We start from the raw sequence: 45,225 nt of genomic DNA, 5'->3' as shown, positions 1-45,225 counted from the left end.
CAAGCTCTTATGAGTAAAGATCTTGCAACGATTATTACAGATGCGCCGATTACTGTGCATGTGGATGATATGGAGTATAAAGGGTATGAAGCAAGTGATGTCATTCCAATGTTCGAGAATTTAGGATTCACATCTCTTTTAAATAAATTAGGTGTTACGCCAGAAGAAACGGCTCCAGCTGAATTAGATGATATTACATTTGATATTGTGGAAGAAGTTACAGAAGAAATGCTTCAACAAGATAGTGCGCTTATCGTTGAAGTACAAGAAGATAATTATCATAAAGCAGATATTCAAGGTTTCGGTATTCAAAATGAAAATGGATGTTACTTTATTCAGACAGACATTGCTCTTAAGTCAGATGCTTTTAAAGAGTGGCTTGCGGATGGAGAAATGAGAAAGTATACATTTGATGCGAAGCGTGCGATTGTTGCACTGAAATGGAACGGTATAGATGTGCAAGGGATTGACTTTGATTTATTAATTGCTGCTTATTTACTTGATCCGGCTGATACAGATAAAGATTTCCGCACTGTAGCGAAAATGAAAGAAACGCATGCTGTGAAATCCGATGAAGAAGTTTACGGAAAAGGTGCGAAGCGTGCTGTTCCAGAGCTAGAGATAGTAGCGGAGCATGTAGCTCGTAAAGTGCATGTATTATATGATGTGAAGCAAACGTTCGTTGAAGAGTTAGAAAAGAATGAGCAATATGAACTGTTTACAGAGTTAGAATTACCACTTGCACGTGTATTAGCTGATATGGAAGTAAAAGGTGTAAAAGTTGATACAGAACGTCTTCGTAATATGGGAGAAGAACTTGCCGGTAGATTAAAGGAGATGGAACAGGAAATTTATAAGCTGGCGGGAACAGAATTTAATATTAATTCACCGAAGCAACTTGGTGTTATTCTGTTTGAGAATTTAAACTTACCGGTTATTAAGAAGACGAAAACAGGTTATTCTACGTCAGCTGATGTACTAGACAAGCTGATGGATCACCATGAAATTATTCCAAACATTTTACATTACCGTCAATTAGGGAAACTAAATTCAACTTATATTGAAGGTTTATTAAAAGTTGTACATGAAGATTCATCTAAAATTCATACTCGTTTCAATCAAGTATTAACGCAAACGGGCCGATTAAGTTCAACGGATCCAAACTTGCAAAATATCCCGATTCGACTAGAAGAAGGAAGAAAGATTCGTCAGGCATTCGTTCCATCAGAAGAAGGATGGATTATGTACGCGGCAGATTATTCGCAAATTGAACTTCGTGTATTAGCTCATATTGCAAATGATAAAGGGCTAGTTGAAGCGTTCCAACATGACATGGATATTCATACGAAAACAGCTATGGATGTATTTGGCGTTGAAAAAGATGAAGTAACTTCAAATATGAGACGACAAGCGAAAGCTGTTAACTTCGGAATTGTGTATGGTATTAGTGATTATGGTCTTTCACAAAACTTAGGAATTACAAGAAAAGCAGCAGCGGAATTTATTGAAAAGTATTTAGAAAGTTTCCCTGGTGTACAAGAATACATGGATGACATCGTAAAAGATGCGAAACAAAAAGGGTATGTGGCTACATTATTAAATCGCCGCCGTTACATTCCGGAAATTACGAGTCGTAATTTCAACTTGCGTAGCTTTGCTGAGCGTACAGCTATGAATACACCAATTCAAGGTACTGCAGCAGATATTATTAAAAAAGCGATGATTATTATGGCAGATCGTTTAGAAGAAGAAGGATTACAAGCACGTCTTCTATTGCAAGTACACGATGAATTAATATTTGAAGCACCAAAAGAAGAAATTGAAAAATTAGAGAAGCTTGTACCAGAAGTAATGGAGCATGCAATTGAACTCGCAGTTCCGCTGAAAGTTGATTATTCTTACGGTCCAACTTGGTACGATGCAAAATAAGGAAGTGATGAAATGCCTGAATTACCAGAGGTTGAAAACGTCAGACGGACACTTGAAAATCTTGTAACAGGAAAAACAATTGAAGATGTCATTGTTACCTATCCCAAAATAGTAAAACGTCCAGATGATGCAAAAATCTTTAAAGAAATGCTAAAAGGCGAGACGATTGAAAATATAAAGCGAAGAGGAAAATTTTTGCTTTTATATGTAACGAATTATGTCATTGTTTCACATTTGCGTATGGAAGGTAAATTTTTACTGCATCAAGAGGATGCCCCAATTGATAAGCATACGCACGTCCGTTTCTTATTTACAGATGGAACTGAATTACATTATAAAGATGTGAGAAAGTTCGGTACGATGCATCTCTTTAAAAAAGGTGAGGAAATGAATCAAATGCCTCTTGCTGACTTAGGTCCAGAGCCATTTGATGCTGAATTGACACCACAGTATTTACAAGAGAGATTGCAAAAGACAAATCGTAAAATAAAAGTTGTATTATTAGATCAGCGTCTTTTAGTAGGACTTGGAAATATATATGTAGATGAAGTTTTATTCCGTTCTCAAATTCATCCAGAACGAGAAGCGTCGTCTTTAACAGCAGAAGAAATTGAGCGAATTTATGAGGCGACTGTTACAACGTTAGGCGAAGCAGTGAAGCGTGGCGGAAGTACAATTCGAACGTATATCAACTCACAAGGGCAAATTGGCTCATTCCAAGAACTTCTAAATGTATATGGAAAAAAAGGAGAACCGTGTGTGACTTGCGGTACGATATTAGAAAAAACAGTTGTTGGCGGAAGAGGAACGCATTACTGCCCGATTTGTCAGCCAAGAATATAGAAAAGAGATAACATCGGATAGGCATTTGTCATATACATACAGCAGAGCTATGTATAAGGGAGGAGCTTACCGATGTACCTTTATTTATCTCTTATTTTATTAGCTTTTACATTAAGCTTAGATAGCTGTAGTGTAGGGCTAACATATGGTTTAAGAAGCGTAAGAATTCCACTAAGATCAATTGTAATTATCGGAATGTGTTCAGCGGCTGTTATGCTTGTTTCAATGGGAATTGGACATATGATCGCGAAAGTATTTTCACCTGTTATCGCAACGCGTATCGGTGGGCTTGTTCTTATTGGAATAGGAATTTGGGTATTATACCAATTTTTTCGAAGTGAGAAAAAAGAAGAACCGAAGCAAGAGGAGAAGGTCTGGAAGTTAGAGATTGCCTCGCTTGGGTTAGTCATTCAAATTTTACGGAAACCGACTGTAGCAGATTTCGATAAATCAGGCACCATTTCTGCAGGAGAAGCATTACTTCTTGGTATCGCTCTTTCTGTAGATTCATTCGGTGCTGGAATTGGTGCATCTTTATTAGGGTATACACCCGCTATGATGGCGATATTAGTTGCAGTGATGAGTTCTTTGTTTTTATTTATTGGAATGAAACTTGGAACGGTTTTATCAAATATGAAATGGTTGCAAAAATTTACATTCCTGCCTGGAGTATTACTCATTATTATTGGAATTTGGAAAATGTAAGTACGGGCGTGGAACATTAGTTTCGCGCCTTTTATTATGAGGAGGGGTATGATGACAGTAGTAATTGGATTAACGGGAGGTATTGCAAGCGGAAAAAGTACAGTATCTCAAATGTTTTGCGAGCTCAGTATACCAGTTATTGATGCAGATATTATTGCACGAGAAGTTGTAGAACGAGGAAAGCCAGCATATAACAAAATTGTAGAAGTGTTTGGAACGGAAGTATTACAAGAAGATGGGGAACTGGATCGGCCGAAATTAGGAAGTGTCGTTTTTTATAATGAAGAGAAACGATTGCAGTTAAACAAAATTGTTCATCCTGCAGTGCGTGAGGAAATGAATAGGCAAAAGGAAATGTACATAAAAGAAGGTATGCAAGCGGTTGTGTTAGATATTCCTCTCTTATTTGAAAGTAAATTAACAAGTCTCGTTGACCGCGTTTTAGTTGTAGCAGTTAAGCCACGTACGCAATTAGAACGTTTAATGAAGCGAAACGATTTTTCAGAAGAAGAAGCAACAGCTCGTATTCAATCTCAAATGCCGTTAGAAGAAAAAGTGAAACGTGCAGATGAAGTGATAAATAATGATGGCACAATTATGGGAACGAAAACACAATTACAGGTGATTTTAAAGAATTGGAACATTATTGACTAAAAAATTGTGAAATTAATGAAAATGCTTAGTGACATATCCCCTTTTTGTGTTATACTATTATTGGGATTGGAGATAAATAGTATAACGCATTCAAGGGGGATAACATATTATGACTCGTGTGGCAATTAATGGATTTGGACGTATTGGGAGAATGGTATTTCGTCAGGCAATAAAAGAAAGCGCATTCGAAATTGTAGCAATCAATGCAAGCTATCCATCTGAAACGTTAGCACATTTAATTAAATATGATACAGTTCACGGCAAGTTTGACGGAACAGTAGAAGCATTTGAAGATCACTTATTAGTTGATGGGAAAATGATTCGCCTTTTAAACAACCGCGATCCAAAGGAATTGCCTTGGACAGATTTAGGTGTTGAAGTTGTAATTGAAGCAACTGGTAAATTTAATTCAAAAGAAAAAGCAATTCTTCACGTTGAAGCTGGAGCGAAAAAAGTTATTTTAACAGCGCCTGGTAAAAATGAAGATGTAACAATTGTAGTAGGTGTGAACGAAGACCAATTAGATATTACAAAACATACTGTTATTTCAAATGCATCTTGTACAACAAACTGTTTAGCACCTGTTGTGAAGGTGTTAGATGAGCAGTTTGGAATTGAAAACGGTTTAATGACGACAGTTCACGCTTATACAAATGACCAAAAAAATATTGATAACCCACATAAAGATTTAAGAAGAGCACGTGCTTGCGGACAATCAATTATTCCGACAACGACAGGTGCTGCGAAAGCGCTAGCAAAAGTTCTTCCACATTTAAATGGAAAACTTCATGGTATGGCACTTCGTGTACCGACACCAAACGTGTCTCTTGTTGACTTAGTAGTAGATGTAAAACGCGATGTGACAGTAGAAGCTATTAACGATGCATTCAAAACTGTTGCAAACGGTGCGTTAAAAGGCATTGTAGAATTCAGCGAAGAGCCTTTAGTATCTATTGACTTTAATACAAATACACACTCAGCTATTATTGATGGTTTATCTACAATGGTAATGGGTGATCGTAAAGTGAAAGTACTTGCTTGGTATGATAACGAGTGGGGCTACTCTCGTCGTGTTGTAGATCTTGTAACGTTAGTTGTGGATGAATTAGCGAAACAAGAAAATGTGCAACATATTTAATTGAATAAGGGGAGGGCAAGTGAATATTTGCCCTCTTTTTTTTATTTTTTTCTGAAAAGGAAAAAAATTATATAAGTATATTTTTAGAAGTGGACATACCACGAAACGTTGAGGTTACTGTATTCGTGAATCATTTATTTTTTTTAGGGAAAAGTAAAGAGGAAAATATGACAGAAAATCGAAAAAACTGTTGTTGCAAAATGAAAATAAACAAAGTATACTAACACTCGTAAACTTAAGAGCTGAGGTACGTAGTCACTACTTAAAGGGTTAGGACCTCTCTGGACTAACTTTCCCCCGTGGTAGTGGAGCAAGCCAAATTGCAAATTAGTTTTCAATTCGAACAGTTAGAATAAATTTACAAGGGGGAACTGTAGAATGGATACTATGGATACGATGGGTCGTCACGTGATCGCTGAACTTTGGGATTGCGATTTCGACAAGCTTAATGACATGCCGTATATTGAACAATTATTTGTGGATGCAGCACTAAGAGCTGGTGCTGAAGTGCGTGAGGTGGCTTTCCATAAATTTGCACCACAAGGTGTAAGTGGAGTAGTAATTATCTCGGAATCACATTTAACAATTCATAGCTTTCCGGAGCACGGTTACGCGAGTATTGATGTTTATACTTGTGGGGATCGTATTGATCCAAATGTTGCTGCAGAATATATTGCAGAAGGTTTAAACGCGAAAACGCGTGAGAGCATCGAGCTTCCTCGAGGCATTGGTAGCTTCGAAATTAAGCAGAGAGAAACAAAAGCTCTTTAAAAAAGAACATAATTGATTTAAAATGTAAAGAGGTGTATAATGCACCTCTTTTTTAGTTTGAAAAAAAGGAAAAATATGACGTGCTCGTTAGTTGAATGAATTGAGCTCTTGCGAATAAGTTAACGCCCTATTCTAGCATCTTATTTTTGGAACCGAGATGATAACATAATGCGTTTAAACTTAAAGTGGTAAGAGAGTTAGAATGAGTTATATAATACTGTATATATATTGTCAGATGAAGTAAGTAGAGAAAAATAAAGAGTATAGTGTAAAGGAGTGAATATATTGCGTTGTCCATCCTGTTCTCATAATGGTACAAGAGTGTTAGATTCGCGTCCGGTAGACGAGGGGCGCTCTATTCGAAGAAGGAGAGAGTGTGAAAGCTGTTTAAGCCGCTTTACGACATTTGAAAGAGTGGAAGAGTCACCTCTTATCGTTGTAAAAAAAGAAGGAACACGAGAAGAGTTTAATAAAGAAAAGATTTTACGCGGCTTAATTAAAGCGTGCGAAAAAAGACCAGTATCTTTAAGACAATTAGAAGAAGTAACTCAAAGTGTGGAACGTGAACTTCGTAATTTAGGTATATCAGAAGTGAAAAGTGATATGATTGGTGAAATTGTTATGGAAGAACTACGTGATATCGATGATGTTGCTTACGTGCGTTTTGCTTCTGTATATCGCCAATTTAAAGATTTAAATGTATTTATTGAAGAATTAAAAGATATACTGCAAAAAGAAAGAGAGTAGAATCTGTATTGTATTCTCTTTACATACCGTAAATAATGAGATAAGAGAGCTAGAAGCGAAAGCTAATAGCTCTTTTTCGCTAATAAATTATATAGTGAAGATTGGATGAGAGAAAGGAAAAGCAAGAATGGAAAAACAGTCATGGATGGAGCTATTGCCGATTGATCGTTATAAAGTAAGTGCGAAAGGGTTACTGCATAATTACGACCGAAAAGTGTTAACGATGTTATATCAGCCGTTAATAGGTAGTAGAGCTTTTAGCTTGTACATGACGCTATGGGGAGAGTTAGATCAAGATCGTGTGTTTGGAAAAGAGAATACGCACCATTCCCTTATGGTGACCATGCAAATGCAACTTCCCGAAGTGTATGAGGAACGAGTAAAGTTAGAAGCAATTGGGCTTTTAAAAGTATATATTAAGAAAGAAAAAGATATTCGAATGTTTATATATGAGCTGCAACCACCTTTATCCCCGAAGCAGTTTTTTGATGATATTGTTTTAAGTATCTTTTTATACAATCGATTGAGTCGGACAAAATATAATCAAGTAAAACAATATTTCTTAGAAGAAGAATTTGATTTTGTATCGTATGAAAATGTTACGCGTTCTTTTAATGATGTATTTGGTTCGTTTAATCCAGGACAGCTTGAGCATGCGCAAGAAGATCTTCGTATTCCAAAAGCGACAGTTATGCCAAGTAATGAAAAGGGAGATGCTCCAAAAGTTTGGAATGATTTCTTTGATTTCTCCTTATTTGTAGACGGCTTGTCCGCTCTTGTTCCTAAAAAGGCGATTACAGATCAAGTGCGAGAATGTGTCATTACACTTGCTTACGTGTATGATGTAGATGTGTTATCGATGCAAAATATCGTTCTTGGTGCGGTGACAGAGATGCAGACAATTGATATCGAAAGGCTTAGAAAAGGAGCGCGTGATTGGTATCAGTTCGAAAACGGTCAAGCGTTACCTGTATTAAGTGAAAGAGTACAGCCTCACGCTGCACGTATGATGAAAGAAAAAGAGCCTACATCGCAAGAAGAGATGTTAATCAAACAGTTAGAGGAAATCTCACCAAAGCAACTATTGAAAGAAATCTCTGGCGGTGCAGAGGCGACGAAGGCTGACTTGCAAATTGTTGAAGATGTAATGATGAATCAAAAGTTAACACCAGGTGTTGTGAATGTACTTATTTATTACGTTATGCTACGCTCAGATATGAAACTTGCGAAAACGTATGTGGAGAAGATTGCTGGACATTGGGCACGTAAAAAGGTCGGTACAGTTGCTGAAGCAATGGCATTAGCGAAAGAAGAAAATCGTCAATATCAAGAATGGGCTGAGACGAAGAAGAAAGGTCGTACATCCAAGAAAACAGTACGAAAAGAAATGGTACCAGATTGGCTGAAAGAAGAGCCGAAAGAACAAGAGAAAGAAACTGTGAAAAAAGATGTAAGTGCTGAAAAAGGTGCAAGTACGTTAGAGGACGAACGAAAACGATTAGAAGAAGTGTTAAAAAAATATAAGCGTGATTAATAGAAGAGAATGAACGCTCTTTGAGGTGAGAAAATGGAGCATATTCAAAATTCATTTGCAAAGTTAATGGAAAATGAAAATTTTAAAAATAGATATGAAGTATTAAAGGCGGAAGTAATGGCACATCCGCGTGTGAAAGAATTTATAGACGAACATAAAGGGGAAGTAACAACGTCTATGATTGAACGCAGTCTTGTGAAATTATACGAATATATTGGACAAAGTGTAGGTTGCGCGGATTGTCCGGATCTAGGTTTGTGTAAAAACATGCTGCAAGGATATGAGCCAAAGCTCGTTATCCAAGGGAAGATGATTGATATTCAATATGATCGTTGTGTTAGAAAAGTAGCATATGACGAGAGGAAGAAATATGAAAAGCTCGTTCAAAGTGTATATATGCCAACTGATATTTTACAAGCAACGATGGAAAACTTAGACCCTTCAGATTTAGATGCGCGTATTGATGCGATTGGTGCAGCTAATGAGTTTTTAAGTACATATGAACCTGGTAAAAAAGTACAAGGTTTATATTTGTACGGTAAATTTGGTGTAGGTAAAACGTATTTGTTAGGAGCAATTGCGAATGAGCTTGCTCGAAAGAAAATAAGTTCGATGCTCGTATACTTCCCTGAATTTCTACGTGAAATTAAAAGTTCGATTCAAGATAATTCAATTGGGGAAAAGATTGATGCGGTGAAACGCGTACAAGTTTTAATGTTAGATGATATTGGAGCAGAAGCGATGTCAAGCTTTGTGCGTGATGATGTACTCGGTGCAATTTTGCAATTCCGTATGTTAGAAAACTTACCGACGTTCTTTACGTCTAACTTTGATTTTAAACAGCTAGAACATCATTTAACATATACGCAGCGCGGTGAAGCGGAAGAAATGAAAGCAGCTCGTATTATGGAGCGAATTAAATATTTAGCGAAACCAATTCCAATTGGCGGGAAAAACCGTCGTCATAAGTAAAGAGTAAGCTGAGAAGCTTGCTCTTTTTTTCGTAGTTAAACGCTTTTTAAAGTAGTCGAATGATAAAATGAAAAGTTCTTATTGAAAATTCCTAGTAGCTTGTATCATTTTTTTCTCCCTCCCTTAATATATATAAAATTAGCAAGCCATATCGAGTGGATTTTCTAACGATAGGAAATGTAATTCTACTAAGAGTGAACTTTCACGCGGGACGGACTCTTATAGGATTTGTAACGTATAGATACAGTCCTTTAGAGCAGGGATAAAAGGGGGGACAAAAGTGATTGAAATTTGCTTCGAAGAAAAAAATGATGCTATGCATGTATATAGACAACTACTGAAAAGAGCGGAACTGTTATATAAGGAAACGAGTGTGTATTTACAGGAACAAAAAGTGGTGATTCACATACCAGTATGTGAATCACATTATATTGAAAAGATTTTATTGCCGGTAATGGTATATTTCATTGTGAATGTGAAACAAAATGAGTGGATATATACAATCTTAAAAGAGAAGTTTTTTTATGAAGAAGAGGAAGAGTGTCATCAAATATTGCATATGGCACAAGAGATTTTAAAAGGGAGAAGAAAAGGAATTGCTCGTGAATTAACACGTCACACATTTGAATCATATATTAAATCCTCTTTAAATAACTGGCTTTGTGATCCACTTTCATTCTCGTTTTCATCATATGTTCGCTTTCGTCTTCGTACATATAGGGAAATGGTAGCTAAGCTTGCTGAAGTGGCAATTGATGAGTATAAGTTAGAACAAGAATATCAAATGTTTATTGAAACGCTCCGGCAACAAGTTCGTAGCCGGAAATCACGTTTGTCATGTGTGCATCTTATTTTTGATGAAAGTTTTATTTTCTATGATGATAAAGGTAGACGTTTAAAACAAGAGAAATTGGTTCAATATATAGATGAAGACTTATTAAAACAAAAGGATGTATATATTGATACGAAAGTAATTGCACCACTTCTTTCTATTTCGCCGAAAAAAATTTATTTATATACGAAAGAACAAGACCATAATATGATTATTACTTTGCGAAATGTATTTCAAGAACGGGTACAATTACATGGATTACATGAGTTTGAGCGCAATGTGAAAAATTTAAAAAATAAAGGTAACGCCCTTGATTTTCTAAGTTTTTGAGCATATAATTACCTACATAAATGAAATATATTGAAATGTCATGATGAGGACATGAGTAGTTTTCTACGATTTTCAGAGAGGGAAGCCTTAGGGTGTGAGCTTCCTAGTACGGGATTATTACTTACCACCTCTAAACTTTAGCAGTGAACGGTTTTTCTAGTAATTGCTAACGGACAACACCGTTATGTTGAACTTGAGCAATTAACAATTATGTTAATTGGAACAAGGGTGGAACCACGAATTCAACACTCGTCCCTTTTTACGGGATGAGTGTTTTTTATTTTGAGAAAAAGAGGAGTGACCAGTGATGGCAGATGTAGTTAAAATTACTTTCCCTGATGGAGCTGTGAAGGAGTTTCCAAAAGGCGTAACAACTGAAGAAATCGCAGCTTCTATTAGCCCAGGCTTAAAGAAAAAAGCTGTGGCTGGAAAATTAAATGATGAGATGATCGATCTTGTTACACCAATCGAAGAAGATGGTGCAGTTTCTATCATTACATTAGATTCTGAAGATGGCTTATATATTTTACGCCACTCAACAGCTCACCTTTTAGCACAAGCGTTAAAACGTTTATATAAAGATGTTAAGGTTGAGCTTGGCATTGGTCCAGTAATTGAAAATGGCTTCTACTACGATATTGATATGGAAGAAGCAATTACAGTTGAAGACTTCAAGAAAATCGAAAAAGAAATGCAAAAAATTGTGAACGAGAACTTAGAAATCGTTCGTCATGAAGTACCACGTGCAGAAGCAATTCGTCGTTTTGAAGAAATCGGCGATGAGTTAAAATTAGATTTAATTAACGATCTTCCAGAAGATGCAGTTATTTCAATCTATGAGCAAGGCGAATTCTTCGACCTTTGCCGTGGTGTTCACCTTCCATCTACAGGGAAAATTAAAGTATTTAAATTATTAAGCGTTGCAGGTGCTTACTGGCGCGGTGATAGCAATAATAAAATGCTACAACGTATTTACGGTACTGCATTCGTTAAGAAAGCAGAATTAGATGAGCACTTACGTATGCTTGAAGAAGCGAAAGAGCGCGATCACCGTAAATTAGGTAAAGAATTAAAACTATTTACTAATAGCCAAAAAGTAGGACAAGGTTTACCACTTTGGTTACCAAAGGGTGCAACAATCCGCCGCATTATCGAGCGTTACATCGTTGATAAAGAAGCAAGCTTAGGCTATGATCACGTATACACTCCAGTACTAGGAAGCAGAGAGCTTTATGAAACTTCTGGTCACTGGAACCACTACCGTGATGGTATGTTCCCATCAATGGAAATGGATAATGAAGAGTTAGTTCTTCGTCCAATGAACTGTCCTCACCACATGATGGTTTATAAAAACGATATTCACAGCTACCGTGAATTACCAATCCGTATTGCGGAACTTGGAACAATGCACCGCTATGAAATGTCAGGTGCGTTATCTGGATTACAACGTGTACGCGGAATGACTTTAAACGATGCGCACATTTTCGTACGCCCAGATCAAATTAAAGAAGAATTAAAACGTGTTGTAAACTTAACTCTAGAAGTGTACAAAGATTTCGGTTTAGAGAACTACTCATTCCGTCTATCTTATCGCGACCCAGCAGATACTAAAAAGTACTATGCTGATGATGAGATGTGGGAAAAAGCACAAGGTATGTTAAAAGAAGCTATGGATGAAATGGGTCTTGATTACTATGAGGCTGAAGGTGAAGCGGCATTCTACGGTCCAAAACTTGACGTTCAAGTTCGTACTGCTCTTGGAAAAGACGAAACACTTTCAACTGTACAATTAGACTTCTTACTTCCAGAACGCTTTGAACTATCTTACGTTGGTGAAGACGGTAAACAACATCGTCCAGTTGTAATTCACCGTGGTGTTGTATCTACTATGGAACGTTTCGTAGCCTTCTTAATTGAAGAATACAAAGGTGCATTCCCAACTTGGTTAGCTCCAGTTCAAGTACAAGTAATTCCAGTTTCTCCGCAAGTACATTTAGACTATGCGAAGAAAGTACAAGACGAATTACGCCGTGCTGGTATCCGTGTTGAATTAGATACTCGTGAAGAGAAAATTGGTTACAAAATCCGTGAAGCACAAATGCAAAAAATTCCGTACATGCTTGTAGTAGGTGACAATGAAGTAACTGAAAACGGCGTAAACGTACGTAAATACGGTGAACAAAAATCAGAAACAATCGCATTAGATGCTTTTGTTGATATGATTAAAGTAGAAGGAAAACGATAAGAAAAAGCCGCGGTATACCGCGGCTTTTCTATGTAATATGAGTAAGAAAAATTAGAAAAAAAAACCATGTAACACTTATCATAAAAAAGTATTGCAAGTATGTTAGTTGTTTGTTACAATATTTCTTGTTGTTAGTAAAACACATCGCGTCTTCTTGACAGACGTCATGTCCTATGATAAACTCATCAAGGATAATAGAATATTGTTTTGTGGAACAAGTAGAAGCACCCGCTTCTCACCTGATGGACGCATTCGCAGTTTACAGGTAAATGTATTTCTTACTTAAGATTTTACAAGTGTGGGTGTCGTATGCCCGCACTTTTTTTGTCGGGTTCTATGACTACAAACTATGTTCTGAGAAAACCTTGGAGGTGGCTTACTATTAGCAAGGATATGATGATTAACGAGCAAATTCGTGCACGTGAAGTACGTTTAGTTGGCGCAAATGGCGATCAACTTGGAATCAAGTCTCGTAATGACGCTTTAGACTTAGCTGCAAATCTTAATCTTGATTTAGTATTAGTTGCTCCAAATGCGAAACCGCCAGTATGCCGCATTATGGACTACGGTAAATTCCGCTTTGAGCAACAGAAGAAAGAAAAAGAACAGCGCAAAAATCAAAAAGTAATTAGCATGAAAGAAGTTCGTTTAAGTCCAACAATTGATGAACACGACTTTAACACAAAACTTCGTAATGCTATCAAGTTTTTAGAGAAAGGCGACAAGGTTAAAGCGTCAATTCGCTTTAAAGGACGTGCCATTACTCATAAAGAAATCGGTCAACGTGTTTTAGATCGCTTCTCAGAAGCTTGTGCTGAAGTTAGTACAATCGAATCTAAGCCTAAAATGGAAGGACGCAGTATGTTCTTAGTTTTAGCACCGAAAAACGATAAGTAATAGATAGAGGAGGAAATACCTATGCCTAAACAAAAAACTCATCGCGGCGCTGCAAAGCGTTTCAAAAAGACTGGATCAGGTAAACTGAAACGTTCTCACGCTTACACAAGCCATTTATTCGCTAACAAATCTACAAAAGCTAAACGTAAACTACGTAAAGCTGGTGTAGTAAGCGCTGGTGACTTCAAACGCATTCGTCAAATGCTTGACAACTTAAAATAAGTTCGGCTGATATATAGAACAATTAGGAGGTAATATTATGCCAAGAGTAAAAGGTGGTACAGTTACTCGTCAACGTCGTAAAAAAGTAATTAAATTAGCAAAAGGTTACTACGGTTCAAAAAATACATTATTCAAGGTTGCTAACCAACAGGTTATGAAATCTCTAATGTATGCATTCCGTGACCGCCGTCAAAAGAAACGTGACTTCCGTAAATTATGGATTACACGTATCAACGCAGCAGCTCGTATGAATGGTCTTTCTTACAGCCGCTTAATGCACGGTCTTAAAAATGCTGGCATCGAAGTTAACCGCAAGATGCTTGCTGACTTAGCTGTTCATGACGAAAAAGCTTTCGCTGAATTAGCAACAGTTGCAAAAAACAACATTAACTAATTAATTAATTAGTTGAAACCTTAGAAGATTTTTCTTCTAAGGTTTTTTTATTTGTATGCAAAGAGAAGTGTGTCGTTATCGATATGACAAAATCAATATAAAAGTTATAGCAATATAGAAGAATATACATATGAAGTCAGGAGAATCCTTCTGGCTTTTTTTTATTATGCCCCTTTGGAAAGAAGAGTATCTTTCCTAGGTGAAACGACACTGCTATAATGGAAAGATGATATGGAACTTTCATCAGATAAAATAACATTTTCATTAGTGGACAATACACAGATAATGATTACCTATCACCAATCGGAGTGAACAATCTAATCGTGATGATTGAAACGTATTTGTAAATTAAGGACAAGCTATTTTGTAAAGAGGTAAATGGCTTACTTATTAATAAGAAATGAAAAATAATAATGAACTTTGAAATGAAACAACATTGTTGCGTAACATGCGATGTTGGAGGAGGACAATAGAGTGGACTTACTACAACTATTTAAATTACAAAAAGAATTAGATGACCGTATTGCGAAAGAACATGACTTACAACCGAAAAAATTGTTAAAAGAGAAAATGTTAGCTCTTCTTGTAGAAATTGGAGAACTTGCAAATGAAACACGTTGTTTTAAATATTGGAGCAACAAACCAGCATCAGAACGTGAAGTCATACTAGAAGAATACGTAGATGGTTTACATTTTATTTTATCAATCGGAATTGATTTAGGTATTGATAAAAACTTCCTATTCTATAAGTGTGCACAGACGAATAAAACACAAGTAGAAATTTTCTTAGACACATATGCGAAGGTAATTCGTTTTACAGATCAACCATCTATTACGAACTATATTGAATTATTTACAAGCTACCTTCGACTAGGACAAGCGCTTGAGTTTGAACAAGAAGAGATTGAAAAGGCATATTTAGATAAAAACGAAGTAAATCATCAGCGTCAAACACAAGGATACTAAGTTAATTTTTGAATATTTCAATTTCCTTTTGTATAATGAAGTGACTGAAGAAAAAGGAGGGTGTTGGCAATGACAAAATTAGACGAGACATTGACAATGCTAAAAGAATTAACAGATGCACGTGGTATTGCGGGTAACGAGCGTGAACCACGTGAAGTAATGAAGAAATATATTGAGCCGTTTGCGGATGAACTTTCTACTGATAATTTAGGAAGTTTAGTTGCGAAAAAAGTAGGGGAAGAAAACGGCCCGAAAATTATGGTTGCAGGTCATTTAGATGAAGTTGGCTTTATGATTACGCAAATTGATGACAAAGGTTTCCTTCGTTTCCAAACAGTTGGTGGCTGGTGGTCACAAGTTATGCTTGCACAGCGCGTAACAATTGTAACGCGTAAAGGAGATGTAACAGGTGTTATCGGTTCAAAACCACCTCATATCTTACCTCCAGAAGCGCGTAAAAAGCCAGTTGAAATTAAAGACATGTTCATCGATATTGGTGCTTCTAGCCAAGAAGAAGCAATGGAGTGGGGCGTACGACCAGGAGATCAAGTTGTACCTTACTTTGAATTCCAAGTGATGAAGAATGAAAAAATGTTACTTGCAAAAGCATGGGATAATCGAATTGGTTGTGCAATTGCAATTGATGTATTAAAACAATTAAAAGATGAAAAGCATCCAAACGTTGTATATGGCGTCGGGACTGTACAAGAAGAAGTCGGTCTTCGTGGTGCAAAAACATCTGCAAACTATATTAAACCAGATATCGCGTTCGCAGTAGATGTTGGTATCGCTGGTGACACACCTGGTGTAACATCAAAAGAAGCGCAAAGTAAAATGGGTGATGGACCACAGATTATTTTATATGATGCTTCTGTTATTGGTCATACAGGTTTACGTGACTTTGTAGTTGATGTTGCTGATGAATTACAAATTCCATACCAATATGATTCAGTAGCGGGCGGTGGAACGGATGCAGGTGCAATTCATATTGCTGTAAATGGTATTCCGTCTATGGCCATTACGATTGCAACGCGTTACATTCATTCTCATGCGGCAATGTTACACCGTGATGACTATGAAAATGCAGTGAAGTTAATTGTAGAAGTTATTAAACGTCTTGATAAAGAGGCAGTACATAACATTACATTTAATTAATAGAAAAAGCGAAGGAGCCTCTCCTTCGCTTTTTTATGTTTTAAAAAGGCCGTTCTAATCCAGCTGCAGTATGAGCCCCTAAAATGATTAAACGAGTTAATTGCATGGCCATAAAATGCGGGGTATATATCATTCCTTTTTTTAGCCATGACATAATCATGCCGAGGTGGGCACCAGTAACATAACTAATAAGAATATCACGTGGAACCATTAGTTTTTCATCGTTAGGTTGTGAAATAGAGAGGCTTAATGTTAAATGTGTTTGAATTGCTTTCATCATTTTATACGTATAATTTCCGGCAGCTTTATCACCAAGCATGACGTTATAGAAGTTCGCATTTTCTGCAATATGTTCGAACAAGGCCAAAAAACTTGGATGTGGTGAATCAAATGTAAGTTGAAAATCTTCTTTATTTCTATTTTTTTGTTTAATGACTTTTGTTAACTTCTCTAACATTTCTTCAATGCTTTTGTCTAATAAGTCATATTTATCGTGATAATGGCTATAAAACGTAGCACGATTTACAGGAGCACGTTCTGCAATATGTTGAACAGTTACATTTTCAAACCCTTTTTCGCCTACTAAAGCGACAAAAGCATCCTGTATGAGTTGTCTCGTCCGTTTTACACGTGGATCATTTGTATTTTTAATAGACATTTTTATTTCCCCTTGTTTAATTTTCTTTACTTAAACAACATATCAGCGTTATATTGTTGTTTAAACGACATTTCATACGTAAATTGTCGGTTGTAGATTTAAAATAATTATTTATAATTATAAACGATAGTCCTTCAGAAATCAGCACCGCTCGCAGGTAGATAAATTTCGATTTACACCGCAGATGGTGTGATTTTTTTGTTTAAAAGTTAATATAATTAACAATTAAGCAATCTAAACAATAAGGACATAAATAGTTTAGAAAAAAATTATATGCGATATAAGGAGAGGAATGCAATGAATCAGTTTCGAAGAATGGTAATTATCAACATTATCACATTAATTGTACTAGTTGGCGGCGGTATTGGCGCTTATTACTATTACAACCAAACGGAAAATTACTTAAAAACAGACAATGCAAAGATTGACGGAAAGGTAATTCCGATTGCGTCACCAGTAGCAGGTAAACTAACTGACTGGAAAGCAGAAGTAGGTAAGAACTACAATGAAAACGATAAATTAGGTGCTGTTACTGTAGCAGCAGCAAATGGAGAACAAACAGTAGATGTAACAATTCCGCAAAACGCAACAGTTGTACAATCAAACGCAACAACAAATGCTTTCGTTGGAGCAGGTAGCCCGATTGCGTATGCATTTGATATGAACAATTTATGGGTAACAGCAAATATTGAAGAAACAGTAATTGATGATGTTCAAAAAGGCCAAACAGTAGATGTATATGTAGATGCATACCCAGATACAACGTTAACAGGAAAAGTAGAACAAGTTGGCTTAACAACAGCGAACACATTCTCAATGTTACCATCAAGTAACGCAACAGCGAACTATACGAAAGTAAAGCAAGTTGTACCAGTTAAAATTTCTTTAGATCATAGTAAATCAGTAAATATTGTTCCTGGAATGAATGTGTCAGTTCGTATTCATAAGTAAGGGGGAGATGAGATGTCCTCAATTGCAATTGTAGGATATGCACTATTTTGTATAATCGTCTTCTTCCTTGTAAATCGTCTTTTACGAAAGAAAAAAACGAACGTGGGAGAAGAACAAGTCCCAGCCGTAAGTAAAATAGAAGTAAGTAAGGTAGAAACAGAAGAGAAAGAAAATGAACAAAAGCAAGAAGTAGAAATTTCTAATGTAGTTGAGTTAGAAACAAGCAAGCAAGAAGAAGTAAAACAAGAAAAAGAAATGCCGAAAAAACAAACGTCTATGCCTATAGAGAATGTAAATGTAAAAGCAGTTGTAACAGTATTAATTCTCGGTATGTTCGTTTCTATTTTAAACCAAACAATTATTAACGTTGCATTGCCACCGTTAATGAATGAATTTAACGTATCAACTTCAACAGCACAATGGTTAATTACAGGATTCATGCTTGTAAATGGTATTTTAGTACCGATTAGTGCCTTTTTAGTTTCACGATTTACGTATCGTAAATTATTCGTAGCAGCAATGTTATTCTTTACTGTAGGATCTATCATTTGTGCTACATCAGGAAACTTTACAATGATGATGACAGGTCGTATTATTCAAGCGGTCGGTGCAGGTATTTTAATGCCGGTTGGTATGAATATCTTCATGACATTATTCCCACCTCATAAGCGCGGAGCAGCGATGGGATTACTAGGTGTAGCGATGATTTTAGCTCCAGCTATCGGACCAACTGTAACAGGTTGGGTAATTGAAAACTACAGCTGGAACTTAATGTTCTATGCGATGTTTATTATAGGTTTAATTATTACCTTCCTATCTTTAAAATTCTTTACACTAGCTCAGCCAGTATCTAAAACGAAATTAGATGTATTTGGTGTTATTAGTTCAAGTATTGGACTAGGAAGCTTGTTGTACGGATTTAGTGAAGCTGGAAATAATAGTTGGACTAGTGCCGAAGTTGTTATTTCACTTGTTATCGGTGTAATTGGTTTAGCGTTATTTATTTGGAGAGAGTTGACAACAGACAATAAAATGCTTGATTTACAAGTATTTAAATATCCAGTATTTACTTTCACTTTATTAATTAACGCAATCGTTACGATGGCATTATTCGGAGGTATGTTACTACTTCCAGTATATCTGCAAAACATTCGTGGCTTCACACCAATTGAATCAGGTTTATTATTACTTCCAGGTTCATTAATTATGGGAATCATGGGACCTATTGCAGGTAAACTATTTGATAAATATGGAATTCGTCCGTTAGCGATTGTTGGATTAGCTATTACAACGTTTGCGACATATGAATTTACAAAGTTATCAATGGATACGCCATATAGCGTTATTATGACGGACTATATTATACGTTCAATTGGTATGTCATTCATTATGATGCCAATTATGACAGCTGGTATGAACGCACTGCCGATGAAATTAATTTCTCACGGTACAGCAACGCAAAATACATCAAGGCAGGTAGCTGGTTCAATCGGAACAGCGATTTTAATCACACTTATGACGCAACAAACAACTGCTCACGTAGCAGATTACGGTAACATGTTAACAACGTCAAACCCAATTTTAGTTGATAAAGTACATGGCATGGGGCAAAGCTTAGCGGCCTTAGCTGGATCAGCGCAAGCAGGAGATGCGATGAGCACGCAACTATTATATGGACAAATTTCAAAGCTATCTGCAATTAACGGTATTAACGATGCATTCTTAATTGCAACAATATTAGCAGGTGTTGCATGGGTGTTATCGTTCTTCTTACAATCAGGAAATAAACCAAATAGAAAAGCAGGGAATTAATTTCCCTGCTTTTTTTGTGTTCTTTATGCAGTTACATATAAAAGCTGATAACCAGCTACGGAGCAAAGCCCTGCTATAAACAAAATCGTCCCCATAGAACGAATACTCGATATGTGTCTGCCGCTTATAATAGCTAATAGTCCAGCTAAAGAGAAGAAGCACCAATATAAAGTTCCCGAAATTGGAACCATCCCTTCTAAATCTATTCCAGAACCTATACAAAAGATAGGAACAACGATAAGTAATATGCTAATGAAACCAGCTATAATAGTAAGTAATTTACGATATTTCATGCCAGCAATAATTAAAAAAATGCCGACGATGAATTCGCATAACATGAAAGTAAGAGCTAAAATCATCCGAATTAATATTCCGAACACTTCTGTATTACCTCCGATTTTTGGGTTTCAAAAAATGTTATATATAGAATGAATCACCTACAGACATGAGCACCCAGAAAATAACCCCTAATATTCCAGCGGTAAAAATAATGAATCCCATATTACGTATACTTTTAATTTTGGCTTGTAATCCACTTATCCCTGCTAATAATCCAGTTAAAGAAAACAGTATCCAATATAAAGTAGTTGAAATAGGGATGATTGTATTGCTCTCCACTCCCATGCCCCAAAAAACAAAAGGTAGTGTGACAAAGGAAAAGCTAAGTAGCCCCATTAAACCGACAAATAATTTACGGTGTTTCACGCTAGTAACAATTAAAAAAATACCACCGAAAAATCCGCATAAAACAAGAAGTGGCATATAAACAATCCAAAGTAAGCTCAACATATATAATCTCCTTCTTTGTAATCAGTTATATTTTACTATATAAGGTTTATTTTGGATATTATTAACAAATATGTATAAATTGATAGAAATGAGTAGTACCGATACGAATTAATAGATGTAGAGCATGAGAGAGGAGGAGACGTATGAAAATTAAAGAAGAAAATGTTGTGAATCAGCTAAGGAAAAGGGACGAAAAAGCATTATATTTTATTATCGAGCAGTACAGCGGACTAATAAAAAGTATTATTCAGAAGCATTTAGCTTCGTTTCAAGATGTGCAAGAGGAATGTATGGATGGATGATGTGTTATTGGCAATTTGAAATCATATTGAAAAGTATGATGAAGAGAAAAATATGCTAAAAAATTGGATTGCAGCTATTACAAAATATAAATCTATCGATTATGCGAGAAAATATGCGAAGACAGTAAATGAAAAAGGAATAGATCAAATAGATGAAATAGCGGTACATACCGATACTACTAAAAAAGAGATTAGTAATGATATGAAACATATATTAAATCATTTAAAGAAGAACGATAAAGAAATCTTTATGAAGCATTATGTGGAAGAAGAGTTTGAAGTTGTGATAAAAGAGTAAGGAGAGGTATCGTGATGATACCTCTCTTTATCCTAAAAAGGCTAACATATTATTCATAATATGAAGTAATATAGCTGGAATAATGGATTTTGTTTTTTTACATAAAATGGCCATAAATAGACCCATGATGAACATACTAAACATCACACCAGTTGAGTATATATGACCTATTCCGAAGAGGAAGCTAGACCCAAGCGCTGCAATCCAAAATGGGAAACGCTGTAGTAGGAAATGAAGAATAATACCGCGGACTATAAGTTCTTCAAAAATAGGTACAAGTATAGCGCCACCTATTAGTAATAATAGTTTGTATTGTTTTAACATTTCTAGGTCTAAAGCGGATGACTGCTCTTTTACCGCATCAGGAAAAATATTATTAATTATAAATATATCATTAACGATATGTAGTCCATAAAAAAGAATGATATAGATGTATGTGCTTACTTTTTTTAATGCTGTAAAGTTTAGTGTTGGGACAATTAAATTTCTTAATGGCTTATATGCATAAATTAAAATTAATAAAATGCACAATACAAATAAATTCTTCCCAAAAGTAGTAAGTGATTTTGTTAAAGCAATTTGTTTTGGATCGGTTAAACCGTCTGTATAAATAACGGTAGGAAGACCTATAAAGAGGTCGGCTAGAAATCCTGTTCCCCAAATCGCAAAAACGAGTGAAAATAGAAATTGTGAGAGTGACATAGGATGTTTTTGTGGGTAAGTTAGTTGCGTGGCTTGTATAATAGTGAATCACCTATCCTTTTATACTTTATAATTATATATAAAAATTATAGGATATCTATACAAAAAAGTCATCATTGTAATAAAAATGATATTTTGAGGCTAATATTTACAGACCGTAGTAATTTTACATTGATGTTCTGTGTAAACGGAAGAAGAGTTTGAAGTTATGATAAAAGAGGTATCGCGATGATACCTCTTTTTAACTCAAGAACGCCAACATATTATTCATAATATGAAATAACATAGCTGGAATAATGGATTTTGTTTTTTTACATAAAATAGCCATTAATAATCCCATGAAGAAAGTAATTACCATAACCCCAAGTGAGTATGTATGAGCGATACCGAAGAAGAAACTTGTTACGATGGCTGAGATCCAAAATGGAAAGCGTTCTGAGAAGAAGCGAAGTATAAAACCACGGAAAATAAGTTCTTCAAAAATGGGTGTGAGTATGGCGAAGCTGAGAAGCAATAATATTTGATATTGCTTAAAGACGTCTAAGCTTAGTGCGGAAGATTGCTGCTTCGTTGCATTTTGGAACACATAATTTAACAGTATGTAATTGAGTACGATGTTTATAACGAAGAAAAGAAGTAAATATACGTATGTGCGCCATTCTTTCAGTGCTTTAAAGTTAAAAGATTTTAGTAGTAATTTTTTTGCGGGTTCGAATTTAAAAATGAAGAATAACAGTACGGCTAGTTGTAATACGGTACTTGCGGTATTGGCAATAGATTCGTACAGGGCAATTTGTTTTTTATTTGTGAGACCAGCTGTATAAATTGTTAATGGCATTGCGAGGAACACAGTAATAAGTCCGGTTCCGAAAAAAGCGAATAAAACGGAGCTAATAAATTGTAACCATGACATAGAGTATTTCTGTTCATTAGAAAGTTGTGTAGCGGGTTGCATTTGTAAAATCACCTCTTTATATTTATATATTTAATTATAAAGTATGTTGTTTTCAGTTGTAACATTTAAATATTACATATAAAGGTGTATTTTCCATAAAATAATAAAAGAGGTATCACCCTATAGTGATGCCTCTTTCTTATTGATAACTATGTTCTGCTTTGTTATTCGATTTTGATTGCTCTATTTGCAATTCACGCTCTACTAAACGGTCTAACTGTTGAATAGCTTTTAATGCTTTTTCATAAGAAATCGTTCGATAATGATGCGCTCCGCCCGGTTCTTCATCTGCTTCGTCTGCCCATTTAATAATGTTTTGAAGAGATGTTCTTTCAATTTCTTGTTGTACTAAGAAAGAATCTGTATGAAGAAGAATCGCAATAGAAATTTCTTTTGCTAGTTTTGGATGTTCTCCTAATCTAATAAGCAATTTATGAGCTCTTTCTGCTCCTTTAATTGCGTGTATATCATTCTTTTTATATAAATCATAGTCCCATTCGCCGCCTGTGTACCACGTATGATGTCCGATATCATGAAGGAAACCAGCCTTTGTAGCAGCATCGACTGAGGCGTGATGCTTTTTAGCTAAGTGAAACGCATGGTAAGCGACAGCAATCGCGTGGACCATCCCAGAACGATTTACGTATTTTTGTGTAATATGGTGTTTAAAAATTTGTTCAAGCGTAATACGGTGCATAAAACATTCACTCCTTTTATCTTATGGTGTCTATAAAGAAAATCGATCGGTTTAAATGTATTTTGAACATTGTACTCCATCATAGTTCGTTAGTAAAGTAGAAATGTTTAGGAGAAGAAAAAATTTTTCCGCAAAAAAAATCACCTTGGCCTATGCAAAGGTGATTTTCAAATTGCTTATTTTTTTAATCCTTGCTCTAGTGTTTCTAACATTTCGTGCTTTTCATTTTCATCGGCGTTTTTCCAAATGACTTCAAATAAAACACCAAGACCTGGAAGCATTTTTTCTTCACCGCTTTGAATTGCATCGACAATTGTTTCTTGTAATTGGTCTTGTGTATTACCAGATACATTTGCTAATACAGCACCGCGTAAATTAAAACTCATTGTTTTCACCTCTTCTTCAGAATTGAAACTGACGTTAGTTTTTGTTCTTTTTTATGTAAATATGTATGAAAAATAGGCTATAATGATAAGACAAGAAGAGAGGGAAATACATATTATGAAAAACATTGATTCAGTACAAAATCCGCGTGTGAAGCAGTGGAAAAAGCTGCAAACGAAAAAAGAGCGCGATAAAAAAGGTTTATTTTTTGTAGAAGGATTCCACTTAGTGGAGGAAGCTTTAAAAGTAGGAGTTGTAACAGAACTTATCGTTTCAGATCAGACAGACCTTCCGAAAGATTGGACAGTTAATGATGTAGAAATGTATATCGTACCGGAAGCGATCGTAAAAGTACTTCGTGAAACAGAGACGACGCAAGGTGTATTTGCTGTCTGTGAAAAGCATGAGAAAGAAGTAGCTCTTGCTGATGGAAAGTTTCTTTTACTAGATGGCCTGCAAGACCCAGGTAACTTAGGGACGATTATTCGTACAGCTGATGCAGCTGGCATTCATGCCGTTGTGCTTGGAGAAGGTTGTGTTGATGTTTATAATAGTAAAGTACTCCGTTCTACACAAGGCTCTATTTTCCACTTACCAATTGTAAAAGGGAACTTAGAAGAATGGGTAGACAAGTTAAAAGAAAATAACGTTCCTGTATATGGAACAGCTCTTGAAAATGGAGTTCCGTACGGGGAAGTAACACCAGCTGGTAGTTTTGCATTAATTGTAGGAAATGAAGGAAACGGCGTACGTCAAGAAATTCTTGCGAAAACGGATCAAAACTTGTATATTCCGATTTACGGCGGGGCAGAATCATTAAATGTTGCAGTTGCAGCAGGGATTTTAACGTATTATTTGCAAAGCCCGGTTGCGAACAAATAAAAAACTTCTTATAATAAGTTGAAGTACATTATATTAAAAGTTAAATAACGAAAAACGTTGATAGAGAAGAGTAGCTTACAAAATCGCCATATAGGGAGAGAATGCCGTAGACTGAAAGCATTCTTATGGTAGACGGAAGTGAATTCACCTCTGGAGTTGACGCCAGGACCATGTATATGTAAAGGCGTTCCGGTCAGAATTGATCGTTATAACTAATGAGTGGGCAGACATGTTCTGTCAATTTAGGGTGGTACCGCGAATTTACCTCGTCCCTTTTTGGGAGCGAGGTTTTTTTATTTTTAAAATTAGGAGGGTTCCAAATGGAAGCACGTTTAAAAGAGCTAAAGCAAAAAGCGTTAGAGCTTATTGAAGAAGCGAAAGAGCTAAAAGGCTTAAACGATGTACGCGTAGCGTATTTAGGAAAAAAAGGTCCAATTACAGAAGTATTACGCGGCATGGGAAAATTATCAGCAGAAGAGCGTCCACGTATGGGAGCATTAGTAAATGAAGTACGTGAAGCGATTCAAACGCGTCTAGATGACAAAATCAGCAACTTAGAAAAAGCAGTAATTGAAGCGAAATTAGCTACTGAAACAATTGATGTTACCTTACCAGGTCGTCCTGTTGAAACAGGTTGTCACCATCCGTTAACAGCTGTTGTTGAACAAATTGAAGATGTATTCATCGGTATGGGTTATGAAGTAGCGGAAGGAACAGAAGTAGAAAAAGACTACTACAACTTCGAAGCATTAAACTTACCGAAAGATCACCCAGCACGTGATATGCAAGATACATTCTACATTACAGAAGAAACGTTACTACGTACACATACATCTTCTGTGCAAGCACGTACGATGGAAAATAATAAAGAAAAAGGCCCAATTAAAATTATTTGTCCTGGTAAAGTGTATCGCCGCGATGACGATGATGCGACGCATTCACACCAGTTCATGCAAATTGAAGGTCTTGTAATTGATAAAAATATTCGTATGAGTGACTTAAAAGGTACACTGCAAGTATTCGTGAAAAAGATGTTCGGTGAAGATCGTGAAATCCGTCTTCGTCCAAGTTTCTTCCCATTCACAGAGCCATCTGTAGAGATGGATATTTCTTGTATGATGTGTCACGGCAAAGGTTGCGGCACTTGTAAAGGAACTGGTTGGATTGAAATTTTAGGCGCAGGTATGGTTCACCCGAACGTACTTGAAATGGCTGGTTATGATTCAAAAGAATATCAAGGTTTCGCATTCGGTATGGGCGCAGAGCGTATCGCAATGTTGAAATACGGCGTAGATGACATTCGTCATTTCTATACAAATGATGTACGTTTCTTACAACAATTCAAACGAGCGTAAGGGAAGGAGAGGATAAGTATGTTCGTATCATATCGTTGGTTACAAGAGTATGTAGATATTAAAGATGTAACGGCACAAGAACTAGCAGACAAAATCACGAAAAGTGGTATTGAAGTAGAAGGCGTTGAAGTATTAAATAAAGGTGTAAAAGGTGTTGTAGTTGGTCACGTATTAGAATGTGAAAAACACCCAGAAGCTGATAAGTTAAGCAAATGCTTAATCGATATCGGTGAAGAAGAACCAGTTCAAATTATTTGTGGTGCTGCTAACATTGCAAAAGGTTTAAAAGTGCCAGTTGCAAAAGTTGGCGCTGTACTACCTGGTAATTTCAAAATCAAAAAAGCAAAACTACGTGGTGAAGCTTCTCACGGTATGGTTTGTGCTCTTCAAGAGCTTGGCATTGATGGAAAGTTAGTTTCAAAAGAATATGCAGATGGTATCTTCATCTTCCCAAGTGACGCTGAAGTTGGTGCAGATGCACTTGAAATTTTAAACTTACATGATGAAGTACTTGAGCTTGGTTTAACACCAAACCGTGCAGATTGCTTAAACATGTTAGGTGTTGCATATGAAGTAGCTGCTATTTATGGCCGTGAAGTAAAACTTCCAGCTATCGACTTACAAGAAACAGCAGAAAAAACTGCTGATTACATTTCTGTAAGTGTAGAAGCGAAAGAAGAAAACCCATTATACATTGCAAAAATGGTAAAGAACGTAAAAATTGGTCCGTCACCAATGTGGATGCAAACGCGCCTTATGGCAGCTGGCATTCGTCCAATTAGCAACGTAGTTGATATTACAAACTACATTTTAATGGAATACGGTCAACCGTTACATGCATTCGATTACGATAAATTAGGTTCAAAAGAAATCGTTGTTCGTCTTGCAAAAGAAGGTGAAAAAATTGAAACGTTAGATGATCAAGAACGTACATTACAAAGCCACCATCTTGTCATTACAAACGGTACAAAAGCTTTAGCTGTTGCTGGTGTAATGGGTGGAGCGGATTCTGAAGTTACAAATGAGACAGTAAACGTTCTAATTGAGTCTGCATACTTTGCGGGTCAAACAGTGCGCCGTACATCAAAAGACTTAGGTCTTCGCAGTGAGTCAAGTGCGCGTTTCGAAAAAGGAATCGACCCAACACGTACATTTGAAGCAATTCAACACGCAGCTGCTTTAATGGCGAAATACGCTGGCGGTGAGGCGCTTGAAGGTGTAGTAGAAGCTGACAACTTACAAGTACAAGAGCGTACAGTATCTGTTACTGCTGACAAAGTAAACCGTGTATTAGGTACAAATATTTCTGCAAGTGAAATGGGTACAATGTTCACAAACTTAAAGTTCCCATTCACAGAAGTAGAAGGAACATTCCACGTGAATGTACCAGCACGTCGTCCTGACATTACAATTTCAGAAGACTTAGTAGAAGAAGTGGGCCGTCTATACGGTTATGACCACATTCCAGTTACATTACCTTCTGGAACAATGACTCGTGGTAAATTAACATCAGCACAAACGAAACGTCGTAAAGTACGTCGCTTCTTAGAAGGTGCTGGTTTATATGAAGCAATCACGTATTCATTAACAAGCACTGACAAAGCGAAACAATATATGGTTGAGCCAAACGAAAAGGCGCCTGTCGCTCTTGCACTTCCAATGAGTGAAGAACGTAGCCAACTTCGTTTAAGCTTAGTACCACAATTGTTAGAAGCAGTTTCATACAACGTTGCACGTAAAAACGACAGTGTTGCTTTATACGAAGTAGGTTCTATCTTCTTACCGACAGAAGAAGGAGAACTTCCGAAAGAAGAACAACATCTTGCAGGTGTTATGACAGGTCTTGCTCTTCACCATGCATGGCAAGGTGAGAAAAAAGTAGTAGACTTCTTTGTTATGAAAGGTGTACTAGAAGGACTATTCGACGTACTTGGCGTTTCAAACCAAATCACATATGCACCAGCAAAACGTGAAGGTATGCACCCAGGTCGTACAGCTGACATCGTATTAGATGGCGAAGTAATTGGTTTCATCGGTCAATTGCACCCAGAAGCAGAAAAACAATTAGATGTGAAAAATACATTCGTATTTGAACTATCTCTTGTAAAAGTATTCGGTGCAGACGCAGAAGAAACTTACTACTCAGCGATTCCACGTTTCCCATCCATGACACGTGACATGGCTGTTGTCGTAACGAAAGAAACAAAAGCTGGCGAAATGAAGCAAGTTATTGCTGAAGCTGGCGGGGAACTTCTGAAAGACGTAACACTATTTGACTTATACGAAGGTGAAAAAATGGAAGAAGGCAAGAAGTCACTTGCATTCTCTATGAACTACTTCGATCCAGAGCGTACGTTAACAGACGAAGAAGTAACAGAAGCACATAACCGTGTATTAACAGCGGTAGAAGAGAAATTTGGTGCGGAGTTACGTAAGTAATTTTTAAATAAAAAGGTTGAGTACCCTTTAATGGATACTCAACCTTTTTTATTTTTAATTACATTGTGCCTGTTTTTATTTCTGTAAAAACTTCGGTAGCAACCGTTAAAATGGTATTTAATGCTACAGGAAATCCGGCATATATAATCATCTGCATCATTACTTCAATGATTTCTTCTTCTGTCCATCCGACGTTTAAAGCTCCGTTTATATAAAATTTCAGTTGTTCAGTATTGCCTAAAGCTGTTAATCCAGCAACGGTCGCAAGTAATCGGGATTTCAAGTCGAGACCTGGTCTGGCAAAAATTTGACCGTAGTTAAATTCTACAGCTAATGTTCCTAAATCAGGTGCAACAGAATCTGCAAGGTTATTTACGATCTTTTGGTAATGTTCAGGAGCGATTTTTGCTAAAATTTTCATTCCTTTTTCATAATTCACACTAGGATTTTTCATTACATACATCTTCCTTTCTAGTATAGTGAGGCACCTTTATAAATGAGATTAGTGTAATACTTATCATGGAAATTCCAAGAATGCATACTCCGGTCCACTGCCATTTGCTCCAGACGAGTAGCCCGAAGTATGAGCCTATAGACCCACCGAGAAATGTTGCGACCATGTATATGCCGTTCAAACTACTTCGTTTCTCAGGATTTAATTGGAAAAGGTGTGCTTGACAAGCTACTTGATTTGCTTGAGTGCCAGCTGTAAGTAAAAGAGCCCCTACAATAAGTCCTGGTAACCAGTACCCTGAAAATAAAAATAGTAAAAAAGAAAAAAATGAAATAGACGTACATAAAGCGTTCGCAAATATGGCTCCTTTTTTATCTATAATGCGTCCAATAATAGGTGTTGCAAATGCTCCTGCTATTCCTACTAAACCGATTAATCCAACAGTAGAGCTTCCGTAATGATAAGGACGTGTGGTTAATAAGAAAATAAGTGTAGTCCAAAAAACACTGAAAGCTCCAAATACCATCCCTTGACTTAAACAAGCTTTTCGTAACATTTTCTCTTGCAACAAGAGTGGGATGAAAGAAAAGAGAAGCTTTTTATATTGCATGTGATGAGGCTTATCTCCTTTAGGGAAATATATTTTCACTAATAACATAAGAATGAAAGTACTTATGAAAAAAATCCCATAAACAGTTCGCCATCCGAAGTGAATATCAATGAATCCGCTAATTAATCGAGCTCCTAAAATGCCGCAAACTAGACCGATAGATACATTGCCTAAAATTTGACCCCTATTTCGATCAGTGGCGTATTGAGAGACGAAAGGGATTACAATCTGGGGAATGATTGTAACAAATCCAAGAATAAAATTAGCTCCAATTAGCCAAGTCATATCTGTTGAGAAAGCGGCTAAAGCTAAGTTAATACAAATGAGAGACAATAAAATTAAAATTAATTTTTTTCTCTCAAGTATATCCCCTAAAGGAACTATGAAGAGATTTCCTAGTGCATATCCGACTTGGGTTACAGTAGCGACAATACCGATTCTAGTTTCTGAAACATGAAAAGTATGGGCTACACTTACTAAAAGAGTTTGATTTATATACACGTTTGCTACTGTAAAACCACATATTACCGCCATAAATAAAACAAATCGCTGTGTTAGTTCAAAAGAATGTGTTTCTATATTTTTTATTATCATAAAATTCACCTCCTTTACTTATTAAGATAAAGGTAGGTTTATAATGAAAATAGGAGTGTATTTATACTGGTATAAAAACTACCACTAATAAAGGGGAATATTATATGTTAAGCGATGCAGATAGAAGGAAGGAACTAGCAGATTTTTTAAAAAGCCGCCGCGCTAGGTTGACTCCTGAGCAATTTAATTTACCAATTGGTCAGCGAAGAAAAACAAAAGGATTAAGACGAGAAGAAGTTGCACAATTAGCGGGAATTGGATTGACATGGTATACATGGTTAGAACAAGGGCGTGATATCCAAGTTTCTCAAGAAGTTATAGAGTCAATTTCTCGTGTATTTCGGTTGGAGGGAGAAGAAAGAAATCATTTGATTTTATTGGCAAATCTTTCGCTATCTTCTCAAATAAGGAAGCCGATTGCTGGACATATAAATGGGGTTTTAGAGGGATTACTAGATCAATTACAATTTTGTCCTGCTTATGTAATTGATGAAAAACTTAACATTGTTCATTGGAATAAGGCTGCCAGCGTTGTATTTGGTGATTTTGGTGAAATGGATGAGAGAAATCGAAATGCGGTGTGGCGTTGTTTTATATCAAAAGAATACCGTAAACTATTTGAAAACTGGGAAAATCATGCACAGCGTTTAATTGCACAGTTCCGCGCTACATATACACAATTTATTGGGGACGAGTGGTTTAAAAATATGATTGAGGAACTTACGGAAAGAAGTAGTGAATTTCGTATGTGGTGGTCAAATCATGAAGTGCAAGGAACACCTATTGGTCGGAAAGTACTTTTACATCCTGCCGTAGGAACGTTAGTTATGGATCATGTTACACTCCAGGTTTATGATGCACCTGAATTAAAGCTTACAATTTATCAGCCACGTACAGAGGAAGATACAGAAATGAAGATGAAAGAATTATTAAAAGTGAATTAGAATAATACGGTAGAGAATTAGTTTCTCATGGAAATCGTTTAAATATATGTTGTTAAAAAAGAAAAATACTGATATATTTTCCGACATCTTGCATCTTTCTCTCGAATGTAGTACATTAATTTTAGTTTAACAAAATGAAAGACGATGATAAGGAAAAGTAATATATACTATAATCCAAAGCGAGTCAGGGACGGTGAAAGCCTGATGAGGCGGTATATGTGAAGAACACCTTGGAGTTGCTAACCGAAATTGAATCTTGTATTCAAGAGTAGACTTAGACGGGAATCCGGCCTGTTACAAACCGGGAAGTATGTATTACATACGAGTTAAAGTTGGTCTTTATGACAAATTGGGTGGTACCGCGAAGTTTAACCTTTCGTCCCTTTATGGATGAAAGGTTTTTTTGTATTTAAATATATCAGCAAAGGAGAATTTCACTATGGAAAACACATTAGTAAAAAGTCTGTATAGAGATACAGATAAATACGCAGGTCAAACAGTACAAGTATCAGGGTGGATTCGTAACTTACGTGATTCAAAAGCGTTTGGTTTCATCGAATTAAACGACGGTAGCTTCTTCAAAAGCGTTCAAATCGTTTTCGATACAGAATTAGATAACTTCAAAGAAATTGCAAAACTTCCACTTAGCTCTTCAGTTAAAGTAGAAGGTAAAGTAATTGTAACGCCTGGAGCGAAGCAACCATTTGAAATTAAAGCAGAAAAAATTGATATTGAGGGCTTATCAGATTCTGATTACCCACTTCAAAAGAAACGTCATACGTTTGAATACTTACGTACAATCGCTCACTTACGTCCAAGAACAAATGCATTCTCTGCAACGTTCCGCGTACGTTCTATCGCAGCATTTGCGATTCACCAATTCTTCCAAGAGCGTGGATTCGTACATGTTCACACACCTATCATCACTGGTAGTGATACAGAAGGTGCGGGCGAAATGTTCCGCGTAACAACGCAAGATTTAAACAACGTACCAAAAGGCGAAGACGGACAAGTTGATGAATCAAAAGACTTCTTCGGCAAAGAAACAAACTTAACAGTAAGTGGACAGCTGAACGCTGAAGCTTATGCATTAGCATTCCGTGATGTATACACATTCGGACCTACATTCCGTGCAGAAAACTCAAACACAACTCGCCACGCAGCTGAGTTCTGGATGGTTGAGCCTGAGATTGCATTCGCTGAACTAGGTGACGTAATGAACCTTACAGAAGATATGCTGAAATATGCAATGAAATACGTATTAGAGCATGCACCAGAAGAAATGGAATTCTTCAACAGTTTCGTTGATAAAACAGTTCTAGAGCGCATGAACAACGTAATCAACTCTGACTTCGGTCGCATCACTTATACAGAAGCAATTAAAGTACTTCAAGAATCAGGTGCTGACTTCAAATACCCAGTAGAATGGGGTATTGACTTACAAACAGAGCATGAAAGATACTTATCAGAAGAAATCTTCAAACGCCCTGTATTCGTAACGGACTATCCGAAAGACATTAAAGCATTCTACATGCGCTTAAATGACGACGGTAAAACAGTGGCTGCTACTGACCTTCTAGTTCCTGGCATCGGTGAATTAATCGGCGGAAGTCAACGTGAAGAAAGAATGGACGTTTTAGTAGACAGAATTAAAGAATTAGGTATGAACGAAGAGGACTACTGGTGGTACTTAGAACTTAGAAAATACGGCGGTACAAAACACGCTGGATTCGGTCTAGGTTTCGAGCGCTTCCTAATGTATATCACTGGCATGGCTAACATCCGTGACGTAATTCCATTCCCAAGAACTCCAGGTTCTTCTGAATTCTAAAATGTGAAAAAAGCGAGAGGATTTCCTCTCGCTTTTTATTTTGTATAGTTTATTCCCTCGTAGCAAAAAGTAACGCGAAGGGGTGAATATAAAATGAGTAAAAAAGTGAAAAAAGATCATTCAAGATCGGGCCTAGGTTCTCCAGAAGTAGAAGGACAAGGAACGACGACACATGAAACAGGTTCTCATAAAGTACCTTCATCTAATAAGAAGCAGAAACGAAGCTAACATAAAAAAGGAGAGTCGCCAAGACTCTCCTTTTTTATGTATTACATCTTTTTATCATGAATCTCTTTTGTAATATTATCTACATCTTTGTCTAATCGATCTAAATAGAAAAACCACAGTAAACTTATGAACACGTAATAGATGGCCATCACGCCGAGATTATCAGATATATTTTCAAATGTAGATTTAGTAGTGAAAAAAGCTCCCCAAATGGTAGAAATAGTGAGGTAAGAAAGAGGACCTACGATGTGTACGAAAGCATATAGTACCTTTTTAACTTTTACAGCGTTCATATGAAAAACCTTCTTTTTCTAATCATACATTCAAGTTCCTCACAGAAGTGTTGTAGTTTTGCTGGATTATGTATTAACGAGCGGGCATCGTGTTTCCCGATAAATCTTCGAATCCGAAAGTTTAATAAGAAAGACCGGCCGTAACGCTCTATTAAATCGTTGAACTCTCGTTGCTCACTGAGTAGCTGAATGTTTTCTCTAATTTCAAACTGTCTTTCGTGTGGATTACCTAGTAAAATATTTAGAATCATTTGTAGAAGTAGCAATGGGAATCTCCTCCTATGTTAGAATAATCTGTATATTGTAATTATAACAAAACTATAAGGACAATAGTAGGGTGAAACAAAAAACAGGAGTTTGTAGGCTCCTGTTTTTGTCGATACTATTTTAATAAGCGAAACGCCTTCTCTGTATTAGCAAAATGCAGTTTCACAAACTCAGGTAATCGCTCTTTACCAAGCTTTTGAATTAATTTAGCAGCGGCGATATCAACTTGTTTACCAGCACCCTTTGGAAGCGGCATACCAGCTTTTTTACTTAGTTCGTCAAACTGTTTTACGAATGAGTAACGAGCTAAAATGGAAGCAGCGGCTACTGCTAAATGGACGCTTTCGCCTTTCGTCGCAAAATAAACATTTTCACGCTGTACCTGTTTTTGTTTTGCTAAATATTTGTAGTATGTATCAGGTTGTGTAAATTGGTCGATTAAGACGCCTTCAGGTTTTGTAGGTGCAATTTTAGCTAATAAGTTTGTAATAGCTTTATTGTGTAGTAAAGCTTTTAACTTACCTTGGTTGTTTCCTTTATCAAATAGCTCGTTATATTTTTCGTTATGAAGGACGAGAGAGCTGTAAGGGACAACGTGAAGAAGTTGTTTCGCAATGGCAGTAATTTGTTCGTCATTTAAGTTTTTAGAGTCTTTTACACCAAGCTCTTTTAGTAGTGGGATTTGCTTCGCATCCACATATACAGCAACTACTGTCATCGGTCCGAAGAAATCACCAGTACCCACTTCATCTGACCCTACGATTGACATTGTACCGATAGAAGCAGGCGGTGCATAACGGTGTGAATCGACAGATTTTTTTACAGCTGTTTTTGGAGTTTGGGAGACAGTTTGCCAACGGGCAGCTTCTGCTTCAGCACGTCCACCTTGGAACATTACTTTTCCGGATTTATACGCTGTAATGGTGCACGATGGCACTTTTGCCATGAAGATTCCGCCTTGCGGAGTTTTCGGGCTAAGCGAATGTTTATATTGTTGTTTCATGTCTTCAATTACTGTAGAACTTGTTTGAATTACGATAGAATTTGACATAATGGTCGCCCCTTTTTTTATATTGTTATTTTTATCATATCGGATTGTTCTTTCTGTTTCCATATTATGAAGGTTCATGGTATGATAAACTTTAGGATTCTGTACGTGATTGGAGGCCGGTGAGTTGTCACAACAAAAGGGAAAGAAAAGTCGAATTAATGTAGAAATCTATGGTCAGCAATATTCAGTTGTTGGCGATGAAAGTACAAGTCATATCCGCATGGTAGCAGCGATTGTGGATGATAAAATGCGCGAACTCAATGCCAAGAATCCTTCGCTTGACACGAGTAGACTAGCGGTATTGACGGCGGTAAACGTCATACACGATTACATAAAATTAAAAGAAGAACATGAGAAATTGAAAGAAAGTATGACAAAAAAAGGAATGGAATAACATGATTGATATTATTATCATTTTACTGCTTGTTATGGGATTTTTCCTCGGCTTACGCAGAGGGTTCATCTTGCAACTTGTAAAGTTAACAAGCTTTATTATCGCATACCTTGTTGCATACTGGTACTGTAAAGATTTAGCGCCAGCACTTGCGAAATTTATTCCGTATCCATTTGATAAAAACGTATCTGTTCCAGAATGGATTGATGCAAATAATATTGAGACAGTATTTTATCAAGCGCTTGCGTTTATCATATTGTTTATTATCACAAAAATTGCACTTTCATTACTTGGTAATTTGTTAAATATGTTTGCAGAAATACCGGTTTTAAAGCAAGTAAATGCGTTTGCGGGGGCAATCCTCGGATTTTTAGAAGTATATATTATTTTGTTTGTCTTAATTATCATTGGGAACATTCTTCCGATTGAACAATTACAAACACCATTACAACAATCATCAATTAGCAAAATAATTGTAGACGATACACCGATTCTCTCTGAAAAGGTGAAGGAACTATGGCAGACAGGTAGCAGAGTATAACTTCTCTTTTTTCGGAAAGAGAAGTTTTTTTCTATGAAAGAAAGGCGGGACAATGATGAAAGTAAATAAAAAACAAGTGATTAAATTATTAGAGACAATCGGGCTTTTTATGGAACTAAAGGGCGCGAATCCATTTAAAATATCGGCGTTTCGTAAAGCGGCAGCAGCATTAGAAAGTGATGATCGTAGTCTTTCTGAGATTGAAGATTTCACGAAGATTCCTGGCATTGGAAAAGGAACAGCAGCAGTTATTCAAGAATATATAGAGTCGGGAACATCTGAAGTATTACAAGAGCTTGAAAAAGAAGTGCCAAGTAGCTTATTACCGTTATTAAAATTACCAGGCCTTGGTGGTAAAAAGGTAGCTAAGTTATATAAAGAACTTGGTGTTGTTGATATGGAATCGCTAAAAGCGGTTTGTGAGGAAAATAAAGTACAAGCTTTAGCTGGTTTCGGTAAGAAGACAGAAGAGAAAATATTAGAAGCAATCGATCAAGTAGGATCTCGTCCAGAGCGTTTACCAATCGCGATGGTATTGCCTATTGCCGGGGAAATAGAGGAGAAATTGTCGAATATTGCTGAGGTAATTCGTTTCTCGCGCGCTGGTAGTTTGCGCCGCGTTCGTGAAACAGTGAAAGATCTAGACTTTATTATTGCAACGACAGAACCAGCTGCAGTACGTGAGCATTTACTACAATTCGATAATATGATTGAAGTAATTGCGAGCGGGGATACGAAAGTTTCTGTTCGTCTTCAATATGAATATGATATTTCGATTGATTTCCGCTTAGTAAAACCAGAAGAGTTTATTACAACTCTTCACCATTTCACAGGATCAAAAGACCATAACGTAAAAATGCGTCAAATCGCAAAAGATAAAGGCGAGAAAATTAGTGAATATGGCGTGGAGGACTTGGAAACAGGTGAAGTGAAAACATTCGAGACGGAAGAAGAATTCTTTGCTCATTTCGGTCTTCCATTTATCCCGCCAGAAGTGCGTGAAGATGGAAAAGAAATTGAATTAATTAAAGAGTATCCAAACTTAATTCAGTTCTCTGACATACAAGGTGATTTACATATGCATACAACATGGAGTGACGGTGCTTTTTCTATTGAAGAGATGGTACAAGCATGCCGTGCTCGTGGATATAAATTTATGGCAATTACGGATCACTCACAATACTTGAAAGTAGCGAACGGTTTAACGAAAGAGCGCCTTCGTGAACAAGCGAAAGAAATTGAACGTATGAACGAAAAGTATCCAGACATTACAATTTTACGCGGAATTGAAATGGACATTTTACCGGATGCTTCGCTTGATTTTGATGATGAAGTATTAGCAGAATTAGATTATGTCATTGGAGCAATTCACTCGAGCTTCTCACAAGACCGTGAAACGATTATGAAACGTCTTCGTGCGGCGCTAGAGAATAAGCATGTCACAATGATTGCTCATCCGACAGGACGTCTTCTTGGACGCCGTGAAGGTTATGATGTAGATACAGACTTATTAATCGAACTCGCAAAAGAAACAAATACAGTTTTAGAATTAAATGCAAATCCAAACCGTCTAGATTTAAGCGCGAAATTATTAAAACAAGCACAAGATGCTGGTGTAAAAGTAGCGATTAATACGGATGCTCATACACTTGAAATGTTAGAAGATATGGAAACAGGTGTAGCGGCAGCGCGTAAAGGTTGGATTCAAAAAGATAACGTGATTAACACGTGGGATATTGAACGTTTATTAGACTATATTAAACGTAATAAGTAACACAAGGGGGACCTGCAACATGTTAGAAAGAACGTTGCGTGTATTAGAATACAATAAAGTAAAAGAACAATTACTTGAACATACAGCATCTTCACTTGGTCGTGACAAAGTGAAGCATTTAGTGCCGAGCACTGATTTTGAAGAAATTGTAGAAATGCAAGATACAACGGATGAAGCAGCGAAAGTCATTCGTTTAAAAGGTAGTGCACCATTAGGTGGTATTACGGATATTCGCTCCAATGTGAAGCGTGCAAAGATTGGAAGTATGTTAAGTCCAAATGAACTACTTGATATTGCGAATACGATGTATGGTAGTCGCAATATGAAACGTTTCATTGAAGATATGGTTGATAATGGTGTCGAGCTTCCCATTTTAGAAACGCATGTTGCTCAAATTGTATCTTTATATGATTTAGAAAAGAAAATTACAAATTGTATCGGTGATGGCGGGGAAGTAGTCGATAGCGCAAGTGATAAACTGCGCGGTATTCGTACTCAAATTCGTACTGCGGAAAGCCGTATTCGTGAAAAGTTAGAAAATATGACGCGTTCTTCAAACGCGCAAAAGATGCTGTCTGACTCGATTGTAACGATTCGTAACGAACGTTACGTAATCCCAGTAAAACAAGAATACCGCGGCGTATATGGCGGTATTGTTCACGATCAATCGGCTTCTGGACAAACGTTATTTATTGAACCGCAAGTCATTGTAGAATTAAATAACGCGCTTCAAGAAGCACGTGTGAAAGAAAAACAAGAAATCGAACGCATCTTATTAATGTTAACAGAAGAAGTGGCAGTAGAAGCGGATATCGTTTTATCAAACGTAGAAGTAGTTGCAAATCTTGACTTCATCTTTGCGAAAGCTTTTTATGCGAAGCGTATTAAAGCAACGAAGCCAATCGTAAATAACGAGCGTTATATGGATTTAAGACAGGCACGTCATCCGCTTATTGATCCAGAAGTTATCGTGCCAAATAACATTATGTTAGGGAAAGATTTCACGACAATTGTTATTACGGGACCGAATACAGGTGGTAAAACAGTTACGCTGAAAACAGTTGGTATTTGTGTATTAATGGCGCAATCAGGTCTTCACATTCCAGTAATGGATGAGTCAGAGATTTGTGTATTCAAAAATATCTTTGCTGATATCGGTGATGAGCAATCGATTGAACAAAGTTTAAGTACGTTCTCCTCACATATGGTGAACATTGTTGATATTTTAGAAAAAGCTGATTTTGAAAGCTTAGTTTTATTCGATGAGTTAGGTGCTGGAACAGACCCGCAAGAAGGGGCTGCACTAGCCATTTCCATTTTAGATGAGGTATGTAATCGTGGTGCTCGCGTTGTTGCTACGACGCATTATCCAGAATTAAAAGCATACGGATATAACCGTGAGCAAGTTATTAATGCGAGCGTTGAGTTTGATGTAAACACGTTAAGCCCAACGTATAAATTATTAATCGGTGTACCAGGACGTAGTAATGCCTTTGAAATTTCGAAACGTCTTGGATTATCTGATCGCGTCATTGAACAAGCGCGTAACCACATTAGTACAGATACAAACAAAATTGAAAATATGATTGCGAAGCTAGAAGAAAGTCAAAAGAATGCAGAGCGTGACTGGAACGAAGCAGAAGCGCTTCGCAAGCAATCGGAAAAACTGCATCGCGAATTACAACGTCAAATTATTGAATTTAACGAAGAACGTGATGAACGATTATTAAAAGCGCAAAAAGAAGGGGAAGAAAAAGTCGAAGCTGCAAAGAAAGAAGCAGAAGGCATTATTCAAGAACTTCGTCAATTGCGCAAAGCACAGCTTGCAAACGTGAAAGATCACGAGCTAATTGAAGCGAAGAGCCGTCTAGAAGGCGCAGCGCCAGAGCTTGTAAAGAAACAAAAGGTAAACGTGAAAAACACTGCGCCGAAACAACAGTTGCGCGCAGGTGATGAAGTAAAAGTATTAACGTTCGGTCAAAAAGGTCAATTACTTGAAAAAGTAAGCGATACAGAGTGGAGCGTACAAATCGGTATTCTGAAGATGAAAGTAAAAGAATCCGATATGGAATACATTAACACACCGAAGCAAACAGAGAAAAAAGCAGTTGCAACAGTAAAAGGTAGAGACTATCACGTTTCTTTAGAACTTGACCTTCGTGGAGAACGATTTGAAAATGCAATGGCGCGCGTCGAGAAATATTTAGACGATGCCCAGCTTGCAAGCTATCCTCGCGTATCAATCATTCACGGTAAAGGAACAGGAGCACTTCGCCAAGGTGTACAAGATTACTTGAAGAAGCATCGCGGTGTGAAAACATTCCGTTACGGTGATATGGGCGAGGGAGGCCTAGGCGTAACAGTTGTCGAATTAAAATAGAAAACAACGAAACAAAGGGGAAACCATTATATGTTTATGGACAAACTTGCAAAAGTATTGTTAGCTTGTTGCGGAATATTTTTGGTGATTGGGGTTATTTATTTAGTTGTTTTTGCGAAGTAAACGAGCGTCAATCGTGGCATAATGATATTGCCATAGATTGACGCTTTTAATATATATGAAAAGGAATAAGCTATGAAAATCAACCAATACATAAGCGAAGCAAAATCTTGCTCAAGACGCGAAACAGATTGCCTCATTAAAGCTGGACGCGTGGCGATTAACGGTGAAATATGTACGCACGGTGCACTCGTGGGCGATGGTGATGTTGTAACGATTGATGGGCAGGTTATTGCAAAAGAAGAGAAAGAAAAGGTGTATATCGCATTCCATAAACCAGTTGGCATCACTTGTACAGCAGCTGATCATATTGAGGATAATATTATTGATTATATTAATTACCCTGAGCGTATCTTTCCTGTTGGACGATTAGATAAAGCGTCAGAAGGCCTTATTTTATTAACGAATGACGGTGCGATTGCAAATCAAATTTTACACGGTGATCATGAGCATGAGAAAGAATATGTTGTCACAGTCGATAAACCTTTTACAGATTGGTTTATTGATGAGATGTCCAGCGGTGTAAAGATTAAAGATGGGATGACGAAGCCGTGTAAAGTGACGAGGGTTGATCAGTCTACATTTCGAATCGTTTTAACGCAAGGAATGAACAGACAGATTCGTAGAATGAGTCGAGCTTTCGGGTTTACTGTAACAAAGTTAAAGAGAGAACGCATTATGAATATAGAGCTAGACGATCTTGAAGTAGGAAAATGGCGAAACATTACAGATGGGGAATTAGAAATATTAATAGGGCAGCTATAGGGAGGAAAAATTTTCTCCCTATATTTTTTTTGTCAGAAAAAATAAAACTATTGATTTTTTAAAAAATAGCCCATATAATAAAAAACAACAAGTTTCGACAAGATATTTTATAAAAGTAATGATGAGGACATGAGTTGTTTTTTACGATTCTCAGAGAGGGAAGCCTTAGGCTGTGAGCTTCCTAATACGAAAAGACAGACTTACCACCTCTAAACTTCAAGAGTGAACTGCATGATGCATTGTAATTCTTGGCGGATAAAACCGTTATCAATTTACACGAGCTATAAAATGAGCTTATTTCGTTATAAATTCATTTTATTAGAATAAGGGTGGAACCACGATTTCAACACTCGTCCCTTTGTTAGGGACGGGTGTTTTTTGCGTTCTTTTACGGGGAAGTATGCTTGAAAGAGGATATGTGACGGATTTTGATTCAGAATATTTTGTTAATTTATAATTATTATGTAGGAGGTTAGTAGAAATGAAATCATCTTTAAAGTTTTCTGAGATGTTTGCAATAAGTTTAATGTTATTTGCACTATTTTTCGGTGCAGGTAATATGATTTTTCCACCAGCGTTAGGGCAAGGTGCTGGAACAGATGTATGGATCGCATTGTTTGGTTTTATCGTAACGGGTGTTGGATTACCTTTATTAGGAGTTATCGTTATCGCTTTAAAGGGAGATATAAATGAGTTAGCAGGACGTGTACACCCTATATTCGCACTAGTTTTTATTACTGCAATTTATTTATGTTTAGGCGTATTCGTAAGTGTGCCGCGTACAGGAACTGTTGCTTATGAGATGAGTGTTGCACCGTTTTTACCAAGTGAGATAGCTGGTCAATCATATCCACTTGTTATCTTTACATTCATTTTCTTTGCCGTAACTTTCTATTTAGCTTTAAACCCATCGAAATTAGTGGGTCGCATTGGTAAAGTGTTAACTCCAATTTTATTAGCTGTTATTGCAATTATCGTAGGTAAAGCATTTATTACACCAATTGGAGAATTTGGCGCACCGACAGAAGCGTATAGTGCTCCTCTTTTCAAAGGATTTATTGATGGATATTTAACTTTAGATGGACTTGCAGCGCTAGTATTCGGAAATGTTGTTATTCATGCTTTAAAAGAAAAAGGAATTACAAATAAAAATAGTATTGCAAAAGTAACAATCTTTGCAGGATTTATTGCAGCACTTGGTTTACTATTAGTTTACTTAGCTCTTGCTTATCTTGGAGCTTCAAGTGTGTCTCTTGGAATGGGAGCAAACGGAGGAATTATTTTAACAAACGTTGTAAATCATTTATTCGGTAGTTATGGAACTTTATTATTAGGAATCGCAATTTCAGCAGCATGTTTAACAACTTCTGTAGGTATTGTTGCAGCTTGTGGTGATTATTTCTCTTCTTTATTACCAAAGCTTTCTTATCAAAAAGTCGTTTTCATTTTCTGTGTATTAGCATTTATGGTAGCAAATCTTGGCTTAACGCAGTTAAATGCATTAGCATTACCAATTTTAATTGCAATTTACCCAATTGGTATCGTGCTGATTGTATTATCGCTAGTTGAAAACTATATTCGTCTTCCTTTAGTAATGTATGTAGGTGGTATTGTAGGAGCATTTATGATCAGCTTCTTTGATGGGTTGCACAATGCGAATCTTCAAATTGCGGCATTAGCACCTATTTTAAATAAAATTCCATTATATAGTGTAGGGATTGGTTGGTTAGTTCCTGCTCTAGTAGGTATTGTAATTGGATATGTCATTTCGTTGTTCCAAAAGCAAGAAGTTGTTGTAGAAAAATAGTGAAAAGAGGCTTTCTATGAAAGAAAGCCTCTTTTTTTGTAGAAAAAGCCTCATATAGAGGAATTTAGATATTTAAAATTTTATACGTAATATAGTTGACAAAAAAATTATGAGTAGGCTAAGATTGATTTAGTTGTGGAAATATTGGAAGGAAAGTGAGGAGTGGAAGGTATAAGGTTTTCTATAACGATATCATTTTTGTAGATAGAGGTGATAGAGTAGGAGAATGGTAGTTTTATTTTTTGGGTTTCATTGAGAATGATAATCAACAAATAGGACTTATGTTAAAATATGAATCGCTCTTTATAAGGAATAGAGAGGGATATTATTTTTAACATGTATTGAGAATGATAATCAATAATATCTATAGTACATAAACAAATTACAATTAAATAATGATAAAGGATTATTATTTTTTCTTATAAATTGAGAATAATTATCATTTTCAAAAGTGTGAATGAAGGAGAACAAGGAGGAAGTAAGCCAAATGAGAAAGATTTCTGTATTACCCGCTTTTATTATAACGTTCGTATGTATGCTAGCTTTTCTTGTCATGCCATATGGGAAAGTTTCAGCACAACTAGCTGACGGTACTTATGATATTAACTATGTCATCCAAAAAGCGGAAAATGATTCAGCTTCAATGGCAAATGATTATTTTGAAAAACCAGCTAAGTTAGTTGTAAAAAATGGTGAGATGAGAGTGCAAATTCCAATGAATCATAGTGCTTGGATTACAGAATTTAAAGCACCTGAGAACGGGAATTTTGTTGATTCAAAAGTTGTTAGTAAAGATGAAGCAGCAGATAAAAGAACTGTAGAGTTTAAAATAGATGATTTATCTAAACCAGCAGCTGCAAAAATTCATGTTGTTGTACCAAACGTAAACTATGACCATCACTACACAATTCGCTTTGCGTTTGATGCAAATGTAAAAGCGGTAGGTGGAGAAAATAAAGTAACTACTGCAACAAAGAATAATGATCAAACAACAACAGATACACAAGTAAAAGAAGAAGCGAAGAAAGAAGAGAGTAAAGAAGCAAATAAAGAGGCGAACAAAGGAACAAATGAAAGTGGTAAAGCTGAAAAAACAGATAACCCAAAAACAGGCGATGAAGCACGCATCGGATTATTTGCAGTGTTAATCCTTATTTCAGGTGTCTTCTTAATTCGTAAAGTACGTCAAAACTAAATAAAGGAGCGTTATTCCATTGAATAGATATCTTAAAATTGTTGTTGCGATGTGTTTAATGATATTTACATTCGTATCAACATTACAACCTCTTGCAGTTCAAGCAGCAAGCAAACTAGCTGACGGTGAATATTCAATCGGTTTCAAAGTACTTAAGGATACATCAGATGAAGAATCTATGATGAATCAATACTCTGTAAGTCCAGGAATTTTAAAAGTGAAGGATGGGAAGAAGAAGGTATCCTTTACGTTAGAACATAGTTCATGGATTACAAAGTTTGAAACAGAAAAAAATGGCCAGTTTGTTACGACAAATGTAATTAGTGAAGATAAAGAAAAAGATACGAGAGTAGTAGAATTTGATGTGGACGATGTAGAGAAAGTATTACATGCGAAAGTAAAAGTAGACATAGACTTTTTAAATTATCATCATGATTATGATGTGCGCATTGCATTTGATAAAAATAGTATTACACCGATTCATGTAGAACAACCAAATGAAAAAGAGGATCCAGCAAATAAGCCAGATCCAAATGAAAAACCGGATCCAAGTCAGAAGCCCGACCAAAAGCCTGACCCAGATCAACAACCAAATTCTAACACAATTGCAGATGGAGAGTACAGTATTCCATTTAAAGTGTTAAAAGATCAAACAGATGAAGAATCTAAGATGAATACTTACATGGTAAATCCAGGAGTATTAAAAGTAGAAAATGGTAAGAAAAAAGCAACTGTAACACTAAAAAGCAGCTCATTAATTAAAAATTTCCAAACGGAAAAAAATGGTGCATTTGTTGATGCAAAAGTAGTGAGTGAAGACAAAGCAAAAGATACAAGAGTAGTAGAGTTTGAAGTAAACGATTTATCAAAAAAACTAAATACAAAAGTATTTATCGAAATGGCATCAAGAAATTATAAGCAAACGCATGATGTACAACTTTTATTTGAACAAGATAAACTTGAGCCAATTAAAAACGAAGAAAAGCAACCAGATGGTGATAAGAAGCCAGAGGTAGAGAAACCAGAAGTAGAGAAGCCGAATGTTGAAACAATTAAAGACGGCGAATACAGCATCAATTTCAAAGCTTTAAAAGATCAAACAGATGAAATTTCAATGATGAACACGTATACAAAGAGTCCAGGTGTGTTAAAGGTGAAAGATGGTAAAAAATACGTATCATTCACATTAACGAATAGCTCATGGATTACAAAGTTTGAATTTGAGAAAGATGGTTCGTTTGTTGATGCAGGTGTATTAAGTGAAGATAAAAAAGCTGATACACGCGTAGTGGAAGTGAAAGTAGACGATTTATCTAAAAAGTTAAATGCAAAAGTAAAAGTAGATATCGATTCAATGAATTATCACCATTTCTACGACATTCAATTTGCATTTGATAAAGATAGCATTAAACCGTTAGA

General features: G+C 36.4%; 44 protein-coding genes, 1 pseudogene and 5 other annotated features. Of the genes and pseudogenes, 33 read left to right on the top strand and 12 right to left on the bottom strand.

The window, feature by feature from the left end; translation table 11 throughout:
* From polA to MR083_RS15300, 16 genes are all read left to right on the top strand, one after another.
* A partial coding sequence (gene polA, locus MR083_RS15375) for a DNA polymerase I (protein ID WP_242269546.1) occupies positions 1–1,929 on the top strand: 1,929 nt, incomplete at its 5' end.
* A gap of 12 nt (positions 1,930–1,941) precedes the next feature.
* Positions 1,942–2,772 carry a DNA-formamidopyrimidine glycosylase gene (mutM, locus tag MR083_RS15370; RefSeq protein ID WP_242269545.1) on the top strand — a complete coding sequence of 277 codons (831 nt, stop codon included), beginning with the start codon at positions 1,942–1,944 and terminating at the stop codon, positions 2,770–2,772.
* Between the two features lie 72 nt (positions 2,773–2,844).
* Positions 2,845–3,477 (top strand): sporulation membrane protein YtaF, encoded by a 633-nt coding sequence (gene ytaF / locus MR083_RS15365; RefSeq protein WP_000281752.1) that lies wholly within the window; start codon positions 2,845–2,847, stop codon positions 3,475–3,477.
* A gap of 51 nt (positions 3,478–3,528) precedes the next feature.
* Positions 3,529–4,131 (top strand): dephospho-CoA kinase, encoded by a 603-nt coding sequence (coaE, locus tag MR083_RS15360; protein ID WP_242269544.1) that lies wholly within the window; start codon positions 3,529–3,531, stop codon positions 4,129–4,131.
* Between the two features lie 109 nt (positions 4,132–4,240).
* Positions 4,241–5,269, top strand: coding sequence for a glyceraldehyde-3-phosphate dehydrogenase (locus MR083_RS15355; protein WP_000198972.1), 1,029 nt, complete (start codon positions 4,241–4,243; stop codon positions 5,267–5,269).
* A 387-nt stretch (positions 5,270–5,656) separates the two neighbouring features.
* A complete protein-coding gene (gene speD, locus MR083_RS15350) occupies positions 5,657–6,040 on the top strand; it encodes an adenosylmethionine decarboxylase (RefSeq protein WP_242269547.1) in 384 nt (127 codons plus the stop codon).
* Between the two features lie 285 nt (positions 6,041–6,325).
* Complete coding sequence (gene nrdR, locus MR083_RS15345; protein ID WP_001203687.1) at positions 6,326–6,787, top strand: transcriptional regulator NrdR; 462 nt, start codon at positions 6,326–6,328, stop codon at positions 6,785–6,787.
* Positions 6,788–6,914: 127 nt separating this feature from the next.
* Positions 6,915–8,321: a replication initiation and membrane attachment family protein gene (locus MR083_RS15340; protein WP_000415018.1), complete on the top strand. Its 1,407-nt coding sequence runs from the start codon at positions 6,915–6,917 to the stop codon at positions 8,319–8,321.
* Between the two features lie 33 nt (positions 8,322–8,354).
* Complete coding sequence (gene dnaI, locus MR083_RS15335) at positions 8,355–9,293, top strand: primosomal protein DnaI (RefSeq protein ID WP_242269543.1); 939 nt, start codon at positions 8,355–8,357, stop codon at positions 9,291–9,293.
* A 280-nt stretch (positions 9,294–9,573) separates the two neighbouring features.
* Positions 9,574–10,455 carry a putative sporulation protein YtxC gene (gene ytxC, locus MR083_RS15330; protein WP_242269542.1) on the top strand — a complete coding sequence of 294 codons (882 nt, stop codon included), beginning with the start codon at positions 9,574–9,576 and terminating at the stop codon, positions 10,453–10,455.
* Between the two features lie 31 nt (positions 10,456–10,486).
* Positions 10,487–10,715 (top strand) — a binding site (T-box leader).
* A 47-nt stretch (positions 10,716–10,762) separates the two neighbouring features.
* Positions 10,763–12,700, top strand: a complete 1,938-nt coding sequence (thrS, locus tag MR083_RS15325) for a threonine--tRNA ligase (protein WP_000786083.1) — start codon at positions 10,763–10,765, stop codon at positions 12,698–12,700.
* Positions 12,701–12,910: 210 nt separating this feature from the next.
* Positions 12,911–13,031 (top strand) — a sequence feature (ribosomal protein L20 leader region).
* Between the two features lie 62 nt (positions 13,032–13,093).
* A complete protein-coding gene (gene infC, locus MR083_RS15320; RefSeq protein WP_000973214.1) occupies positions 13,094–13,597 on the top strand; it encodes a translation initiation factor IF-3 in 504 nt (167 codons plus the stop codon).
* Between the two features lie 21 nt (positions 13,598–13,618).
* On the top strand, positions 13,619–13,819 hold the full coding sequence (gene rpmI, locus MR083_RS15315) for a 50S ribosomal protein L35 (protein ID WP_001125945.1): 201 nt from the start codon (positions 13,619–13,621) through the stop codon (positions 13,817–13,819).
* Positions 13,820–13,856: 37 nt separating this feature from the next.
* Positions 13,857–14,213: a 50S ribosomal protein L20 gene (rplT, locus tag MR083_RS15310; protein ID WP_001138362.1), complete on the top strand. Its 357-nt coding sequence runs from the start codon at positions 13,857–13,859 to the stop codon at positions 14,211–14,213.
* Positions 14,214–14,687: 474 nt separating this feature from the next.
* Positions 14,688–15,179 (top strand): dUTP diphosphatase, encoded by a 492-nt coding sequence (locus tag MR083_RS15305; protein WP_000365050.1) that lies wholly within the window; start codon positions 14,688–14,690, stop codon positions 15,177–15,179.
* A gap of 69 nt (positions 15,180–15,248) precedes the next feature.
* Entirely contained in the window at positions 15,249–16,334 is a 1,086-nt protein-coding gene (locus tag MR083_RS15300; RefSeq protein WP_000163568.1) for a M42 family metallopeptidase, read from the top strand.
* A 40-nt stretch (positions 16,335–16,374) separates the two neighbouring features.
* Here the strand turns inward: MR083_RS15300 and MR083_RS15295 are convergent, their stop codons facing one another.
* Positions 16,375–16,992, bottom strand: a complete 618-nt coding sequence (locus MR083_RS15295; protein WP_000023673.1) for a TetR/AcrR family transcriptional regulator — start codon at positions 16,990–16,992, stop codon at positions 16,375–16,377.
* A 297-nt stretch (positions 16,993–17,289) separates the two neighbouring features.
* On the opposite strand from MR083_RS15295, the gene MR083_RS15290 reads away from it, so the two are divergent.
* Positions 17,290–17,943: an HlyD family secretion protein gene (locus MR083_RS15290; RefSeq protein WP_001071400.1), complete on the top strand. Its 654-nt coding sequence runs from the start codon at positions 17,290–17,292 to the stop codon at positions 17,941–17,943.
* Positions 17,944–17,955: 12 nt separating this feature from the next.
* A complete protein-coding gene (locus tag MR083_RS15285; RefSeq protein WP_000094780.1) occupies positions 17,956–19,755 on the top strand; it encodes a DHA2 family efflux MFS transporter permease subunit in 1,800 nt (599 codons plus the stop codon).
* Positions 19,756–19,778: 23 nt separating this feature from the next.
* Here MR083_RS15285 and MR083_RS15280 read toward each other — a convergent pair whose 3' ends face one another.
* Together MR083_RS15280 and MR083_RS15275 are read right to left on the bottom strand one after the other, a co-directional pair.
* Positions 19,779–20,135 (bottom strand): ammonia permease, encoded by a 357-nt coding sequence (locus tag MR083_RS15280; protein WP_242269541.1) that lies wholly within the window; start codon positions 20,133–20,135, stop codon positions 19,779–19,781.
* Between the two features lie 37 nt (positions 20,136–20,172).
* A complete protein-coding gene (locus MR083_RS15275; protein ID WP_000950042.1) occupies positions 20,173–20,544 on the bottom strand; it encodes a hypothetical protein in 372 nt (123 codons plus the stop codon).
* A gap of 143 nt (positions 20,545–20,687) precedes the next feature.
* On the opposite strand from MR083_RS15275, the pseudogene MR083_RS28020 reads away from it, so the two are divergent.
* Positions 20,688–21,120 (top strand): annotated as a pseudogene (locus MR083_RS28020) (sigma factor); the annotation flags it as partial.
* A 51-nt stretch (positions 21,121–21,171) separates the two neighbouring features.
* Here the strand turns inward: MR083_RS28020 and MR083_RS15260 are convergent.
* From MR083_RS15260 to sspI, 4 genes are all read right to left on the bottom strand, one after another.
* Entirely contained in the window at positions 21,172–21,846 is a 675-nt protein-coding gene (locus MR083_RS15260; protein ID WP_242269538.1) for a CPBP family intramembrane glutamic endopeptidase, read from the bottom strand.
* 241 nt (positions 21,847–22,087) lie between these two features.
* Positions 22,088–22,801, bottom strand: coding sequence for a CPBP family intramembrane glutamic endopeptidase (locus MR083_RS15255; RefSeq protein ID WP_242269537.1), 714 nt, complete (start codon positions 22,799–22,801; stop codon positions 22,088–22,090).
* Between the two features lie 139 nt (positions 22,802–22,940).
* Positions 22,941–23,498: an HD domain-containing protein gene (locus MR083_RS15250; RefSeq protein ID WP_000554791.1), complete on the bottom strand. Its 558-nt coding sequence runs from the start codon at positions 23,496–23,498 to the stop codon at positions 22,941–22,943.
* A gap of 176 nt (positions 23,499–23,674) precedes the next feature.
* Entirely contained in the window at positions 23,675–23,884 is a 210-nt protein-coding gene (gene sspI, locus MR083_RS15245; RefSeq protein ID WP_000009513.1) for a small acid-soluble spore protein SspI, read from the bottom strand.
* Between the two features lie 82 nt (positions 23,885–23,966).
* On the opposite strand from sspI, the gene MR083_RS15240 reads away from it, so the two are divergent.
* The 3 genes from MR083_RS15240 (at position 23,967) to pheT (ending at position 28,558) form a co-directional block, all read left to right on the top strand.
* Positions 23,967–24,764: a TrmH family RNA methyltransferase gene (locus tag MR083_RS15240; RefSeq protein ID WP_016718637.1), complete on the top strand. Its 798-nt coding sequence runs from the start codon at positions 23,967–23,969 to the stop codon at positions 24,762–24,764.
* A gap of 48 nt (positions 24,765–24,812) precedes the next feature.
* Positions 24,813–25,041: a binding site (T-box leader), on the top strand.
* A 43-nt stretch (positions 25,042–25,084) separates the two neighbouring features.
* Complete coding sequence (gene pheS / locus MR083_RS15235; protein WP_000388219.1) at positions 25,085–26,119, top strand: phenylalanine--tRNA ligase subunit alpha; 1,035 nt, start codon at positions 25,085–25,087, stop codon at positions 26,117–26,119.
* Positions 26,120–26,137: 18 nt separating this feature from the next.
* Entirely contained in the window at positions 26,138–28,558 is a 2,421-nt protein-coding gene (gene pheT, locus MR083_RS15230) for a phenylalanine--tRNA ligase subunit beta (protein WP_000498165.1), read from the top strand.
* A 58-nt stretch (positions 28,559–28,616) separates the two neighbouring features.
* Here pheT and MR083_RS15225 read toward each other — a convergent pair whose 3' ends face one another.
* On the bottom strand, positions 28,617–29,012 hold the full coding sequence (locus MR083_RS15225; RefSeq protein ID WP_016718635.1) for a carboxymuconolactone decarboxylase family protein: 396 nt from the start codon (positions 29,010–29,012) through the stop codon (positions 28,617–28,619).
* A complete protein-coding gene (locus MR083_RS15220) occupies positions 28,999–30,216 on the bottom strand; it encodes an MFS transporter (protein ID WP_139866470.1) in 1,218 nt (405 codons plus the stop codon). Before MR083_RS15220 ends, MR083_RS15225 begins: the two co-directional genes overlap by 14 nt.
* Positions 30,217–30,320: 104 nt before the next feature.
* On the opposite strand from MR083_RS15220, the gene MR083_RS15215 reads away from it, so the two are divergent.
* The 3 genes from MR083_RS15215 to MR083_RS15205 all read left to right on the top strand — a co-directional run bounded on the left by MR083_RS15215 (position 30,321) and on the right by MR083_RS15205 (position 33,219).
* Positions 30,321–31,160, top strand: a complete 840-nt coding sequence (locus MR083_RS15215; protein WP_242269536.1) for a helix-turn-helix transcriptional regulator — start codon at positions 30,321–30,323, stop codon at positions 31,158–31,160.
* 135 nt (positions 31,161–31,295) lie between these two features.
* Positions 31,296–31,547 (top strand) — a binding site (T-box leader).
* Between the two features lie 52 nt (positions 31,548–31,599).
* Positions 31,600–32,991: an asparagine--tRNA ligase gene (asnS, locus tag MR083_RS15210; protein ID WP_000432167.1), complete on the top strand. Its 1,392-nt coding sequence runs from the start codon at positions 31,600–31,602 to the stop codon at positions 32,989–32,991.
* A gap of 93 nt (positions 32,992–33,084) precedes the next feature.
* Positions 33,085–33,219 (top strand): YuzL family protein, encoded by a 135-nt coding sequence (locus MR083_RS15205; protein ID WP_000039588.1) that lies wholly within the window; start codon positions 33,085–33,087, stop codon positions 33,217–33,219.
* Between the two features lie 41 nt (positions 33,220–33,260).
* Here the strand turns inward: MR083_RS15205 and MR083_RS15200 are convergent, their stop codons facing one another.
* From MR083_RS15200 to rnhC, 3 genes are all read right to left on the bottom strand, one after another.
* Positions 33,261–33,512 carry a hypothetical protein gene (locus tag MR083_RS15200; protein WP_000994755.1) on the bottom strand — a complete coding sequence of 84 codons (252 nt, stop codon included), beginning with the start codon at positions 33,510–33,512 and terminating at the stop codon, positions 33,261–33,263.
* On the bottom strand, positions 33,509–33,778 hold the full coding sequence (locus MR083_RS15195; protein WP_000925560.1) for a hypothetical protein: 270 nt from the start codon (positions 33,776–33,778) through the stop codon (positions 33,509–33,511). Before MR083_RS15195 ends, MR083_RS15200 begins: the two co-directional genes overlap by 4 nt.
* Before the next feature lie 116 nt (positions 33,779–33,894).
* A complete protein-coding gene (rnhC, locus tag MR083_RS15190) occupies positions 33,895–34,830 on the bottom strand; it encodes a ribonuclease HIII (protein WP_000071611.1) in 936 nt (311 codons plus the stop codon).
* 124 nt (positions 34,831–34,954) lie between these two features.
* Between rnhC and zapA the strand changes: the two genes are divergently transcribed.
* From zapA to MR083_RS15150, 8 genes are all read left to right on the top strand, one after another.
* On the top strand, positions 34,955–35,224 hold the full coding sequence (gene zapA, locus MR083_RS15185) for a cell division protein ZapA (RefSeq protein WP_000082701.1): 270 nt from the start codon (positions 34,955–34,957) through the stop codon (positions 35,222–35,224).
* A gap of 1 nt (position 35,225) precedes the next feature.
* The gene (locus MR083_RS15180; protein ID WP_000565408.1) at positions 35,226–35,765 is read left to right on the top strand and encodes a CvpA family protein; all 540 of its coding nucleotides are present in this window, start codon (positions 35,226–35,228) and stop codon (positions 35,763–35,765) included.
* 55 nt (positions 35,766–35,820) lie between these two features.
* Positions 35,821–37,539 carry a DNA polymerase/3'-5' exonuclease PolX gene (polX, locus tag MR083_RS15175; RefSeq protein ID WP_242269535.1) on the top strand — a complete coding sequence of 573 codons (1,719 nt, stop codon included), beginning with the start codon at positions 35,821–35,823 and terminating at the stop codon, positions 37,537–37,539.
* A 19-nt stretch (positions 37,540–37,558) separates the two neighbouring features.
* The gene (locus MR083_RS15170; protein ID WP_000893733.1) at positions 37,559–39,919 is read left to right on the top strand and encodes an endonuclease MutS2; all 2,361 of its coding nucleotides are present in this window, start codon (positions 37,559–37,561) and stop codon (positions 39,917–39,919) included.
* Between the two features lie 195 nt (positions 39,920–40,114).
* On the top strand, positions 40,115–40,804 hold the full coding sequence (locus tag MR083_RS15165) for a 23S rRNA pseudouridine(2604) synthase RluF (protein WP_000700717.1): 690 nt from the start codon (positions 40,115–40,117) through the stop codon (positions 40,802–40,804).
* 109 nt (positions 40,805–40,913) lie between these two features.
* Positions 40,914–41,165: a binding site (T-box leader), on the top strand.
* A 120-nt stretch (positions 41,166–41,285) separates the two neighbouring features.
* Complete coding sequence (brnQ6, locus tag MR083_RS15160) at positions 41,286–42,611, top strand: branched-chain amino acid transport system II carrier protein BrnQ6 (protein ID WP_242269534.1); 1,326 nt, start codon at positions 41,286–41,288, stop codon at positions 42,609–42,611.
* A 487-nt stretch (positions 42,612–43,098) separates the two neighbouring features.
* Entirely contained in the window at positions 43,099–43,806 is a 708-nt protein-coding gene (isdC, locus tag MR083_RS15155; RefSeq protein WP_242269533.1) for a heme uptake protein IsdC, read from the top strand.
* A gap of 19 nt (positions 43,807–43,825) precedes the next feature.
* On the top strand, positions 43,826–45,225 hold a 1,400-nt coding region (locus tag MR083_RS15150), incomplete at its 3' end, for an NEAT domain-containing protein (RefSeq protein WP_242269532.1).

The sequence above is a fragment of the Bacillus cereus group sp. BfR-BA-01408 genome, from assembly GCF_022663305.1.
In the GTDB taxonomy this organism is placed as follows: Bacteria; Bacillota; Bacilli; order Bacillales; family Bacillaceae_G; genus Bacillus_A; species Bacillus_A pacificus.
The sequence above is the reverse complement of the archived record's forward strand: the minus strand, read 5'-3'. Positions and strand labels throughout refer to the sequence as shown.

Excerpts from the sequence above, each read along its gene's own strand:
- mutM (WP_242269545.1), top strand. The coding sequence starts at position 1,942 with ATGCCTGAATTACCAGAGGTTGAAAACGTCAGACGGACACTTGAAAAT.
- ytaF (WP_000281752.1), top strand. The coding sequence starts at position 2,845 with ATGTACCTTTATTTATCTCTTATTTTATTAGCTTTTACATTAAGCTTA.
- coaE (WP_242269544.1), top strand. The coding sequence starts at position 3,529 with ATGACAGTAGTAATTGGATTAACGGGAGGTATTGCAAGCGGAAAAAGT.
- MR083_RS15355 (WP_000198972.1), top strand. The coding sequence starts at position 4,241 with ATGACTCGTGTGGCAATTAATGGATTTGGACGTATTGGGAGAATGGTA.
- speD (WP_242269547.1), top strand. The coding sequence starts at position 5,657 with ATGGATACGATGGGTCGTCACGTGATCGCTGAACTTTGGGATTGCGAT.
- MR083_RS15340 (WP_000415018.1), top strand. The coding sequence starts at position 6,915 with ATGGAAAAACAGTCATGGATGGAGCTATTGCCGATTGATCGTTATAAA.
- dnaI (WP_242269543.1), top strand. The coding sequence starts at position 8,355 with ATGGAGCATATTCAAAATTCATTTGCAAAGTTAATGGAAAATGAAAAT.
- thrS (WP_000786083.1), top strand. The coding sequence starts at position 10,763 with ATGGCAGATGTAGTTAAAATTACTTTCCCTGATGGAGCTGTGAAGGAG.
- infC (WP_000973214.1), top strand. The coding sequence starts at position 13,094 with ATGATGATTAACGAGCAAATTCGTGCACGTGAAGTACGTTTAGTTGGC.
- rpmI (WP_001125945.1), top strand. The coding sequence starts at position 13,619 with ATGCCTAAACAAAAAACTCATCGCGGCGCTGCAAAGCGTTTCAAAAAG.
- rplT (WP_001138362.1), top strand. The coding sequence starts at position 13,857 with ATGCCAAGAGTAAAAGGTGGTACAGTTACTCGTCAACGTCGTAAAAAA.
- MR083_RS15300 (WP_000163568.1), top strand. The coding sequence starts at position 15,249 with ATGACAAAATTAGACGAGACATTGACAATGCTAAAAGAATTAACAGAT.
- MR083_RS15295 (WP_000023673.1), bottom strand. The coding sequence starts at position 16,992 with ATGTCTATTAAAAATACAAATGATCCACGTGTAAAACGGACGAGACAA.
- MR083_RS15290 (WP_001071400.1), top strand. The coding sequence starts at position 17,290 with ATGAATCAGTTTCGAAGAATGGTAATTATCAACATTATCACATTAATT.
- MR083_RS15285 (WP_000094780.1), top strand. The coding sequence starts at position 17,956 with ATGTCCTCAATTGCAATTGTAGGATATGCACTATTTTGTATAATCGTC.
- MR083_RS15275 (WP_000950042.1), bottom strand. The coding sequence starts at position 20,544 with ATGTTGAGCTTACTTTGGATTGTTTATATGCCACTTCTTGTTTTATGC.
- MR083_RS15260 (WP_242269538.1), bottom strand. The coding sequence starts at position 21,846 with ATGTCACTCTCACAATTTCTATTTTCACTCGTTTTTGCGATTTGGGGA.
- MR083_RS15255 (WP_242269537.1), bottom strand. The coding sequence starts at position 22,801 with ATGCAACCCGCTACACAACTTTCTAATGAACAGAAATACTCTATGTCA.
- MR083_RS15250 (WP_000554791.1), bottom strand. The coding sequence starts at position 23,498 with ATGCACCGTATTACGCTTGAACAAATTTTTAAACACCATATTACACAA.
- sspI (WP_000009513.1), bottom strand. The coding sequence starts at position 23,884 with ATGAGTTTTAATTTACGCGGTGCTGTATTAGCAAATGTATCTGGTAAT.
- MR083_RS15240 (WP_016718637.1), top strand. The coding sequence starts at position 23,967 with ATGATAAGACAAGAAGAGAGGGAAATACATATTATGAAAAACATTGAT.
- pheS (WP_000388219.1), top strand. The coding sequence starts at position 25,085 with ATGGAAGCACGTTTAAAAGAGCTAAAGCAAAAAGCGTTAGAGCTTATT.
- pheT (WP_000498165.1), top strand. The coding sequence starts at position 26,138 with ATGTTCGTATCATATCGTTGGTTACAAGAGTATGTAGATATTAAAGAT.
- MR083_RS15225 (WP_016718635.1), bottom strand. The coding sequence starts at position 29,012 with ATGAAAAATCCTAGTGTGAATTATGAAAAAGGAATGAAAATTTTAGCA.
- MR083_RS15220 (WP_139866470.1), bottom strand. The coding sequence starts at position 30,216 with ATGATAATAAAAAATATAGAAACACATTCTTTTGAACTAACACAGCGA.
- MR083_RS15215 (WP_242269536.1), top strand. The coding sequence starts at position 30,321 with ATGTTAAGCGATGCAGATAGAAGGAAGGAACTAGCAGATTTTTTAAAA.
- asnS (WP_000432167.1), top strand. The coding sequence starts at position 31,600 with ATGGAAAACACATTAGTAAAAAGTCTGTATAGAGATACAGATAAATAC.
- MR083_RS15205 (WP_000039588.1), top strand. The coding sequence starts at position 33,085 with ATGAGTAAAAAAGTGAAAAAAGATCATTCAAGATCGGGCCTAGGTTCT.
- MR083_RS15200 (WP_000994755.1), bottom strand. The coding sequence starts at position 33,512 with ATGAACGCTGTAAAAGTTAAAAAGGTACTATATGCTTTCGTACACATC.
- rnhC (WP_000071611.1), bottom strand. The coding sequence starts at position 34,830 with ATGTCAAATTCTATCGTAATTCAAACAAGTTCTACAGTAATTGAAGAC.
- MR083_RS15180 (WP_000565408.1), top strand. The coding sequence starts at position 35,226 with ATGATTGATATTATTATCATTTTACTGCTTGTTATGGGATTTTTCCTC.
- polX (WP_242269535.1), top strand. The coding sequence starts at position 35,821 with ATGAAAGTAAATAAAAAACAAGTGATTAAATTATTAGAGACAATCGGG.
- MR083_RS15170 (WP_000893733.1), top strand. The coding sequence starts at position 37,559 with ATGTTAGAAAGAACGTTGCGTGTATTAGAATACAATAAAGTAAAAGAA.
- MR083_RS15165 (WP_000700717.1), top strand. The coding sequence starts at position 40,115 with ATGAAAATCAACCAATACATAAGCGAAGCAAAATCTTGCTCAAGACGC.
- brnQ6 (WP_242269534.1), top strand. The coding sequence starts at position 41,286 with ATGAAATCATCTTTAAAGTTTTCTGAGATGTTTGCAATAAGTTTAATG.
- isdC (WP_242269533.1), top strand. The coding sequence starts at position 43,099 with ATGAGAAAGATTTCTGTATTACCCGCTTTTATTATAACGTTCGTATGT.